The organism is Mesorhizobium oxytropidicola (genome assembly GCF_056174625.1).
Genome location: NZ_CM149692.1, coordinates 3,740,231 through 3,796,169 on the forward strand (window position 1 = coordinate 3,740,231; position 55,939 = coordinate 3,796,169).

The following is a 55,939-nucleotide window of genomic DNA, read 5'->3' on the forward strand; positions in this document are numbered from 1 at the left end:
CATGGCGCTTTCGTCGACCAGACGAGCTGGAAGCCGGTTGCCGATATCCTCACGAAGAAGGGCTACAACGTAACGCTCGTCGAAAACCCGCTCACCTCCCTCGCAGCGGACGTCGATGCCACCAAACAGGCGCTCGCCAAACAGAACGGCAAGACCGTTCTTGTTGGCCACTCCTGGGGCGGTGTGGTCATCACGCAAGCAGGTGACGATCCCAACGTCTCGGCGCTCGTCTACGTCTCCGCATTCGCGCCCGACGTGGGAGAATCTCTGGCGAGCTTAGCCAAGAGCGGTCCGGCAACCGAAGGCGCCGCGGCGATTCACCCGACGAAAAGGGCGACCTCTACATCGATCCCAAAGTGTTTCCTTCGGCAGTCGCGGCCGACCTTCCTCCGGAGATCGCCGAATCCCTGGCAAACCATCAGCTCCCGTTGAACCACACGGCGTTCGAGGCTCCCGTCGACGAGGCAGCCTGGCGCGACAAGCCGTCGTTCTATGTGATCAGCACGAAGGACAAGGTCATCGCACCCGAGGTCCAGAAAATCTTCGCCAACAGGATGAAGGCGCAGACGACGGAGGTCGCCGGCAGCCATGCCTCCCTGGTCGTCCACGCGAAGGAAGTCGCCGCGGTGATTGAAAAGGCCGCGCTCGTGAAGTGACGATACCGCTCCCGGCACTTTCGTGCCGGGAGCAACACCGTGCGAGGCGGACCACGGAATGCCTTGGGCCGCGAGCGGCTCAGACCGAGCCAAAACCGCACCAGCTACTCTCACTCAATTGTTTGATGCCAAGCATCTGGAGGATGACATGACTGAACTCGACACTCTAGAAGCGGCGCCAACCCGTTACATCGAAGGCGACGGAATCCGCTTCGCCTATCGCCGCCTCGGCCCATCGGCCGGAACGGCGCTTGTTCTCCTGCAGCATTTCTCGGGTAACATCGACGCTTGGGACCCCGCCGTCGTGAATGCCCTGGCCGCCGATCGGCCGGTGATCGTTTTCGACAACGCCGGGGTCGGCCGCTCGACAGGCCAAACGCCGGACAATATCGCGGCGATGGCCCGAGACGCGATCGCCTTTATCAACCTGCTCGGCCTCTCCGAAGTCGACCTTCTGGGCTTTTCCCTCGGCGGCTGTGTCGCCCAGCAGATCGCTGCCGAGCACGGACGGCTGGTGCGCAAGCTCATCCTCGTCGGCACCGCTCCGAAAGGCGGAGAGGAGCACCTATTGGCGGTTCTGCAGGACGCGTTTTCCCAAACCGAGGCGCCGGACGTTCGCCTGCCGCTGTTCTTCACGAAGTCGTCCGCCAGCCAGTCGGCCGGCCGAGCGTTTCTGAAGCGGGCGAAGGTGCGTAAGGAAGATCGGGATACCGATAACGGCTGCACGGTGACGGATCCACAGGCCAAGGCGCTTATTACCTGGTGCGCCACACCAGATCCCGAGCACGCCCTTCTGCGCGCCATCCATCAGCCCGCCCTTGTGGTCAGCGGCAGCCACGACACCATGCTGCCGGCGGACAACGCCTACGCAATGTTCAAGGCTCTAAGCAACGCCCAGCTGGTCCTCTATCCCGATTCCGGCCACGGCGCCCTGTTTCAGTACCACGAATTGTTTGTCAGCCACGTCCGGACCTTCCTGGAAGGGTAATCGGTGCTTGCACAATCGCGGCGCGCTCGGTCGCACCTTTATTCATGAGAGCTGTTGCGGAGAAAGAAATGACAATCGCAAAGGTCGAGGTTGAGCGTTTCAGCCTGACGTGTTCCAAACCATTCGACGCCGTTGTGGCCGCGCTCAAGTCGGCGGTCGGGCAACCTGACATGGTCGAGTTTTTCAAGGCGACGAGGGCTGCAAATTCCTTTCCGGAATTGGAGCGCGTTGTACAAAGCGGCCTCGGCCGCACAGGTCTCATGCTCTTCGCGGAATTCGACCTGGGCGCCATTCTGCGCCGGGAAACTGGAGCCGACACTCCAAGAAGCATGCGATTCCTGGTGGGCAATCCACTCATCATGAAAGAAATGGTCAAGCACGTTCCCGATGCTGGATCTTACGCTCCAGTCACAGTCCTTGTTGATGAACGTTCCGATGGCGTGCATGTCTCCTACGACAAAATGGAGAGTTGTCTGCTCCCTTATGGCAGTTTGGAGGCTCTTGCCGTCGCTCGCGATCTTGATGCGAAAATCACAAGCTTGTTACGCGAATGCGCGCACTAAGTTCATGATGACGCTGCAGGCGGCAGGTTACTCCCACGCGTTTGGCCATGACATAGCATTGGCGCTGCCGCCGCTGGGGCTTGGCACGCCCGGCACGGCTCTGGAGGTTTCAATTCTCGGCGAGCGGCGCCCGGCAAGGGTGATTGCCGATCGCCGCCTCTCCCTCGTGCGCCAGCCCTTTGCCGCCGAAAGCGATGCGCTGTAGGTGCCTTGAACGACCACGGCTTGGCAAAAACCGAGCCTATCCCGTCCACCCAAGGCCGGCCGAGATGCAATTGATCGATACGAGCAGAGCGTCGGTGGCCTGCTTTTGATCCGCCGTGCCGGTGTTTGTCCGAACTTCACGCAACAGATCGACCTGCAGCCGGTGAATGTCATCCATCTGTCGCCGCAGATTGTCGAAGCGCCGCTTGAACATCGGAAAGCGCGCGGAAAGATCGCCTCCCGTGAGGTCACCGATCAGGCGCCGCGTCAGCTCGTATTCGGCGGCGATGCGGGCGTAGATCCGCCGAGCCGCATCGCTGTCGGACACCAGGCGGGCGTAGAGCTGAGCGATCTCCATGTCGGACTGGTAAAGCGTCTTTTCCGCCTCGTCGACGATCAGGCGGAAGAAGCGCGAGTGCTCGAACATGCGCGCCAAAAGCTCGCGCCCGGCCTCGCCGCGCACCGTGACGAAAGCGCTGAGCGCGCTGCCGATGCCATACCAGCCGGTCAACAGATGACGGTTCTGGCTCCAGGCGAACACCCATGGAATGGCGCGCAGGTCGGCAATGCCGCTGGCGCCGAAACGACGCTCCGGCCGTGAACCCATTTTCAGGAGCGTCAGTTCCGCGACCGGGCTCGCCTGGTTGAAATAGTCGAGGAAGCCAGGCTCAGCCATCAGCCCGGCATAGGATGCCTGCGACATGCCTGCCAGCGCTTCCAGCGCTTCATTGAACTCCGGCGTTTCCTTCGCCTCGACATCACCGGGCGATCCGACGCTGTGGGCCAGCACGCCGGCGGCGAGAATCTCGAGCTGGTTGAGCCCGGTGCCGCGATTGGCGAATTTCGACGATACGACCTCGCCCTGCTCGGTCACCCGCATGGTTCCGGCGACAGTGCCTTCGGGTTGCGCCGCGATCGCCCGGCCGGTCGGCGCGCCGCCACGGCTGACAGAGCCGCCGCGACCGTGGAAGAAACTGATCCTGACCTTGTGCTTGTGCCCGACGACAGCGAGGCGCTTTTGTGCTTTTGCCAGTTCCCAATTGGACGCGAGGAAACCGCCGTCCTTGTTGGAATCTGAATAGCCAAGCATGATTTCCTGGCGCGCGCCGAAATCTCGCACCGTCCGCCTCACCAGCGAAACGCCGAGCAAATCATTCAGGATGCCAGGGGCGGCCTGTAGATCAGCGATGGTCTCGAACAATGGCACGATCCGCAGCCTGATTGTGCCGCCACCGGGCGTTGAAAGTCCGCAATATTGCGCCAGCAGATAGACCGCGAGAAGATCGTCGGCCGAGCGGGTCATGCTGAGGACGAAAGAGCCGACAGCGTCGGCATCCAAGCCGGAGGTGTGGTCGCGGATGACAGAGAATGTCGAAAGCAGTTCACCTGCTTCAGGCGAGAGCCGGCCTGCGTCGATCTCCAGCTGCTCGCCCTGGCTGACGGCTGCGCGAATGCGCGCCGACCATTGCGGCGTGCCAGCCGCGACCGGATCGGCGGGATTTGTCAGCGCAAACAACTCGGCCAGCACCCGGTTGACCACCGTGGAGTTCTGCCGGATGTCGAGCGAGACCGTACGGAAGCCGAAGCTTCCGACTTGCCAGAGCAGAGGCTGGACGAAACGCTTGGCTACCGCGCGGCCTCCGATCGCTTCGAGAACACAAGACAGGCCGTTCAGATCAGCACGAAGCGCCTCTGCCGAGTGGTACGCCGCCGTACCGCCATTTCGCGTGGCCTCCAGCCGGGCAAGCAAGGCCGAAGCGAACTGGCGAAGCGGTTCGTCAGGGTTGCGGGCGGCGATCAGGTGCGCCTGTCCGCTTTTATCAAGCGCGGTTTGCAGCACCGGTTTGAAGTTGGCCGGCAGAGCGACAACATTCGAGCTGGCGCTGAGCACCGTCACCAGCCGCTGCACCTGCGTCAGATACCAGCCCATGGCGGTATCGCGGTATTCGGTCATGGCATGGGCGGTGACCGCGGCCGTCACATTGGGATTGCCATCGCGATCGCCGCCGATCCACGAGGCATAGCGCATGAAGGAGGGAATTCTGATCGGCTCTCCCGGATAGTGACGCTCGAAGGCGCCTTGAAGCTTGCCATAGAGCTGCGGCGTTGCCTCGAAGATGACTTCGCGAAAGAAATGCAGCCCCCAGGCGATTTCGCGTTCGACAGTCGGGCGCTCAAGTCGCAACTCGCCCGTCATCCACAGAAGCTCGATCTCGCTTTCCAGATCGGCGATCAACAGGTCGCGTTCGCGCGGCGCCCAGCGCGGCTGATCAAGCTCGGTCAGCTTGCGATAGATGCGGCGGTGGATCTCCAGCACCGTGACGCGTTTGGCCTCGGTCGGGTGCGCGGTCATGGTCGGGCCGACGCAAAGCTCATTGAGCGTCGCCTGGACTTCCTGCGCTGAGTGGCCGTTGGCCGCCATCTGCGCGATAACGCTGGCGAAGGAGCCCGGCACTTCGTCGACACCCGCGCCTTGTTCGAGTTCGCGACGCGCCCGCATGGCAAGCAACTCGTCTGCAATCGCCAGCAACTGGAACCATACGCCGCTCGCCTGAAGCGCCGGGATGCGCTGCTCCGCGGCGAGGGAGACAAGCGACTTGCGTCCGGTCAGAACGGCGGCGATCTCGGGCTCACGCGCGCTTGCGACCTGCAGCAACAGGCGCAACAAGAGGCTGCGCTCGTCCTCGCGAAAGTTGATGCGTCTGCTCTGTTCCAAACTGCTTTCCTGATCTGTCCGCATCGATTGCTGCTATTGCCCGCCCTGAATCGAGGGCGGCGCCGGTTGTCAGGCGACCCGATCGCGGACCGAAGAAGGCCGTAGGGTTCACCACCACCTTCATGCCCATCGCCACCCGCGTTTCCTCGGCCGCACTGCCGAGATGCGGCAACAGCACGACGTCCTCCAGCGGCTTCAGTGCCGCTGGAACAGACTTCACGTCTTGCGCTATGCGGCCTTCGCTCGGTCGGCCATCACGCCGCCTTCTTCATCCGCGCCAGCGTATCGGCCACGACCTCGCCGAAGGACGACGGCGTCGGTACGATGACGACACCGGCCTCTTTCAGGATCTCGACCTTTTCCTGCGCCGACTCGCCGAAGGCCGATATGATGGCGCCGGCATGGCCCATGCGGCGGCCTTTCGGGGCGGAGAGACCGGCAATGTAGGCGATCAGCGGCTTGCGCATATTGTCGCGCGCCCAGATCGCGGCTTCGGCTTCCTGCGGTCCGCCGATCTCGCCGATCATCACCACGGCGTCGGTCTCGTCGTCCTGCTCGAACAGCTTCAGCATGTCCTTGAAGGAGGAGCCGTTGATCGGGTCGCCGCCGATGCCGACGCTGGTCGACACGCCGATGCCGAGCGCCTTCATCTGCGAGGCGGCCTCGTAGCCGAGCGTGCCGGAGCGGCCGACGATGCCGACGCGGCCGGGCAGGTAGATGCTGCCCGGCATGATGCCCATCAGCGCCTGTCCCGGCGTGATGACGCCAGCGCAGTTCGGCCCGATCAGCCGCATGCGGTCTTCGTAGCGGTAGCGCAGCATGTAGCGTTTGACCTGCATCATGTCCTGCGAGGGGATGCCGTCGGTGATGCAGACACAGAGTTTTATGCCCGCATCCGCCGCCTCCATGATCGAATCGGCGGCAAAGGGCGGCGGCACGAAGACGATGCTCGCCTCGGCTCGGGTCTCGCGCACCGCGCCCTTGACCGTGTTGAAGACAGGCAGGCCGAGATGCTTCTGGCCGCCCTTGCCGGGTGTGACGCCGCCGACCAGCTTGGTGCCGTAGCGTTTCATGTCCTCGGCGTGAAAGCTGCCGATCTTGCCGGTGAAACCCTGGACGATGACCCGGGTGCTGCGGTTGAGCAGAATTGCCATTTTTCGACCTCCCTCAGGCTGCTTTTTTCTTCTTGGCGGCCGCGCGCCAGGCGGCGACGGCTTTTTCGGCGGCTTCGGCCAGCGTGTCGGCAACGATCACCGCCTCGCCGGAATCGGCCAGGATGCGGCGGCCTTCCTCGGCCTTGGTGCCGGAAAGGCGTACCACCAGCGGTACGTTGACGCCGACTTCGCGGATCGCCTTGATCACGCCTTCGGCGACCCAGTCGCAGCGGTTGATGCCGGCAAAGATGTTGACCAGGATGGTCTCGACATTCTTGTCGCCGAGCACGGCGCGGAAGGATTTCGCCACCCGCTCGGGCGAGGCGCCGCCGCCAATGTCGAGGAAGTTGGCCGGTTCGCCGCCGGCGATCTTGATCATGTCCATCGTCGCCATGGCGAGACCCGCGCCATTGATGATGCAGCCGATATTGCCGTCGAGGCCGACATAGGAGAGGCCGCGGTCGCTGGCGAAGGTTTCGCGCGGGTCTTCCTGGCTTTTGTCGCGCAGCTCGGAAATTTCCGGGCGGCGGAACAGCGCGTTCTCGTCGAACGACATCTTGGCGTCGAGCGCGATCAGATTGCCGTCGCGCGTCACCACCAGCGGATTGATCTCCAGCATCGAGGCGTCGTAGTCGCGGAACACCTGGTAGCAGCTGAAGATGGTCTCGGTCGCCTTGCCGATCAGATTGTGGTCGAGGCCGAGCCCGAAGGCGATCTCGCGGGCCTGGAAACGCTGCATGCCGACGCCGGGATCGACCGATGTGCGCAGGATGGAATTGGGTTCTTTCTCGACAATGTCCTCGATCTCCATGCCACCGGCGGCCGATGCCACGATCATGACGCGCTCTTCCTTGCGGTCGAGCACGAAGCCGACATAGAGCTCCTGCGCGATGTCGACAGCTTCCTCGAGATAAAGACGCGAAATCAGCTTGCCGCGCGGGCCGGTCTGCTGGGTCACCAGCTTGCGCCCAAGCATCGCTTCGGCGGCGTTGGAGATCTCCTCGTCATTGGCGCAGAGCTTGATGCCGCCGGCCTTGCCGCGGGCGCCGGAGTGCACCTGCGCCTTCAAGACCCATTTGCTGCCGCCGATCTCGCGCGCCCTGTAGGTGGCCTGCTCGGGGCTGTAGGCCAGCCCGCCGCGCGGCACATGTACGCCGTGGCGGGCGAGCAGTTCCTTGGCCTGATATTCGTGGATGTCCATTGTCGTCCTCCCGTAACTTTCAATGCGTCGCGATGCGGATCTGGCCGGCGCGTTCGATGGCCTCGTTGACCACCAGAACGTTGCGCGCCATGCGTTCCGACGCGGCGTCGATCATCTTGCCGTCGAGTGCGGCCGCTCCCTTGCCCTGCGCCTCGGCCTCCTTCAGCACTTCGAGAATGCGCCTGGCGCGCGTGACCTCTTTTTCCGGCGGCGAGAAGACGTCGTTGGCAAGCGCGATCTGCGAAGGGTGGATCGCCCATTTGCCTTCGATGCCGAGGGCCGCGGCGCGCCTGGCGCCGGCGATATAGCCCTCCGGATCGGAGAAATCGCCGAACGGCCCGTCAATGGCGCGCAGGCCGTAGGCGCGGCAGGCAACCGTCATCCGCGACAGCGCGAAATGCCACTGGTCGCCGGGATAGTCGGGGTTGAGGCCGCCAATATTGACGGTGCGTGCCTTGCAGCTCGCCGCATAGTCGGCGACGCCGAAATGCATGGCTTCCAGCCGGCCGGGCGTCGCGGCAATCGCCTCGACATTGGCCATGCCGAGCGCGGTCTCGATCAGCGCTTCGAGGCCGACACGGGTCTTGTAACCCTTGGCCATCTCGATCTGGTTGACCATGGCCTCGACCATATAGAGATCGGCCGGGACGCCGACTTTCGGCACCAGTATGGTGTCCAGCCGATCGCCGGCCTGTTCCATGACGTCGACCACGTCGCGGTACATGTAGTGGGTGTCGAGCCCGTTGATGCGCACCGACACGGTCTTGCCCTTGGCGCGCCAGTCGATGTCGTTCAGCGCCTGGATGATGTTCTTGCGGGCGCGTTCCTTGTCGGGCGGCGCGACCGCGTCCTCGATGTCGAGGAAGACGAAGTCGGCGGCGCTGTTCGCCGCCTTGTCGATCATCTCCGGGCTGGAGCCCGGAACGGCCAGCTCGCTGCGTTGCAGGCGGAGTTTCTTGAGGTGGTTGATGGTGTGGCTCATCGTCGGCTCCCTCAGGCGGCTTCGGCGACCGGCACGGCGGCCGAGGCGCGGAAATGCTGGATGGCGGCGCCGACGCCGGAACCCGGCGCCAGCCTGACGCCACAATCGAGCAGCGCCATTTCGGCTGCGGACAGGGAGGAGAGCACCATCACCTCGTTCAGCCAGCCGAGATGGCCGATCCGGAAGACCTTGCCCATCACCTTGTTGAGACCGCCGCCGAGCGAGGTCTGGTAGGTGCGGTAGGCGCGCTTGACGACGTCGCCGCTGTCGATGCCTTCCGGCACCAGGATGGCGCTGACCGTGTCGGAATGCCATTTCGGCGCCTTGGCGCAGAGTTTCAGGCCCCAGGCGTCGACCGCCTTGCGCACGCCTTCGGCCAGGCGATGATGGCGGGCGAAGATGTTGTCCAAGCCTTCCTCGGCAATCAGGTCAAGCGAGGCGCGCAGGCCGCGCAGCAGCTGCGTCGCCGGCGTGTAGGGGAAATAGCCGGCATCGTTGGCGCGGATCATGTCCTCGAAGGAGAAGAAACAGCGCCTGTGGGTGGCGGTCCGTGAAGCGACAAGCGCCTTCTTGCTGACCGAGAGGAAGCCGAGGCCGGCGGGCAGCATGAAACCTTTCTGCGAGCCGCTGACGGCGCAGTCGACGCCCCATTCTTCCTGGCGGAAATCGATCGAGCCGATCGACGACACGCCGTCGACGAAGAGCAGGGCAGGGTGGTTTGCATCATCGAGCGCGGCGCGGCAGCCGGCAACGTCGCTGGTCACACCGGTCGCCGTCTCGTTCTGCGTGCAGAAGACGGCCTTGATGCGGTGCGTCTTGTCCGCCTTCAGCCGCTCGGCATAGAGCTCGAGCGGCACGCCGGTGCCCCATTCGCAATCGATGACGTCGACCTCGAAGCCGAGGCGCTCGGCCATGTCGACCCACAGATGCGAGAACTGGCCGAAGCGCGACATCAGCACGCGGTCGCCGGGGCTGAGCACGTTGGTCATCGCCGCTTCCCAGGCGCCGGTGCCCGACGAGGGGTAGATGAAGACGCGGCCGGTCTCGTTCTTGAAGGCTTTTTTGATGTCCTCGAACAGCGGCAAGGTGAGATCGGGGAAGGATGCGGCGCGCATGTCCTCCATCGGCAGGTTCATCGCCTGCCGAACCTGTTCGGGAATGTTGGTCGGTCCGGGAATGAAAAGATGGGTGAAACCGGCCATGATGCGAACTCCTCCTGATCCAGCAAAGCGGTGGGGGGAGTTTCGTTTCGACGGCTAAAGCCAACAACACCTTGCCGGGTAACATCTCGCCGCGCGCGGGTGGGGCGAGCCTACCCGGTTGGCCTACCCGAAAGGCTGCTTCTGGGTACGCCTCTCGCGCGCGTAGAGCGCGACGGCCATCGCCCGGTTGCGGACGTCGAGCTTGTCGTAGAGATTCTTGAGGTGGTACTTCACTGTATTCTCGGAAATGCCGGTCCGCGTGGCGATCTGCAGATTTGTCCAGCCGTCGGAAAGCACCGCCAGCAGCTCGCGCTCACGCACCGTGAGCTGTGCCAGCGGCGTGTCGTTGACCTTGTTGATGTCGATATAGGGGATGCAGATGCGGCCATGCGCGACCGCCAGGATGGTGTCGAAGATGATCGCCGGATCGTCGAACTGGAAACAGTAGCCCTGCGCTCCGAGCCGCACGCATTGCTTCAGGATGCCGATGTCGTGGTCGTTGGAAAAGACGGTAATGCGGACATCGAGCTTGCGGCTCTGAACCTCGGCCAGCACATCGGCGCCGTCCATGTCGGAAAGCTTCCAGCCGATGATGGCGACGTCGAACCCGCCCTTGATAGCCAGATCGAGGAATTGCTTGCCGCTTTGCACGGTGCTCAACAAGTCGAAGCGGCCGTCGCATTCGAGCATTTCGCGCAGCGCCGATATGACGAACGGATTGCGCTCGGCGACGACAATGCGCATGCGCCGGTCGCCAATTGCCTTGCTCGTTTTCCCGGGCTTGCTGTTCAAGGGCCGTTTTTGTCCTGGGCTGGTGGTGCCGCAACTCCGAGGTCAGGTTTCAGGCCTGGACCCGTATCATGACAATTCTGCCCCAACCGCGCTGGGGTGCTCTTTCCCCAGCGACATCGGCTGTCGCGCCGTCTGAAGCCGGGATTGGCTGGTTTTTGATGGGAGAGGCATTGCCAGTCAGGCATCCGCGATACGCTCGCCGGGGTGGCGTGGAACACGCGTTTCGTTTGATATTCCGTGCCTTAGAGCGATAAGTTCTCAAATCGAATCGCGCCTGCATGCGAGATGCATCGGATTTCCGCGAAACCGATTTCCGCTTTAAGGTCCGATGCTCTAGACCTGAGACACAATTTTTCCGGGATGGCGGGAGGCGCTGGTGGAGGACAAGCAGACGATCTCCGCCAAGGCGGCTGACGACGCCCACGCCGACATCTATGGCGAGGACGGTGCAGTCCTTTCGTCCTTCCTTGCCCTGATCGGGGCTGCGATCGCCGACCGCGATACGTCGGCCCTCAAGCATGAGGTCGACCATCTCCACCAGTCGGAACTCGGCGATCTGATCGAGGCGCTGCATCCCGAACAGCGGCGGGCCCTGGTCGAGCTGCTGGGCGCCGATTTCGACTTTTCCGCGCTGACCGAGGTCGACGAGGCGATCCGCATGGAGATCGTCGACAATCTGCCCAATGCGCAGATCGCGCAGGCGGTGCAGGCACTCGATTCCGACGATGCGGTCTACATTCTCGAAGACCTCGAAAAGGAAGACCAGGACGAGATCCTGTCGCAACTGCCGTTCACAGAACGGATCAGGCTGCGCCGCTCGCTCGACTATCCGGAAGAGACCGCCGGGCGGCGCATGCAGACCGAGTTCGTCGCGGTGCCGCCGTTCTGGACCATCGGCCAGACCATCGACTATATGCGCGAGGACAAGAACCTGCCTGAGCGTTTCAGCCAGATCTTCGTCATCGACCCGACCTTCAAACTGCTCGGCGCCATCGATCTCGACCAGATCCTGCGCACCAAGCGCACGGTCAAGGTCGGAGAGATCATGCACGAGACGCGGCACGCCATTCCGGCGACGATGGACCAGGAAGAAGCGGCGCGCGAATTCGAACAGTACGACCTCTTGTCGGCCGCCGTCGTCGACGAGAACGAGCACCTGGTCGGCGTGCTGACCATCGACGATGTCGTCGACGTCATCCAGCAGGAGGCCGAGGAAGATCTGCTGCGCATGGGCGGCGTCGGCGACGAAGAGCTTTCCGACAGCATTTTTTCGACCTCGCGCTCGCGCGTTCCCTGGCTGCTGATCAATCTCTTGACGGCATTCCTGGCGGCGTCGGTGATCAGCCTGTTCGACCGCACGATCGAGCACATCGTGGCGCTTGCGGTGCTGATGCCGATCGTCGCCGGCATGGGCGGCAATGCCGGTTCGCAGACCATGACCGTGACCGTGCGGGCGCTAGCGACCAAGGATATCGACATCTACAATGCCGGCCGCATCATCCGTCGCGAGATGGGCGTCGGCTTCATCAACGGCGTCGTCTTCGCCATCCTGATCGGCATTGTCGCGGCGGCCTGGTTCCGCGATCCCAATCTGGGCGGCATCATCGCGGCGGCGATGATCATCAACATGTTTGTCGCCGCCTTGGCCGGCATCCTGATCCCGCTGCTGCTCGACCGCTTCAAGATCGACCCGGCGGTGGCTTCTGCCGTCTTCGTCACCACGGTCACCGACGTCGTCGGCTTCTTCGCCTTCCTCGGCCTGGCAACCTGGTGGTTCGGCGTCGCGTGAAGGCATAGGCCTCTCTGGGGCACGGAAACTTGTGGTCCGCCGGGCAGGCGGACGATATATGCTTCTGCCTCCGCCAAAATACTGCCCAAGATGGACGGTGTGGCCGGCGGTCCGTGAAATGCCGGATAAATGCACCCACCGTATTTGAATTGAATGATCTGCGTGTCGATTGGCAACAAGGAGGCGCGATGATGCGTGCGGTATCCTTCCGACTTATGACTGCACTGATCTTCGGGATGTTCGCTGTCTGCCCGGCGGCGGCGGATTCCGCCTATTCACAAGCTGATATTTTGCAAGGGCTTAAGTCGGTCGCACTGTTCAATGCGGACTACATGGTGTTGCTGCGCCAGCAGGAACTCGCCTGCGCCAAGGCTTCCACGACCAACGATGCGAACTGGGCGCGCGAACGTCAGACGTTTGTTTCCGAGGCGCTGCGCAGCGGCTTCGATCGCGCGACGATCGAGGCGATCGACGCGCGCCTCGCCGGTGGCGATACTCTAAAAGCCGGCCAGACATGCCCCAGCGCGGGAACGCCACGGCCTTGGACCGACTTTGCCCGGACCGTGTTCACGGACGCGTCAAACGGACTGGCTCTTACGGCGTATACGTTTCCGTTAAAACCGCGGACGCTAGATCAACTGGACCAGATCAAAGCACTTGTTCGCGAAAAAGAGCCGATGCGCATAAGGACGGAGCGATGCTTTCAGGCGATCGCACCCGCGATGTTTGCCCTATCTTGGACAAACGGGATCGCCGAGAACATCACTGTGCTGAAGATGATGGCGGACGCCGGCTTTCCGACTTCCGAAATCGCAGACGTTGCCGAAATCCTGGATTTGAAGACGTTCCTGGTCGTTCCGACCAAAGCCGAGGCGGCAAGTATGGTTGACAGTTGCAAGGCCGACACCGGCTGGCAAGAGGATTATACCGTGCGGTTTGACCTGCGGCCACTGGAGCACGGCGTTGCGAAAATCCTCTATGAAGTCCCACAATAATGTCTTCTCACATGCCGCGGCGGCAGGACCAGTGAGTCCACCCTCCAGGCGGATGTTTCCGACTTAGCCTCACGCACGTTAAGCCGATGCGATTGCCCTGGGGTGTGGGCCCCGCTCAATTGACTTTTACGTAAATGCCGTGCGAGGCTTGCACGGGGGCCATGTCGATTCCGGCGGGCAAGGGTTTGGTTCGGGACAGAAGGCGACGCCGCGTGGCGTTGCCCAGGCTTCCGGCATGGAGCGACAATGCGGGAATATTATTCGATCACCGAACTGACCCGCGAATTCGACGTGTCGACGCGGACGCTGCGCTTCTATGAGGATGAGGGGCTGGTGCAACCGGTGCGGCGCGGCCGCACGCGGCTGTTTCGTCCGTCCGACCGCCATCTCATCCGGCAGATCATGCGCGGCAAAAGGCTCGGCTTCTCGATCAACGAAATCCGCGAAATCATCCAGATGTACAAGGAGCCGCCCGGCGAGGTTGGCCAGCTCAAGCTGATGATCAAGCGCATCGAGGAAAAGCGCGAGGACCTGCGCCAGAAACGTCGCGACCTCGAGGAGACGCTGGCCGAGCTCGACCAGGCTGAGGAATCCTGCGTGGAGCGGCTGGTGGAGCTTGGCGTCAACACGTAACGCTGTTCAAATCCAGCGCCGCACGCGTTTGGCGTAGTCGCGGTATTTCTTGCCGAACTTCGCCGCCAGCACCTTTTCCTCGCCCTCGATCGCGACCTTCTGCGTGATGAAGGCGGCGATGAACGCCAGCGGCAGGAACCAGACGATCCCCGAGACAAAGGCGACGCCGATCAACAGCAGCGTGTTGGCGAGATACATCGGGTTGCGGGTGATGCCGAAAGGACCTGTGGTGATGAGGTGATCCGGCACTGCGTTGGGGTTAAGCGTTGTCCTGGCCCTGATCATGGTACGGATGGCAGTGAACCAGAGTGCCGCGACGCCGAACAGTGCCACCCAGCCGGCGGCGAACAGGAGGTCGCCGAGAAGGTCGCCGATCCAGGGCAGGGGATAGAAAAGACCGAGGGCGACGCTGATGGCGATGGCGGTGATATAGATCACCGGCGGCCACGGTATCACCCCGGGCTTCGGCTGGGGTTCGGTCATTGCGTTCCTCCCTCGTCCATCTTGTCCTCGGTCTGGGCCGTGCAGCTGGCGGCCAGATCGCCCAGATGCGCCCGGAATTCCGCACTCTGGTCGTTGTTCTCAAGCCGATCAAGCGTGGCCTCGCCCTCGATCGTCGTCAGCATGCAACTGCAATAGCTGGTGCAGAAGGTTGCGTTGCGCGTCTGCTCGCATGAGCGCTGGCAGGTTTTCAGGAAATTGACTTGCGGGGTTTCGACCTGGGCGGGCATGACTTGCGAAAACAGCCAGACGCAGCCGATCAGCAACGGCTGGTGGATCACGTAGAAGGCGAGGCTGTGGCGGCCGATGAAGAGCAGCGGATTGGCCCAGCGGCCGGGCGCAAGGCTCGCCAGACGCGCTCGCAGGCCGGAGGCGGAAGTGAGTTTCGCCACGCCGATGCCGATAAGCACCGCGCCGAACCATGGAAACAGCGGCACATAGTCGTTGGATCGTGGATTGGTCGCCGATAGGCCGATCCACCATAGCCAGGGATGGTCCAGGGCCTCGAAGCGCAGATAGACGGGCGCAGCGATCACGAGCGCGGCAACGACAAGCGTCAGCAGGGCCGGCAGCCACAGGAAGGCGAGGCCGAGCAGGCTGGCGAGCGCGATCTCGTGCAGGATGCCGAAGAAGATGAATCCGTCCGGCGTCGCGATGCGGGTGACCACCGAAATGGCGACCGCGGCACCGGCAACCATTGCAAAGCGCTTCCAAAAACCGTTCCAGCGGATTTGCTGGCCGTGAGCCAGGTACAGGCTGACGCCGACCAGGAACAGGAAAGTCGAGGCGATGCAGCGTGCGTAGATCTTCCACCAGCCAAAAGCGGTGAGGCCTGGATCGGTGTAGCCGAAGAATTCCAGATCCCAGGTGAAATGGTAGCTCGCCATGGCCAGCAGCGCGATGCCGCGCACAATGTCGATGGCGACGATGCGCTTTGATGGCTCCGGAACGGGTGCGGTCGGCGTATGGATGGTCATGGTCTCGCGATCTGATTCAGCCCCGCCTGAGGACTATCACGGTTGGACGGGACAGAAGAAGGCCGGGGCATCGGATCAAGCGCCGCTTTAGGCCAGAGCCGGGAAGCCTTTGACCGGTTTCGCTTTTCGCCGGTTACACGTCGGTTTCCTCTTAATCGTCCGGGAACGACCACGGCAGATTTGGCCGGTGATTCTGCTTTGGGGAAGCAATGTCCACCCATGTCCGCCATCCGATCTGGCTTCCGGCCCTCAAGGCCGCGGATGCGCGCACCTTCGCCTCGCTCTACGCGGTCGAATCCTTCGCCCGCGCCACGGTGTCGAGTGTCATCCCGATCCAGGCCTACGAGATTCTGCACAATGAGCAGATCGTCTCGATCCTCTACACCATCGTGGCGCTGCTCGGCCTGTCCGTGACCTTGTTCATGCCGATGCTGATCCGCCGCTTTGCCCGGCGCTGGGTCTACACGGCAGGCGCCTGCCTCCTTGCAATAGGCTCGCTGTTCTTCGTTACCCACACGCTGGCCGGGCAACTGGCCGGCATGCTGTGCCGTGTGATGGGCGCTAGTGCGCTCTCGATCACGCTCAACCTCTACATCATGGACCACATCCGCAAGACCGACTTCATGCAGGCCGAATCGCTGCGCATGGCGTGGTCGATGCTCGCCTGGACCGGCGGGCCGACGCTCGGCATCTTCCTCTACACGCGCTTCGGCATCTATGCCGCGCATGGTGCGGTGGCGGTCTTCGCGCTGGCTCCGCTGTTCTGGACCTATCGGCTTGGCGACAACCCGTCGATCCGGCCCGGCAAGACACGGCCGGCCAATCCGCTCGCCAATATCGGCCGCTTCGTCGCGCAGCCCAGATTGAGGCTTGCCTGGCTGATCGCCTTCGGCCGCTCCTGCTTCTGGACGACGTTCTTCGTCTACGGGCCGCTGTTCATGGTGATCACAGGCGAGGGCAAGCTGGCGGGCGGCCTGCTGGTTTCGGCCGGCAACGCGCTGCTGTTCATGGCGATCTTCTGGGGCAAGGCGGGCAAGCGCTTTGGCGGCCGGCGCACCACGACATTTGCCTATTTCGCCATGTCGGCAATGCTTCTTGCGGCAGGCACGGTCGGCGAGAGCGTGCCGTTGCTCACCGGCGCTTTCCTGCTGTGCGGCGCCTTCTTCACCATCGCGCTCGACGCGCTGGGCTCGACTGCCTTCATGCGCTCGGTGCGCTCCTATGAGCGGGCGCAGATGGCGGCGGTCTACCGCACCTATCTCGATTTTTCCGAACTGACGCCGCCGCTGGTCTATTCGGTGGTGCTGGCCTTCTTCGGACTGGGCTCGGTGTTCGTCACGCTCGGCCTGCTGGCGGCGGTTTGCGGTTTTGTCACGTGGCGATATCTGCCAAAGTCTCTGTGAGGATCAGGCAGAAAGCGCCGCGTGCTGCTCGCGCACCCAGTTGTGGAAGCGGTGCAGGTCGTACTCCTCGGGCATCAGCACGCCGGCTGTGTGACGCATCGAACGCAGGCCTCTCTGATTGACCTCGCAGATCGCCGCATCCTCTTCCAGCACCTGCGTGCCAAAGGCGACGATGTTGTCGATGTCGGTCACGGCGAGGGCCTCGGGCGCGAACAGCCATTCGGCGACAAGCTCCGTCTGTTCGGGACCGAGCGGCACAAGGCGCACGGTCCTGACATAGTCGACATGGCCGACGATGAACATCGACGGCAGGCTGGTGGCGTAGGTCTGGCCGGCGGTGCGTTCGGCTGGTGTCAGCCCGGAGAAGACCGGCCCATGCGCCTGGCCATCGCACGACCAGGTTTCGGCCCCGGCGCGCAGGCCGCCGGAAAATTCCGGCGCGTCATTGTCGGCGTGGCGCGTCCATTCGGGATCGTCATGCCGGCTCATCAGGCCGCGGCCATAGATCGGCACCAGCCGCGACAGGTCCTTGTGCACGCCCGGGCAGTGCAGGCACTCGTTGAAGTTTTCCCAAAAGATCTTCCAGTTGCAGTGCATCACCTTGCGCAGCACATGGCCTGATACCAGCGTTTCCAGCGGCCAGTTACCGAGATTGCCGGAGGCAGGGTCGAAGGATGCCTGGGCGGAGCCCGCCGCATATTCCTGCAGATTGATGAAGACGAAGCCGCGCCACACCGAGAGCGCGACGCGGTAGAGCGGATGGTCGGCCTTGTCGAAGCCGTCCGGCAGCGATTTCGACGGAACGCGCACGAGGTCGCCGCGCAGCGAATAGGACCAGGCATGATAGGGGCACGTGATCAGCCTGGTCTTCAGCCGGCCCTCGCTCTCCTGGCACAGCTGCGAGCCACGATGCCGGCAGGTGTTGTGGAAGGCGCGCAGCGCGCCGGTGTCGTCGCGCAGCACGAGGATGTCCTGCGTGCCGATGCGGAATCGGCGGAAGGCAAGCGGCTGGGCGAGATCGGCCTCGCGGCAGACGAGCAGCCAGTTTTTGTACCAGATGGCATCGAGATCCCGCTGATAGGCTGCTTCATCCCAATAGGCCGATGAAGGCAGCGTCGGTTCGGCCTGGGTCAGGCCGTTGTAGGGGGCGCGCTCGCTGGCAATGGGCTGCATGGCTGGCTTCCAGTGAAGATGCCAGCCGACACCCGGCCAGGAGAATTGTCAATTGTCGCGCCTCGCGACGGCATGGCGCAATCGCGCTGTTTGCCGGCGGAATTTGGTTTGCCGCGTGTCGTGATTTTCCCTATAGTCATGCAGTCGTCGGTTCCGTTTTGGAGCCAAGAGGGAATGCGGTGCGGGCGAAATTCTTGCCCAATGCCGTGGCTGCCCCCGCAACTGTGTGCGGTAGTCCTCTCCATATGCCACTGAAGATTCGTCTTCGGGAAGGTGGAGAAGGGCGCTGATCCGCGAGCCAGGAGACCTGCCGACGACGGCAAAACTGACAGGCCCTCGGGTGGAGGGTGAAAGGACAAGATATGAATACCGCTTCCGTCTCCCTCGGCGCCTCCGTCTCCTCGCAGTCGCGCTTCATGCAGCTGGCGCTCGCTGCGTTTCTCGGCATTTTCGTGATGGGCTTTGTCGGCTTTTCGCATATCGATGCGGTCCACAATGCGGCTCACGACTATCGCCATTCGATGGCGTTTCCCTGCCACTGACCAGGATCTGACATCATGAACCTGTTTCGCAACGTCGTGTTCATCGCGGCGATCGCAGGGCTCGTGGCCGGCGTCATCCTCGCCTGCATGCAGGCCTATGCCACTGTGCCGCTGATCCTGAAGGCGGAAGTCTACGAACAGGCCGGCGGCGGCCATAAGCACGACCATGCCGCGGCCCCGGCCGCGGCGGATACCACTGCCATGAGTACGGCCGCCCCGGCGGGGAATGCCATGAGCACTGCGGCGCCGGCCCCGGCTGAAGTGACTGCTCCGGCGAAAGACGAGGGTTGGGCGCCGGCAGACGGTTTCGAGCGTTTCGCCTTCAGCGTGCTTGCCAATATCGTCACCGGCATCGGCTTCGCGCTGATCCTGGTCGCGGTTTCGGAATTCGCCGGCGGCATCGGCAATTGGCGCCAGGGCGTATTCTGGGGCCTGGCCGGCTTTGCCGTGTTCACGCTGGCGCCTGGTCTCGGCCTACCGCCGGAACTGCCGGCCATGCCGGCGGCCGATCTCTTGCCGCGCCAGATCTGGTGGTGGGCAACGGTGGCGGCAACCGCGGCTGGTCTCGGCCTGATCGCGTTCCGCAAGTCACTGCCGCTCGCCATCCTTGCCGTGGCGCTGATCGTTGCCCCGCACATCGTCGGCGCGCCACAGCCCGACAGCTTCGAGACGGCGATTCCGGAAGGGTTGCATCACCAGTTCGTGGTGGCGGTGACGGTGACCAACCTGGTGTTCTGGCTGGTGCTCGGCGCCGTCGTCGGCGTGGTGCGCGGACGCTTCACCGGCACCGCGACCAGCCTGCGCGACAGCTTTGCCTGATCGCAACAAGCTGACGTTCATCATCGGCGGCGCGCGCTCCGGCAAGAGCGCGCATGCCGAAACCCTGGCGACGGCGTTGCCGTCACCATGGGCCTATATCGCCACGGCTGAGGCCTACGACAGCGAAATGCGCGAGCGCATCGCGCTGCACCGCTCGCGGCGCGGCGAGGGCTGGATGACTATCGACGCACCGCTCGATCTCGCCGGCGCGCTCGAGGCCTTGCCCGACAACCAGCCGGTGCTGGTCGACTGCCTGACACTGTGGCTGACCAATCACATGCTGGCCGATCACGACGTTGGAGCCGAATGCCAGCGGCTGGCGGATGTGCTGTCGCGGCCACGCGGGCCCTGGTTCGTGGTGTCCAACGAAGTCGGGCAAGGCATCGTGCCGGACAATGCCTTGGCGCGCCGTTTTCGCGATGATGCCGGAAGGCTCAACCAGCAGGTCGCGGCGATCGCCGATACGGTGCTGCTGATGGTGGCGGGGCTGCCGCTCAAGGTGAAATGACATGACCGACATCGACGATAAGGACGAGGAACGCCATCGCACCAAGATGGCCAAGCGCAAGGCGGTGCAGGACGCCGAGGTGGCCAGCAAAACGGTCGAGAAGGGGCTGCTCATCGTCAACACCGGCCCGGGTAAGGGCAAGACCACGGCCGCCTTCGGCCTGGCGCTCAGAATGCTCGGCTATGGCAAGCGCGTCGGCGTCGTCCAGTTCATCAAGGGCAAGTGGCACACCGGCGAGAAGGATGCGTTTGCTGCCTTCGGCGACCGCGTCGTCTGGCATGCAATGGGCGAGGGTTTTACCTGGGAGACGCAGGATCTGAAGCGCGACATCGCGGCGGCCGAGGCTGCCTGGGCCAAGGCGCTGGAGTTGATCGCCGATCCGTCGATCAGCCTAGTCGTGCTCGACGAGCTCAACATCGCGCTGCGCTACGACTATCTCGATCTCGAAAAGGTGGTTGCGGCGCTGAAAGCGCGGCGCGAAGGCCTGCATGTCGTCGTCACCGGCCGCAACGCCAAGCCGGCGCTGGTCGAGGCCGCTGATCTGGTCACCGAGATGGGCGTGACCAAGCACCATTTTTCGGCGGGCGTGAAAGCGCAGCAGGGGATCGAGTTTTGAGATCTGTTGTCCCCTTTGTGGGTAAGCGTTCAAGTCAGGTCGCCAAACGCTCCCAGCGGGGCTCCCTTCCTTTCCCTCCGGAGGGGGGAAAGGTGGCGCTGCGAAGCAGCGACGGATTGGGGGAAGGCGGTTATCGAACGCGCGGTCTCAGACAGGCAAGCGCGACCCGGCGGGTGCGAAAACGCGACTGCCGAGCTGGTCGACCCCCACTCCGTCTCGGCTTCGCCGAGCCACCTCTCCCCCGATCGACGGCAGGGCTATCGCATATGAGCGATTGCCTGGATGAGATAGTCGTCATTCCAAGCGCATTTCTTGATGCGGTGGCTAATGGGGACTTTGTCGATGTCGGCGGCCTGAAGGATATTTCTGGCGATGCGGTTGATGAGGGCGGTGTTGGCGGGAGCGTTGTCCTTGCGGGCACGACTGAGGTCCTCGTGCAGATGAACGTCGAGCATCCAGTGCAGTGCGTTCTCGATCTGCCAATGGGCTCTGGTGAGGTCGATCGCCTGCTGTGGCGACAGCAGCGTTGAGGCCATGAACAGGCGCGTCAGCGGCTCGGCCTGATCGCGCCGGCTGGTGATGCGGATGAAGGCCTTGTGCCCCGGCATCATTGGTTCAGCCGCCACCACGACCTCTGCCTGCCGCCATTCGTTGCGGCCATGGCTGGTCTCGGTCCGCTCAGTGACGGCGGGAGTGGTCTGGGCCAGTTGTTGATTGGCCCGAGCCAACCAATGCCGGCGGTTTCCCTTGAGTGCGAGCAGATAGTCGCCGCCGCGCTGAATGATGGCCTTGGCCATGCGCGTGTGGCAGTGGAGGGCATCGGCCGTGACCAATCGGCCAGTAAGATCAATGAGTTCGACGACCTTGAGGGCAGCCTCGACCTCATTGTCTTCGTCGCCGGGCGAGACCGCCGCCAAACACAGCCGCGTCTGGCTGGCAAAGGCCGACACCGTCAGGGGCGGGCTGGCCGCAAGGCCTTTCTCATAGGCCCGCCGCAGCGCCTTGCCATCAAGTGCGACCACACCCTGACGTGCCTGGGCAAAGCCTGCGGCAAAGGCGGCGAACGCCCGTCCGAAGGCCTCCGGATCGAGCAGGCGCAACAGCCGCGAGAAGGTGTCGTGGCTAGGCGCCTCCTCATAGTCGATCAAGCGCGACAGCGCCTGTTTGCGCTCTTGCGCGAACAACGAAAACTCCGTTGCGCTGGTCGCGCCACACAGGCTCGCAGCGATCATCATCACGATCAGGTCGCCAAGCCGATGTGTGGCGTTGGCCGCGCGCGGATCAGGCACCGTACCGAAATAGCTCTCAAGGCTGGTAATGGCAGTCACTCCTCGCTGGACTGCCTTCCCAAAGAATCCCTTCTCAAACCAACTTCAAGCCCAAAATCGCCATATGCGATTCCCCTGCGATCGACGGGGGAGAGGAAAGGCGCGAACCTGTTGTAGCCCGGCTCCCATCCTCCCCTTCGAGAGCGAACTCACGAGGGGTGAGGTTAGGCCAGAATAACGACGACCGAGACCACCGCGAACAGCACGATAAGCAGATAATCGGCGACGTGGTAGAGTTTCAGTGCTTGCCTGATGTCGTCGCTATCGACGTCGCGGCGGCCGCCTTCGCCCATAAAGACATCGTCGACCACGATGCCGCCATAGCTGCGTGGCCCGGCAAGTGCCAGGCCAAGCGCGCCGGCCATGGCCGCTTCCGGCCAGCCGGCATTGGGCGAGCGGTGTTTTTTCGCATCGCGCCGCACCGCCTGCCATGAACTGCTGGCGTCGGCTCCCTTGACCAGGAAAGCCGCCAGCACGATCAGCAGCGCCGTCAGCCTTGATGCCGGCAGGTTGATCCAGTCGTCGAAGCGCGCCGCCGCCCAGCCGAAGGCCTCATGGCGCGGGGTGCGGTGGCCGATCATCGAATCGGCGGTGTTGGCGGCCTTGTAGGCAGCGCCGCCGGCCAATCCGCCGACACCGGTCCAGAAGGCAGGGGCGACGATGCCGTCGGAAAAATTCTCGGCCAAGCTTTCGATCGCCGCACGGCAGATGGCGGCCCTGTCGAGCGCTTCGGGATCGCGGCCGACGATTCTCGAGACGGCAACACGGCCCATGGCGAGGCCGGCGCTGTCGAGCGCATCGGCCACGGCCTCGACGTGCTCGTAGAGGCTCTTCTGCGACAGCAGCGATGTCGCCAGAAGGGCGGCGATGAAAAATCCCAGGGGAACGAACCAGAGCAGGACAAGCTGTACGCCGAGGCCGACCACCGCGGGCACCAGCACGATGACCAGCAGCGCCTGGACACCGCGTTGGCGACGCAGCGCGTCGGGATCAGTGGCGCGGTTGAGCCTGCGATCGAGAAAGGATATCAGCCTGCCGAACCACGTTACGGGATGGCCGATGGCGCGGAACAGCCAGTCCGGGTAACCCAGGACACGTTCGACGGCCAATGACAGGAAAGCGATCAGGACTGACATGAAGCTTCTTGAAGGAGCGGTGGACCATGGTGGAAGTCTTGGCCGGGCGAGGGCGCTTTTCCCCAACGCCGTGCTGCCTTTCGTCGACCTCTCGACCGGTATCAACCCGCACTCCTACCCGTTTTTCGACCTGCCCGCCACCTCGCTGTCGCGATTGCCGGAAGCCACGCGGATTCACGAGCTGACAGAAATCGCGGCTAGAACCTATGGCGCGCCGTCGCCAGCCAATGTCGTCGCGGCACCCGGCACGCAGATCCTGCTGCCGCGCGTGGCGTCGCTGGTCAGGCCCGGCAAGGCATTGGTGCTGGGGCCGACCTATGCCGAACATGCCCGTGCCGCGGCAATCGCCGGGCACGAGGTGGCCGAAGTCAGCGATTTTGTGGCACTGGCGCAGGCTGACCTTGCCATCATCGTCAATCCGAACAATCCCGATGGTCGCGTCATCGAGCACGACCGGCTGCTGGTTCTGGCCGCCGGATTGCGCGCCAGAGGCGGGCTGCTGGTCGTCGACGAAGCGTTCATGGATGTCGGCCCGCGTGAACACAGCCTTGCCGGTGATGTCGATCAAGGCGGCATCGTCGTGCTGCGCTCGTTCGGCAAGTTCTTTGGCCTGGCCGGCCTGCGGCTTGGCTTCGCGCTTTCCGATGCCGCAACCGTAGAATTGCTGGAAACGCAATTCGGCCCGTGGGCCGTCGCCGGCCCAACGCTGGAATATGGTATTCGCGCGCTTGCCGATATTGGCTGGCAGGACGCAATGCGGGCATCGCTTGCCGAGGCAGCCGCGCAGCTTGACGCATTGTTCGGCCGTTTCGACGTGCCTGTCGCGGGCGGCACCACGTTGTTCCGCTATGTCAGCCTGCCGGATGCGGCCGGCCTGTTTTCAGCGCTTGGCGAGCGCGGCGTCCTGCTTCGGCATTTCTCCGACCGACCGCATGTCCTGCGCGCCGGCCTGCCGGGGAGTGAGCTGGAATGGCAGCGGCTCGAATCGGCCCTTGCCGAATGGGCGACGCGGCGCGAGGATCGACAAAAAGGTTCAAAACCATGATCCATGTCTGCTCGCTAGCGAAGATAGAGGAAACGGTGGCCAGGACCGGTGCCGACCGCATGCTGTCGCTGCTCTCCGTCGGAACCGATGTGACGCGTCCGGCCTCGATATCGAGCGAAAACCATCTGCACCTGGTCATGCACGATATCGCGGTGGCGCAGGACGGCATGACCATGCCGGGCGAGGAGCATGTCCGCAACCTGCTCGATTTCGCCCGCCGCTGGGATCGGACAAAGCCTATGGTCGTGCATTGCTATGCCGGCATCAGCCGCTCGACCGCTTCGGCCTACATCATCGTCGCCGCACTCGCGCCAAAACGCGACGAGGCCGAACTGGCCCGGACATTGCGGGCGCTGTCGCCCTCGGCAACACCCAACCCTCGGCTCATTGCCGTGGCCGATGCGCTGCTTGAGCGCAATGGCCGCATGATCGAGGCGATCCAGTCGATCGGGCGCGGCGCCGACGCCTTCGAAGGCACGCCCTTCGAGCTTAAAATAGACGGTTAGTTACTTCAGCCAGTTGGCCAGCTTCGCCTTGCGCACATCCCTGAGCAGGCTGATGAAACCATCAGCCTGATGCTCTGCCGTCAGCCGGCCTTTTTCAGCCGTAGCGATGCTGGCGTCGCCGACCACGCCGTTCGGGTTGAGGTCGCTGGCGATCCAGGCAAAGGCGTGGGTGCCTGTGTGGCGCAGGAGCGCGAATTCCTTCTCGGCCCTCGCAACATTGGAAACGAAATTGTCGGCCTTGCCCATGTCGACGAGGTCCGGCCGGAAATGCAGCATCAAAGAGGTCTCGACATCGCCGCCATGGATGCCGTGGCGGTCCTCGAGCTCGGTATACATGCCGGCCGGTCGGCCAAAACGCTGCCAACTCGTCTTCACGGCCAGCATCTTTTCGCGCACCCGCAATTCGCGCGTGATGATGCCCATGATCTCTTCATTGCCGCCATGCGAATTGACGACGATGAGCTTACGCACGCCGGCGCGCGCGATGGACACGCCAAGTTCGGTCCAGGCCTCGACCAGCGTCGTTGCCGGCAAAGTGAGGGTGCCCGGCGCATGCAGATGCTCGTTCGACTTGCCGACCGCCTGGACCGGCAGGATGCGGATGTCGAGATCGTCGGGCAGGCGCGAAATGACCGTGTCGAGCATGCCGTTCATGATCGAGGTGTCGGTCGAAACAGGCAGATGCGGTCCATGCTGCTCGATCGCCGCCACCGGCAGAACGGCGATCGTCGCCTCCGGATCGATCGAGGCATATTCTGTGGTCCGGTAGTCGCCCCACCAGACGCGTCTTTTGGCTACAGTCATGTCATTTCTCTTCGATGTACGGCCAGACCTAGCGCGGTACAGGCTTCCTGTCGATCACCCGGCAGCGATGGCCTCGACTTCGACCTTGAACTCTGGTCGGGCAAAGCCGGAAACGATCATCAGCGTCGAGGCCGGCGCAGGGCTCGAAAACAGCCGGTCGCGGACATCCATATAGGGCCGCAGATGCGCGCGGTCGGTAACGTAGGCGTTGATGCGCACGATATCCCCGAGCCCCAATCCCGCCTCTGCAAGGATCGCCTCGATGTTGCGGAAGCAGAGCTCTGCCTGGGCGCCGGCGTCCTCGGGAATCTGGTCGTCCGCCGTGATCGCGACCTGGCCAGAGCACAGCACCAGCCGCTTGCCCGCCGGCACTTCGACGCCGTGGCTGTAGCGGGCAAAGGGCGGCTTGATCGACTTCGGGGTGAGGAATCTGAACATGGCAATCTCCTGGATACCGTCAGCCTAAGACGGTATTCACTACAGCTTCAAGACGGCCGTGCATGGCGCTGGCGCGATTGTGGACAGGCGTTCAAAAAATAGGCACGATGCCTCCGGTGCAGCACGACCTTTCCGGCTTTCGCAGATGGCTGTGGTGCAGGCGGGCGGGTCCCGGCGCGAGACGCCGGTGGCATGTGTCTTGCTTCTTGAATCTTTGGTGTCGAGCCTGGCGCGTGGCGCCGGAGCAAACAGAGGGTGGTTGTCGATGTACGCAAAACAGAAGATCTCGGTGGCGGTGGTGGCCCTGCTGGCGGCCAGCACGCTGGGGGCCGCGGCGAATGAAAAAGTCACCTTCGGCACCAACTGGCTGGCCGAACCGGAACATGGCGGCTACTACCAGGCCGTGGCGGACGGCACCTACGCCGCCTGCGGCCTCGACGTCACCATCATGCAGGGTGGCCCGCAGGTCAGCGGCCGGCCGATGCTTTTGGCCGGCAAGATCGATTTCTACATGGGCGGCAATCTGCTGTCGGCCTTCGATGCCGTCCAGCAAGGCATTCCGATGCGTGTGGTGGCCGCGGACTTCCAGAAGGACCCGCAGGTCATCATGTCCCACCCCGGCGAGGGGCTGGACAAGTGGGAGGATTTGAAGAACGCCGACCAGTACATTCTGGGTGATGAAGGCGTGCAGACCTTCTTCCAGTGGATGGTCACGGCGCTCGGCTTCGACGCCGCCAAGCGCGCGCCCTACACCTACAACACGGCTCCGTTCCTCGCCAACAAGAAGTCGATCCAGCAGGGCTACGTCACTTCGGAGCCTTTCGCGGTCAAGAAGGAAGGCGGCTTCGTGCCGAACCAGTTCCTGCTCGCCGACTATGGCTGGGACACCTATTCGACGACGATCGAGGTGATGCAGGACACGATCGACAAGAAGCCGGAGGTCGTCCAGTGCTTCGTCGATGGCTCGGCCAAGGGCTGGTACAAGTACCTCTACGGCGACAACAAGGCCGCCAACGACATGATCAAGAAAGACAATCCTGACATGACGGACGACCAGATCGCCTTCTCCATCGACCAGATGAAGAAGTTCGGCCTTGCCGATTCGGGCGACACGGAAAAGCTCGGCATCGGCGCCATGACCGACGCGCGGATCAAGAGTTTTTACGACAAGATGGTCAAGGCCAAGGTCACGCCTGAAGGCATCGACATCACGAAGGCCTACACGCTGGCCTTCGTCAACAAGGGCGTCGGGCTCGACCTGAAGAAATAGGCCAGCCTGGGCATGATAGGGGAAAAAGTGGCGCGAGCGCCGGCATCGGACGTCGCTCCGACCTTGCTGGCGCTGCGCGGCGTCGGCAAGGTGTTTTCCAACGGCGTGACGGCGCTGAGCAATGTCGACCTGACGATCCGGGAAGGCGATTTCCTCAGCCTGCTCGGGCCATCCGGCTGCGGCAAGTCGACGGCGCTGCGATTGATCGCCGGCCTGTCGACGCCGACCTCCGGCGTGCTCGACTGGCGCGGCGGCGGCTCGCTCGACCGCGCCAATATCGGCTTCGTCTTCCAGGAGCCGACGCTGCTGCCTTGGGCCAGCGTGTTCGACAATGTCTGGCTGCCGCTCAGACTGAAAGGCATTTCCCGCGCCAAGGCTGCGCCGGCGATCACTGAGATGCTGGCGCGGGTTCACTTGACCGGCTTCGAGGACGCCGTGCCGCGCGAATTGTCCGGCGGCATGAAGATGCGGGTGTCGATCGCGCGTGCCATGGTGACCAAGCCGCGCGTGCTGTTGATGGACGAGCCGTTCGCGGCACTGGACGAGATCACGCGCTTCAAGCTGAACAATGATCTGCTGGAGCTGTGGCAGGACGAACGCTTCACCGTCGTCTTCGTCACCCACAGCGTCTTCGAAAGCGTGTTCCTTTCCAACCGCGTCGTCGTCATGGCGGCGCGGCCGGGCCGAGTGTTCGACGAACTTGCCATCGAGGCCTCCTATCCGCGCGACGAGGTGTTTCGCACCTCGCCGGACTATGCGGCGCTTTGCCGGCAGGCCTCGGACGTGTTGGTCAATGCCATCAATTCAACAGCAGGCGCGCATCATGACGGTCATTGACGAGCAGGTGCTCCAACTCGATCCCGAGGAAGCGCGCCGCGTGCGCCAGGAGCAGTTTGAACGGGTCGGCCGCTGGGTTCTGCCGCTGGCGATTATGATCCTGGCGATCTGCCTGTGGGACCGCATCTGTGTCTGGAACGAGATCCCGCAATACATCCTGCCGCGCCCCGGCGTGGTGTTGCAGACACTCTTCAATGACGCTGGCCTGCTGTTCTCTTCGCTGCTGGTCACCTTGCGCATCACCTTCCTCAGCCTGGCCTTGGCTGTCATCGGCGGCGTCGGCCTGTCAGTGCTGTTCACGCAGTCGAAATGGGTGGAGATGTCGTTCTTCCCGTTCGCCATCGTGCTGCAGGTGACGCCGATCGTGGCGATCTTTCCGCTGATCAACATCTATGTGAACAACCAGACGACCAAGCTTCTGCTGTGCGCCTGGATCGTCGCCTTCTTCCCGATCCTGTCCAACACCACGCTCGGCCTCAACTCCGTCGACCGCAATCTGCGCGACCTGTTCAAGCTCAACGGCGCGACGCGCTGGCAGCAGCTGCGCTATCTCCGCCTGCCGGCGGCGATGCCGTATTTCCTCGGCGGGTTGAAGATCGCCGGCGGCCTGTCGCTGATCGGCGCCGTGGTGGCCGAGTTCGTCGCCGGCGCCACCGGCCAGTCGTCGGGGCTCGCCTCGCGCATCATCGAGGCCGGCTACCGACTCAACGCGCCAAGACTGTTCGCGGCGCTGTTCCTGATCTCGCTGACCGGCATTCTGATCTTCCTCGTGCTGTCGCTGATTTCGCATCTCATTCTGCGGCGCTGGCACGAGAGCGCACTGAAGCAGGAGCGGTAGGGCCTTGATACCGAACTCTGCTTCATACCGGCTCGCCAATGCCCGGCTTCATGCGTCGCTGACGCCAGGGTTCGTTGCGGCCTATGACGGGGATGGCTTTGCGCTGGCCGATCTTGCCGTCGCCGACGGCAAGATCTCCACTATCGCGGTAAGTGATCATGCCGCGATGCAACCCGGCGCCGTCGACCTTGCCGGCCGCATCGTGCTGCCCTGCTTCGTCGATTGTCACACGCATATCGACAAGGGCCATATCTGGCCGAGAAAACCGAATCCCGATGGCACCTTCATGGGCGCGCTCAACGCCGCCGGCGCCGATCGCGTCGCGCGCTGGAGTGCCGAGGATCTGGCCAAGCGCATGGATTTTTCGCTGCGCTCCGCCTACGCGCACGGCACCATGGCGCTGCGCACCCATCTCGATAGCGTCGCGCCGCAAGAGGAGATCTCCTGGCCGGTGTTCGAAACGATGCGCGAGGCCTGGCGCGGTCGCATCGAATTGCAGGGCGCCTGCCTGCTCGGCATCGAGGGCGTGCGCGACAAGAAATGGTTCGACAGGCTGGCGAAACGGGTTGCCGGCGCCAAGGGCGTGCTCGGCGTCGTCACCTATATGGTGCCGGATCTGGAAGAGCTGCTCGACCATGTCTTCGCGCAGGCGATCAAGCATGGGCTCGACCTCGATTTCCACGCCGACGAGACGGACGATATTTCCGCGATTTCGCTGAAGAAGATCGCCGAGGCGGCACTCTGGAATGGCTTCGAGGGCAATATCCTCGTCGGTCATTGCTGCTCGCTGGCGCGGCAACCCGACCTCGAAGTGCTGGACACACTCGACAAGGTGGCGAAGGCCGGGCTGGCTGTCGTGTCGCTGCCGATGTGCAATCTCTATCTGCAGGACCGGCGCGGGGACCAAACCACGCCACGCTGGCGCGGCGTGACGCTGCTGCATGAGATGAAGGCGAGGGGCATTCCGGTCGCCGTCGCTTCCGACAACACACGCGATCCCTTCTACGCCTATGGCGATCTCGACATGCTGGAGGTCTACCGCATGGCGACGCGCATCCTGCATTTCGATCATCCGGTCGCCGACTGGCCGGAAGCGGTCACTGCCACGCCAGCCAAGGTGATGCGGCTCGATGGTTTCGGCACGCTTGCCGCCGGCGGCGATGCCGACTTCATCCTGTTCAAAGGTCGAAGCTGGACGGAATTGCTGTCGCGGCCCGAATCGGATCGCATCGTCGTGCGCGCCGGCCGGGCGATCGACCGGCAATTGCCCGACTATGCCGAACTCGACGAACTGATGGTGGAATGATGGACGTTTCGGCGCTCAAACGCGATCTCGACGGGATGAAACTCGACGACAATCCGGCCATCGTCCAGCAGAAGAGCCGCGATTTCTACTGGTACAGCCCGGTGCTGAAACAGCAGCTCGACCATGTCACCGGCGATCTGATCGTGACGCCGAAGACCGAGGCCGAGCTGATCCGTGTGCTTGCCGCGTGCCACCGGCATGGCGTGCCGGTGACGCCGCGCGGCAGCGGCACCGGCAATTATGGGCAAGCAATGCCGTTGTCGGGTGGTGTTGTGCTCAATCTCTCCGAAATGAACGAGATCAAGTCGATCGCGCCGGGGCGCGTGGTGACCGGGCCGGGCGCGGTGCTGGCCGATATCGACAAGGCAACACGCGCGCATTCCGGGCAGGAACTCAGGCTCTCGCCCTCGACCTACAACACCGCCTCGATCGGCGGCTTCATCGCCGGTGGTTCGGGCGGCGTCGGCTCGATCAATTTCGGCGGGTTGCGCGATTTCGGCAATGTGCTGCGCCTGCGCGTGGTGACGATGGAGGCCGAGCCGAAAGTGCTCGAACTCACCGGTGAGGATTTGCACAAGGTCACCCACGCCTATGGTACCAATGGCATCATCACCGAAGTCGAGATGCCGCTGACCGCGGCCTATGAGTGGGTCGACGTCATTGTCGGCTTCGATGCCTTCATGGACGCGGCGCGCTACGGCAATGCGTTGGCGTGCCAGGACGGCATCCTGACCAAGCTGATCACGCCGATCGCCGCACCGGTGCCGCAGCTTTATTTCAAGCGCCACCAGAAATTTTTCAGGGAAGGGCAAAGCATCTGCGTCGTCATGGTGGCGCAGCATGGGCTTGATGCTTTCCTCGCCTTCACCCGGCGTGCGGGCGGCGAGGTGATCTTCAATGCCTCGACCGCGACGCCAGGGGAGAAAAAGGGCCTGCCGCCGGCCTATGAGCTGGCCTGGAACCACACCACGCTGAGAGCGCTGCGCGTCGATCCCGCCATCACCTATCTGCAATCGCTCTATCCCTTTCCCAACCAGCTGGCGCTGGTCGAGAAGATGGACGCGATGTTTCCGGGCGAGGTGTTCTCGCATCTCGAATTCGTCCGGCTGGACGGCAACATCACCTGTTTCGGCCTGCCGCTGGTGAAGTTCACCACCGAGGCGCGGCTCGACGAGATCGTGCGCCTGCACGAGGAAAATGGCTGCCCGATCTTCAACCCGCACCGCTACACGCTGGAAGAGGGCGGCATGAAGCAGACCGATGCCGTGCAACTCGCCTTCAAGCGAGAGACAGATCCGCAAGGGCTGCTCAACCCCGGCAAGATGATCGCCTGGGAAAATCCGGACTACGACTACCGGTCGGGGCGAACATTCCTGTTCAAGGGGCTGCAAAAGGCAGGCTGATGAACATCCTCGTCCTCTACGCCCACCCGGTCGAGACCAGCTTCAATGCCGGCCTGCACCGGCTGATCGTCGAGCGGCTGACGGCGGCCGGCCACGCGGTCGATGACTGCGACCTCTACGCCGAGGATTTTGACCCACGGCTGATGCGCAAGGAGAGGCTGGACTATCACAACCCGCGCGGCTCCGCGGATCCGGCGGCGCCCTATGTCGAGCGCCTGTTGCGCGCCGAAGCGCTGGTGCTTTCCTATCCGGTCTGGAATTACGGCTTTCCCGCGATCCTGAAAGGCTTCTTCGACCGTGTCTTCCTGCCCGGCGTGTCGTTCAGGCTGGTCGACGGCAAGGTGCAGCCGTCGCTGCACAACATCAGGAAGGTCGCGGCCGTCACCACCTATGGCGGCAGCCGGTTCCGCGCCATTGTGATGGGTGATCCGCCGCGCAGGCTGATCAAGCGCATGCTGCGCGCCACCGTAAAGCCGGGCGCGCCGGTGACCTACCTCGCGCACTACGCGATGAACCTGTCGACCGACCAAACACGGAAGTCCTTCATGGCGAAGGTTGCCGCGAGCATGGATGCATTCTGATGCGGGTCCTCGTGGTCTATTGCCATCCGGTGCCCGAGAGCTTCTGTGCGTCGATTCGCGACACCGCAGTGGACGTGCTGAAGGCAAGGGGCTGGGAGGTGCGGTTGCTCGACCTCTATGCCGAGAAATTCGATCCGGTGATGGGCTGCGAGGAACGGCGCGGCTATAACAACCAGGCGCCGCAGGATCCGGCGCTGAAGCCGCATTTCGAACTGCTCAACTGGGCCGAAGCGATACTGTTCGTCTATCCGACCTGGTGGTACGGGCTGCCGGCGATGCTGAAGGGCTGGCTCGACCGCGTGTGGGCGACGGACGTCGCCTTCAAGCTGCCGGCGGGCAAGGGGCGGATCAAATCGCTGATGACGCATGTCAGCAAGGTCGGCGTCATCACCACCTGCGGCGCGCCGACTTGGTGGAGCGTCGTCGTCGGCCAGCCCGGACGCAAGACCTTGCTGCGCGGCATGCGAGCCCTGTGCGCGAGACGCTGCAAGACGTTCTTCCTGGCGCATTATTTGATGGATGCCTCGACGCCGGCAACGCGGGCGGCGTTTCTGGCAAAGGTGCGGACGAAGCTGGCAAGGTTTTGAGGGATGCGCGAAGGATCTCTGTCTTGTTTGAGTAAGTGCTTGAGATCCTTCAATCTTTTCAAGTCGCGCTTCGTCGCGCACCCCTCATCCGTCTCGGCGCTGCGCGCCGATCCACCTTCTCCCACAAGGGGAGAAGGAAGAGGGCGCTACATCTTCACCCTTTCCGCCTTCGGATCATACATCGGCTTCAGCGATGCCTCCGCCGCAAACCGCTCGCCGGCGATTTCGATCTCGTAGGACGAAGCCAGCACATCCGCCTCGCTCTCACCCTGGCAGGGCACATAGCCCAGCCCGATGGCACCGCCGAGATGGTGGCCGTAATTGCCTGAGGTGATCGGGCCGATGATCTTGCCGTCGCGCAGGATCGCTTCATTGTGGAAGAGCAGGGGCTGCGGGTCTTTCAGCCGGAACTGCACCAGCCGGCGGTTCAACCCGGCATCCTTCTTCTTCAAGACCGCATCGCGGCCGAGAAAATCGCCCTTGGCTGTCTTCACCGCGAAGCCAAGGCCGGCTTCCAGCACGTTATCCTCGTCGGTGATGTCGTGTCCGAAATGGCGGAAAGCCTTTTCGATGCGGCAGGAATCCAGCGTGTGCAGGCCGCAGAGTTTCAGGCCGACATCGGTGCCGGCCTCGTCGATCGCCTCGAAGACATGGGCAGCCTGGTCGGTCGAGACATAGAGCTCCCAGCCGAGTTCGCCGACATAGGTGACGCGGTGGGCGCGGGCCAGCCCCATTCCGATCTCGATCTCCTGGAAGGTGCCGAATGGGTTGTTCTCATTGGAGAAGTCGTTGGGGCTGACTTTTTGTATCAGCTTTCGCGCATCCGGGCCCATCAGGCAGAGCACGCTTTCAGCCACAGTCACATCGGTGATGACGACGAACGCCTCGCCGACATGCCGCCGCAGCCAGGCGAGGTCGCGCTGCAGCGTGGCACCCGGCACGACGAGGAAGTAGGCCGTATCCGACAGGCGCGAGACGGTGAGATCGCTTTCGATGCCGCCGCGCTGGTTGAGCATTTGCGTGTAGACGATCTTGCCCGGCGCCACGTCCATGTCATTGGCGCACAGTTTTTGCAGGAAGGCACAGGCATCGCGGCCCTCGACACGGATCTTGCCGAACGAGGTCATATCGAACAGGCCGACCTTGTTGCGGACGGCCAGGTGCTCCTCGCGCTGGTTGTCGAACCAGTTCTGCCGCTTCCAGGAATAACGGTATTCGCGCTCCTGACCCTCGCGGGCGAACCAGTTGGCGCGCTCCCAGCCGGCGACTTCGCCGAACACGGCGCCGCGCGCTTTCAAATGCTCATGCAAAGGCGAGCGGCGGACGTTGCGGGATGTCGTCATCTGGCGATAGGGGAAATGGTCGGCATAGAGCAGGCCGAGCGTCTCGGAGACGCGCTCCTTGAGATAGCGGCGGTTCTTCTGGAACGGCTGGGCGCGGCGGATGTCGACTTCCCACAGATCGAACGGCGCTTCGCCGTCGTTGATCCATTGCGCCAGCGCCATGCCGGCGCCGCCGGGAGGAGACGATGCCGATCGAATTGTAGCCGGTCGCCATCCAGTAGCCGGACAATTCCGGCGCCTCGCCGAGATAGTAGCGGTCGTCGGGCGTAAAACTCTCGGGGCCGTTGAAGAAGGTGTGGATGCCGGCGGTGGCCAGCATCGGCATGCGGTTGACACCCATTTCGAGGATCGGCTCGAAATGGTCCATGTCCTCGGGCAACTGGTCGAAGCAGAAATCCTCGCGGATGCCGTCCATGCCCCATGGCTTGGCCACCGGCTCGAAGGCGCCGAGCATCATCTTGCCGGCGTCTTCCTTGTAGTAGGCGCACTCGTCCGGCACGCGCAGCACCGGCAGGCGGGAGAGGCCGGGGATCGGCTCGGTGACGAGATAGAAATGCTCGCAGGCGTGTAGCGGGATGGTGACGCCGTTCTGCGCGCCGAGTTCGCGCGCCCACATGCCGGCGCAGTTGACGACGATGTCGGCTTCGATGGTGCCTTGGTCCTCGCCCTGTGCCCAGGACACGCCGGTGACGCGGCCGGCTTTGGTATGGACCTTCGTCACCTTCACATTCTCGACGATGGTGGCGCCGCGCTGACGCGCGCCCTTGGCCAGCGCCATGGCGATGTTGGCGGGATCGCACTGGCCGTCGAGCGGCAGGTGGACGGCGCCGACGACGTCGGACACGTTGAGATGCGGGTACATCTCTTTGACTTCATTGGGAGAAATCTCGCGCACATCGACATCGAAGGCGCGGGCGAGCGACGCCTGCCGGTAGATCTCGTGCTTGCGCTCCTCGGTCAACGCGACGGTGATCGAGCCGACCTGGCGCATGCCGGTGCCGACTTCGGTCTCGGCTTCCAGCTTGACGTAGAGGTCGGCCGAATATTTCGCCAGCCGCGTCATGTTCTGCGAGCCGCGCAGCTGGCCGATCAGGCCGGCGGCATGCCATGTCGTGCCCGAGGTCAGCTGCTTGCGTTCCAGGAGCACAATGTCGGTCCAACCGAGCTTGGCCAGATGATAGGCGACCGAACAGCCGGAGACGCCGCCACCGATGATCACGGCGCGGGCCTTGGTGGGGATGGTCTTGGTCATGCGGCCTCGCGGCGATAGCTGGAAGCAAAACGGCGCAGCCGCAGTGCTGCTTCTTGGAGAATCGGCTCCGGCTGGCAGAGGCTGATGCGGATGTGGCCGGCGGCGGCTTCGCCGAAGCTGGAGCCGGGCATCACGCCGACATTCTCCTTGTCGAGGAAGGCGAAGGCGAATTTCTCGTCGTCAGGTTCGACCTCGGATATGTCGAGCATCACATACATGCCGCCTTCGGAGCCGCGCACGCTGACATCGTTCATGCCGCGCACGGCATCGAGGAAGATGGTACGGCGCGCCGCGTAGCGCTCGGCGATGTCCTTCACGCCGTAATGGTTCTCAAGCGCCTCCGCGCAGGCGACCGAGATGAAGGCCGGCAGGCCGTAGGTGGTCACAAGGTTGAGATTGATCAGCAGCGTGATCATCGCTTCAGGACCGGTCAGCCAGCCCATGCGCCAGCCGGTCATGCCATGGCTCTTGGACATGGAATTGATGACCAGCGTGCGCTCGGCCATGCCGGGCAGCGAACGCGGCGAGACGTGCTCGCCGCCGCCCAGCGTCCAGTAGACCTCGTCCGAGAGCAGCCAGAGGTCGTGCTCGCGGCAGATTTCGGCCAGCTGTTCCAGCCGCTCGCGCGAATAGACCGCACCTGTCGGGTTGTTCGGCGTGTTGATCAGGATGGCACGTGTGTTGGGCTTGAGTGCCGCGCGGATCATGTCGACGTGCGGCTGGAAACCATCCTCGGCCGGCGTCTCGACGACGGTGAAACTGGCGCCGGCGGCGCTGAACGTGTTGGGATAGGTGGCGTAGTAAGGGGCAATGACGATGGCGTGGTCGCCCTGGTCGAGAACTGCCTGCACGGCCGCGTAAAGTGCCGCCTGGCCGCCTGGCGTGGCGATGACCTGGTCAGGCGTCGTCTCGACGCCGGTACAGGCGCTGGAGGCTGCCGCCATCGCCTGGCGCAGGCGCGGCAGGCCGGGCAACGGCGTGTAGTGGTGGTTGCTGCCGCGGACCGCGGCCACGCAGGCCTCGATCGTTTGCGACGGCGTGTCGAAATCATGGTCGCCGACCGACAGCATGATGATGTCCTCGCCGGCTGCCTTGCGGGCCCAGGCGGCGGAATGGACTTCCCAGCCATCCTTGCCCGAAGGCACGATGCCGGAAATGCGCGACGATGGTCTAGGCATGCAAAACTCCCGAAATTTCGTAACCATCCTGCTGCAGTCGGTCGCGCAGCGCGGCAATGTGCGGCGGTCCGACTTCGCAACAGCCGCCGACGATGTCGGCACCTGCCTCCACCCAACCGATCGCCTGCTCGGCATAGGCGTCCGGGCCGAGGTCGTGGCGGGCGTGCAGCACATCGACGGTACCGCCGTGCTTGAGCGCCTCAGTGGAGGTGAAGCCATTGGCATAGGCGCCGACCGGGCCGCCGAGATCGATCAGTTCAGGCAAGGCGGCGGCGATCGCTTCCGGCCGGCAGCAGTTGAGCAGCCGCGCCGCTATCGGCAGGCCATCGAGCGCGCTGGCCGCGGCGGCGATTGTTTCGCCGCTGCGCAGCCGCGGTGCGCCATGATCGGCGAGCGTCCACGACACCCAGACCGGCTTGCCGCTTTCCGAGGCGGCGGTGACGGCAGCGCGCGCCTCATTGGCCGAGGCCATGGTCTCGCACAGGAAGAGATCGACGCCATCCGCCTGCTCAGCAACGATGCGGCGGTAGATGTCGAGCGTCTCCTTGTAGGAAATGGTCAGCGCCGGGGCGTAGCTGCCGAAAAGCGGTGACAGGCAGCCGGCGACCGCTGCGTCGCCGGCTTCGTCGCGAGCCTGCCTGGCCAGCTCGATGCCGCGCCTCTGCAGCGGCTTGAACAGCTCCTCGGCGCCCTCGCGCGCCAGGCGCTCAGGTGTCGCCGAATAGGTGTTGATGGTGATGACGCGCGCGCCGGCGCGGATGAATTCCGCGTGGAGGTCACGCACCAGATCGGGTTCGTCGATCAGCACCCTGGCCGACCACAATGGCGTCGGCTCGGATTTGCTGCGGCGGACCAGTTCCTGGCCCATGCCACCATCGGTGAGGATGACATTCTTCATGCGCGCAGCCTTTCGTTTCTGGGATCCCAGAGCGGCTCATCCTTCTGCACCACCGCCTGGAAACGGTCGCCGAAGATTTCGACCTCGACTGAGGTGCCGGGCTCGGTCAAATCCATCCGCAGCATGCCGAGCGCGATGGACTTGTCGACGCGATGGCCCCAGCCGCCTGAGGTGGTCTCGCCGACGATCTGGCCGCCATGCCACAGCGTCGACATGTAGGGCGCATCGCAATCGCCGGGGTTCTCGACCACCAGCGTGACGAAACGCTTCTTCACGCCTTGCTGCTTTTCGTTCTGAAGTGCGGCCTTGCCGCGGAAGTCGGGCTTCTCCCATTTGACGAAGCGCTCCAGCCCGCCCTGCAGGATGGAATAGTCGGTCGACAGATCGCCCTTCCAGGTGCGGTAGCCTTTTTCCAGCCTGAGCGAATCCAGCGCATACATACCGAACGGCTTCAGCCCGTGCTTCTGACCGGCCGCCCAGATGGCGTCGAAGATGGCGGCGGTGTCGCCGACCTTGGTGTGGATTTCCCAGCCGAGTTCGCCGGCGAAGGACACGCGCACCAGCTTCGCCCAGCGGCCGGCGATCTTCGTTTCCTGATGTGTCAGCCAGGGCAGAGTGAGGTCGGCGTCGCAGACATCGGCGAGGATTTTCCGCGAGTTGGGGCCGGCCAGGATCTGGGTGGAATAGTCCTCTGTGCGGTCGGTCAGCGTAAAGGCCGCATCCCTGGGCATGCGCGATTTCAGCCATTCGAAATCGTGCCATTGCGCGACCGCCGCGGTGATCAGCGTCATCTGATCCTCGCTGTGGCGCACGACGGACATTTCGGTGACGATGCGGCCCTTGTCGTCGGCGAAGTAGACCAAGCCGATGCGGCCGGGCTTCGGCACCAGTCCGGTGACCTGCAGGCTCAGCCATTCGGCGGCGCCGGGGCCCTCCAGGTTGAAGCGTGAGAAGCCGGGCAGGTCGAGTATGCCGGCGGCGTCGCGCACGGCCAGGCACTCCTCGCGCACGCGATGCTGCCAGGGACCTTCCCGGCGGAAGGTTAGCGTCGCTTCCTCGGAAATGTCGTCGCCGGGTTGCGCGTACCAGGTGGCGCGCTCCCAGCCATTATAGGCATCGAAGCGGCCGCCGAACGCCTTGATGCGATCGTGGATCGGCGACAGTTTCCGGTCGCGGCCTTCGGGCCAGGCATGGCGCGGGAATTGGATGGCGTATTCATTGCCGTAGATTTCCAGGCCCTTGGCGACGCAATAATCGGGTGCGGCGGCAAAAGAGGTGAAGCGACGCGGATCGCAGGACCACATGTCCCACTCGGTCTGGCCCTGCGTCACCCATTCGGCCAGCACCTTGCCGGCGCCGCCGCCCTGGGCGATGCCGAAGGTGAAGACGCAGGCCTCGAAGGCATTGGGCACGCCAGGCATCGGCCCGATCAGCGGATTGCCGTCCGGCGCATAGGGGATCGGGCCATTGATGACCTTGGACAGACCGGCGGTGCCCAGGATCGGCACGCGGGCGACGGCGTCGGCCAGGTAATGTTCCAGCCGGTCGAGATCGTCGGGGAAGAGCTGGAAGGAAAAATCCTCCGGCATCGGATCGCCAGGGGTGGCCCAATGGGCGCGGCAATTGCGCTCATAGGGGCCGAGATTCATGCCGGCCTTTTCCTGGCGCAGATAATAGGACGTATCGACATCGCGCAGCAGCGGCAGTTTCTTGCCCTGTTCCTTCGACCAGGCGGCGAGTTCGGGGATTTCCTCGAACAGGATGTATTGGTGACTCATCACCATCATCGGCACTTCGCGGCCGAACATCCTGCCGACCTCGGCGGCACGGTAACCGGCGGCATTGACGACGATTTCGCAGCGGATCTCGCCCTGCGGTGTGGCCACCACCCATTCGTCCTTCTCGCGGCGCACGCCTGACACAGGACAGAAGCGGATGATCTTGGCGCCCAAATCGCGCGCGCCCTTGGCCAGCGCCTGGGTCAACTGCGCCGGATCGATGTCGCCGTCGCTCGGGTCATAGAGCGCGCCCTTCAGGTCGTGCGTCTCGATGAAGGGATAGCGCAGCTTGATCTCGTCGACGCCGACCACGTCGATGTCCATGCCCTGGTAGCGGCCCATACCCTTGGCACGCTGGAATTCCTGCATCCGCTCCCAGGAGTGGGCGAGACGCAGCGAGCCGGTGACGTGATAGTTCATGGGATAGTCGACCGCGTCGGCGAGGCCCCGGTAGAGCTCGGTCGAATAGCGCTGCATGTTCATCAGCGACCAGGACGAGGAGAAGGTCGGCACATTGCCGGCGGCATGCCAGGTCGAGCCTGAGGTCAGCTCGTTCTTTTCCAAGAGCACGCAGTCGGTCCAGCCCGCTTTGGCAAGATGATAGAGCGAGGAGGTGCCGACAACGCCACCTCCGATGATCACCACGCGCGCCGTGCTCGGCAAACCCGCCATGTTGTTCTCCCAAGTCTTATTTCAATAAACCGGTGGCGAAACCACCCAGATGACAACCGCCGGCTCGGTGCCTGGATTGCGCCAGCGATAGGGCTTGCCTTCGAAGCGGAAGGAATCACCTTCGCCGAGCCGGTGCCAGATACCAGCTATCTCGATCTCGAAAATGCCCGAGGCGAGATAGCCGGCTTCCTCGGTCGGCCGCAGCTGCTGGGTCTTCATCTCCGCGCCCGGCGCGAAGATCGAGCGCACTATCTCGAAGCTACCACCGAGATCGGGCGACAGGAGTTCTTCCACCAGGCCGGATTCGCTGGTGCCAAGCGTGCGGCGCCTGCCGGCCCGCACCACCACGCCGCGCTCGCTCTCGACCGGTACGTCATGGCTGAAGAACAGGCTGATCGGCACGCCGAACAGCTCGGCGAAGGCCCTGAGATCGCTGAGCGACGGCGTCGACAGGCCGCGTTCGACCTGGCTGACCCAGCCGACCGAGCGGCCGAGTTTCAGGGCGATCTCGGCGAGCGTCAGCCCGCGTGCCCGGCGCAGCGCCCTGATATCGCTGGCCAGCACGCGTTCGTCAGGTCCCTGCAATGTTCGCGGGGTAGTGGAAGGCAGGACGCTCATTTCATGAAAATTTCCATCCGAATTTCATGAGAGATCAAGCTCATGAAAAAATCAAGTAGATTTTCACCAATGCTCAAGATTTGCTTGCAGGATTTTGACGGTTCATGCAAAGGCTCGGCCGCGAGCGGCGAGTGGGGACGTCCGATCGACACAAAGGCTAAGGGACGGCCCATGTTGGAAAAGAAGGCTCGAATCGCGGATGAGGCCGAGATCGTCGACGAGGCGATCCTGTCGCGCCGTTCGGTGCGCGCGTTTCTGCCCGACATGATCGACGACGACACCATCCGCGACATTCTGGCCGTTGCGGCACGCGCGCCGTCTGGCACCAACATGCAGCCATGGCGGGTCTACGTCACCAAGGGCGAGACCAAGCAACAGATATCGGATGCTATCCTGAATTCCGGTATCCGCGCCGAAAAGGCTGACTGGGACGAGTATCGCTACTATCCCACCCAGTTCTTCGAGCCTTATCTTACGCGCCGCCGTGCCAACGGTTTCGGCCTCTATGGTGCGCTTGGCATTGGCCGCCGCGAGGTCGACAAGATGCGTGCCCAGCATGACCGCAACTTCGTCTTCTTCGACGCGCCGATCGGCATGATCTTCACCATCGATCGCCGCCTCAACCAGGGCTCGTGGATCGACTACGGCATGTTCCTGCAGAACATCATGGTCGCGGCGCGGGGCAGGGGCCTGCACACCTGCCCGCAGGCCGCCTTCGCGCCCTATCACCGGCAGATCCGGCCGGTGCTCAACATTCCCGATGAGGAGATCGTCGTCTGCGGCATGGCACTCGGCTATGAGGACACGTCCAAGCCGGAAAACGCCTTCCGCACCGACCGCGTGCCGCTGGAAGAGTGGGTGACGTTCAGCGAATAGGCGGCATGCCTTATTCGGTATTCATCTGCAGGCCGTGCCCGCTGACATGGGCGCCGTCCTGCGGCGTCAGCTTGAGGTAGGCAAGCAGCGCGCAGAGCGTGATGACGCCCTCGACCGCGAACAGGATGCGGAAATCATTGGTCACGGCAGGCCCGCCGCCGGCCAGGAACGACAGCATCGCTGCCGCCAGCCCGACGCTGACCGCCACCGCGAGCTGCCAGAGTATGTAATAGAGGGCGCTGAAGCGGGCGAGCTGTTCGGGGGCGATGTCGGAATAGGCGAGGTTACCGGTCGACGCCCATTGTATGGAGCGAAAGACGCCGAAAGCAAAGATATAGCCAAGCACGATCCAGACCGGCGTCGTCGCCTGCATCAAGGCGAAGCCGGCAACCATGGCGGCCACGAACGGCGTGTTGAAGACCAGCACGCGGCGGAAGCCGAACCGGTTGAGGACGCGCGGCATGAAGAAACGCATGATCACCGAGCCGAGCGCAGCAACGAAGGTCAGCGATCCCGCCTGCACCGCACTCATGCCGAAACCGAGCTGGAACATCAGCGGCAGCAGGAAGGCGACGGAGCTGAGGCCGATCGTGTCCAGCCCGCCGCCGGTGAGGAACGAGATGCGGAAGGTGCGGATGCGCAGGAGCTTGAGGTCGAGTAGGGGATTGGGCACGCGCAGGCAGTAGAGCGAGGCGATCGACAGGATGATGACCGCCAGCGCCAGCTCACCGGCGATCATGCCGGCGGCGGCGTCTTTGGCTGCAAGCGAGTCCATGCCGAACACCAGCAGGATCATGCCGCTGCCGACCAGCAGGAAGCCTGGAAAATCGAAGCGTGCGCGCACGGGCTTGGTCACGGTCGGAAACAGTGAGGCGGCAAGGATCGCAGCCGCCAGAGCGAACGGCACATTGATGAAGAAGATCCAGCGCCAGGAAATGTAGGTGGTCAGCGCGCCGCCGACGAGTGGCCCGACCAGCGGTCCGGTCTGGCTGGCCACCGAAATATACATATTGATCTTCAGCGTCCGGTTGCGCGGGAAGCTCGACAGGATGACGACCTGGCCGAGCGTGCCCATCAGCGCGCCGCCAAATCCCTGCAGCGCGCGGGCGCCGACCAGCGTCCAGATGTTGTCGGACAGTCCGCACAGCGCCGACGAGCCGGCGAACACCAGCAAGGCAAAGCAGTAGACGTTGCGCAGGCCGAAGCGGTCGGCGGCCCAGCCGCCGAGCGGCATAGAGATGATCAGGCTGGCGACATAGACGGTGATCAGAAGGCCGAGCTGGCTCGGCGGTCGGGCGAGGCTTTCACCGATGCCGGGCAGCGCCGTCACCACGACATTCTGGTCGAGGCTGGTCATGAACACGCCACAGGCGACCGTCAGCGGCAGCAGAAGCAAGGCTCTGGCCGACACATCGGCGCGATCCGGTGCGCCGGCGGATAGTTCTGCGGTCATGGGGATGTTCGAACCAAACGAATGTGCCGAGTTCTGAGACGGATTTTTATCCCTTGGGCCGATTGGGCGGCCACGTTTTTCCACCATGGCCGTCCACGGCGCGATTCTCTAGCGGCAGAACCGGCCGGCATTGAGGCCAGAAGCGGCGGCGAAATGGGCTATGCCGCCACTGCCTTATTGTACTTCGTAGCCGACTTCCTCGCTGGCATGGCAGAGAGCCTTCCAGAACGAACGCGCGAAGGAGCGGAAGACGTAGATGTCGAACTGGTCGGCGCCAGTACGCTGGATCTGGGCGAAGACGTCGTGGTGAGCGGTCGAACGGCCGGCGCCGACCGGGAAGGCCGTAAGCGCGAAGTCGATGGCAAAGAATTTCGCCAGAATCCATTCGGCCTTCGGCCCGGCGATGCGGATGGCGGTGCGGCCATGCGACAGGTCCGTCACCGTGCCAATAGAAGGCGTCACCGCCTTGGCAAAAGCCGCGGCTAGCCGTTCGGCCTCGTCGGCGACAGTGAATTTTCCCGGCGCGAAGCCGAACACTGACTTAACGCCATCGCTCAGGCCACCGCCGGCGCCATCGGGCAGGGCAAGCCCGGTGACGGCGCGGATGGCAGCGATCAGCGTCTTCTCTTCACCCGGCCAGGCGGCGAGCTGCACGATCGAGCCCGGCCGCGTCTCGGTCAGGAGGATCTCGACGCCATGCTCGAAATTGCCATGCGAGCCGACATGAAACTCCGGCTCAAGCGGGGATTGGCGCTCAACCATGCATGCGGGTCCCTTCAGGATCGTAGAAATGGTTGGAGACGATCTCGACCGGCCCGAAGCGGTTGCGCAAGGGATCGGAGACATGGGCGCGCGTGCCGTGCCTGGCCTTGCCGCCCTCGACCAGTGCCAGCGCAATATGTTTGCCGAGCGCCGGCGAATAGCAGCAGGCGGTGATATGGCCGATCGAGCCGTGCGGATTGGCCTCGTCCAACGCTTCGACAATGTGCGCGCCGCCATTGAGCGGCCGGTTGTCGAGTGCGATCAGGCCGACCAGTTCGAGCCGATCGGACGCGATCAGGCCTTCGCGATCCATCATCGCCGAGCCGATGAAAGGCTTTTTCTTCGACAGCATCCAGTCGAGATGCAGGTCGCGCGCCGTGGTGCGGCCGTCGATCTCGGCGCCAGTGACATGGCCCTTCTCGATGCGCATCGTGCCCAGCGCCTCGAGCCCGTAGGTGACCAACCCGAACGGCTTGCCGGCTTCGATCAAGGCTTCCCAGACATGGGTGCCATGGCCGGCGCCTGAATAGACCTCGAAGGCCATTTCGCCGGAGAAGGACAGCCGGCAAATCATCACCGGCACGCCTGATATCTCGCCACGCACGATGCCCATGAAGGGCAAGGTCGCATTGTCGACAGCGGTGCCCGTGACGCAGGCGGCAAGGATTGCCCGCGCTTTCGGTCCGCCAATCGCGGCGCCCGCCCATTCGTCGGTCACCGAGGTGACGTGGACTTTCAGCTCCGGCCAGATCACGTCGAGGAAATATTCCAGATGCTGCATCACCTTGCCGGCATTGGCCGTGGTGGTGGTCATCAGGAAATCCTGTTCGCCGAGCCGCCAGGTGGTGCCGTCGTCGAAGGCAAAGCCGTCCTCGCGCAGCATCAGCCCATAGCGCGCCTTGCCGACGGCCAACGTCGAAAACATGTTGGTGTAGACGCGGTCGAGGAAGGTAGCGGCGTCGGGGCCCTGCACGGCGATCTTGCCCAGCGTCGAGACATCGACGATCCCGGCACTTTCGCGCGTCGCCCTGGCTTCGCGCACATAGGCCTGCTCGATCGTTTCGCCTGAAAGTCCGTAGATCATCGGCCGGTACCAGAGGCCGGCGGAATACATGGTCGCGCCATTGGCGAGGTGCCAGTCATGCATCGGCGTCAGCCGCTCGGGCTTCAGGTCGTCAAAGCGCTCTGCCGCCAGCGAGCCGATCGATACCGGCGCGAAGGGCGGCCGGAAGCGCGTCGTGCCGACTTCGGGGATCGGCTTGCCGAGCGCCTCGGCCATGATGGCAAGGCCGGGAACGTTGGAGCTCTTGCCCTGGTCGGTCGCCATGCCGAGTGTGGTGTAGCGCTTCAGGTGCTCGACTGAGACAAAGCCTTCGCGATGCGCCAGCCGCACGTCTTCGGCGGTCACGTCGTGCTGGAAGTCGACAAAGCTCTTGCCCTTGGCCCTGATCTCGAAGACAGGCGCCGGATCGGGGTCACCGGGTAGAGCTTCGACCGTGGGCAATGCCGCCGGCGTGCTCGTTCCACCTGCGGCAGCAAGACCGGCGGCCCGGCCTTCGGCGATCGCCTCGGCGGTGGAAAAGCTGCCGGTAAAGGCACCGGCGCCGATCCACTGCTGCGTCGGCTTCGGCGGCAGGAAAGCCTGGCGCGCGGCATTCCATTCCGCTTTGGCGCCGGCCTGGCTGGCCAGATGGATGGTCGGCGACCAGCCGCCCGACATCAGCAGGCAGTCGGCATGGATGCTTCGTTCATCGCCGCTGAGCGCGCCGGTGACCATGTCGAAACGCTGGACCTTGATGCCGGAGACCGCCTTGCCGCCTTCTGTGGCGACGACGGCATGGCCGGCAAAGATCTCGGCCTCGGCTTCCGTCGCCAGCTTGCGCATCTCGGCTGAAAGCTCGGACCGGACGTCGGCGATGGCGACGATCGCGGCGCCCGCCTTCTTCAAGGCAACGGCCGCGCGATAGGCGCTGTCATTGTTGGTGAACAGCGCGATCCGCTCGCCCGACAGCACGCCGAATTCGTTGACATATCGCTCGGCGGCATGTGCCAGCATCACGCCCGGCCTGTCATTGCCCGGGAAAACCAGGGGCCGTTCGAAGGCGCCGGTGGCCAGCACCACGGATCTGGCGCGGATCGCCCAGTAGCGGTGGCGCGGTTCGCCCTTGGCGGGTTGCTCCTTGTGGTCGCTGACCCGTTCGAGTGCTGCAAGTGTGTTGTTGTCGTAATAACCCCAGACCGTGGTGCGTGGCAGAAGCCGGACATTGTCGCGGCCTTCGAGCTGAGTGACGGTGCGTCGCGCCCATTCGGCGGCGGGTGCGCCATCGATGGTTTCACCGGACCAGTTGGTCGAGCCGCCGAAACGCGGTTCGAGATCGGCCAGCATGACGCGCGCGCCCTGATCGGCGGCGGCCTTGGCGGCCATCAGGCCGGCGGGGCCGGAGCCAACCACCAGCACGTCGCAAAAGGCATTCATACGCTCGTAGCGGGCGGGGTCTTTTGCCGATCCGGCGCTGCCGAGACCGGCGGCGCGGCGGATGAAGTGCTCGCAGAACATCCAGAAGCGCGTGCCCTTCAGCGGACCGATCACCGGCCCCATGAAGGTCTTGTAGTAGAAGCCGGCGGACAGGATCTTGCCGCCAAGCTGGTTGACGGCGTTGACGTCCCAGGCCAGCGACGGAAAGCGGTTCTGGCTGACGGCGACCAGCCCGTCATGGATCTCGACCATGGTCGCCGCAATGTTGGGCTCGCGCACCTCGCCCTTCAGCACCGTCACCAGCGCATTCGGCTCCTCGACGCCCGCCGTGAGCAGGCCGCGCGGACGGTGGTATTTAAACGAGCGACCGAAAAGCGTGACGCCCCTGGCCAGCAGCGCGGATGCCAGCGTGTCGCCGGCATGGCCGGTATAGGCAACGCCGTCGAAGGTGAAGCGGATCGTTTTCAGCCGATCGATGCGGCCGCCAGTGTCGGTGCGGCGCGGGCTCATGGCTTGTCCTCCGCCTTGCGGCGCGCGGTCGAGCCATGATCGCCGCGCGCGAAAGCGACGCTCGAAATCTCGTGCGTCAGCGTGTTGCGCACGACGCGCAAATGCGCGCGGCAGCCGCCGGAATGCTGCCATATCTCATTGTGGTCGCCGGCCGGGTTCAGCCGGTCATAGACATAGGCGTTCCATGCCTCGAAATTCTGCGAGGCGGGGTCGGGACGTTCGCGGTTGCCGTCACCCTGATAGGTGAACTCGATGACGTCGCGCGGGCCGCAATAGGGACAGGTGATCAACATCGGATATTCCTAATGCAGCCGCGGGTTCGCGCCCTGGCCCTTGTCGTCGATGACGAGGCCGCGGTGGAAGCGATCAAGGGTGAACGGCGCGTTGAAGTCGTGCGGTTCATCCTTGGCGATGGTCCAGGCAAAGGTCCAGCCGGAAGCCGGCGTCGCCTTGAAGCCGCCATAGCACCAGCCGCAGTTGAGATACATGCCGGGCAGGGGACCGGTGGTGATGATCGGCGAGCCGTCCATCGACATGTCGCAGACGCCGCCCCAGGAGCGCAGCAGGCGCGCGCGGGCAAGGCCCGGAAACAGCGCCAGCATCTCGCTCATCACCTCGTCGACGATGGGCAGGTTGCCGCGCTGGGCATAGCTGTTGTAGCCGTCGATGTCGCCGCCATAGACAAGGCCGCCCTTGTCGGACTGCGACATGTAGAAATGCCCCATGCCGAAGGTCACGACCGTGTCGATGAAAGGCTTCAGCGATTCCGTCACGAAGGCCTGCAGCACATGGCTCTCGATCGGCATCGTTTCGATACCGGCAAGCCGCATGACGCGTCCGGTGCTGCCGGCCACGGCCACCGCCACCTTCCTGGCCCTGATGTCACCGCGCGATGTGGTGACGCCGGTGACGCGGTCGCCGTCCCGCAGGAAGCCGGTGACCTCGCAATTCTCGATGATGTCGACGCCGCGCCGGTCGGCGCCGCGCGCATAGCCCCAGGCCACCGCGTCGTGGCGGGCGGTGCCGGCGCGCCGCTGCATCAGGCCACCGACCACCGGAAAGCGTGCGTCGCTGGAAATATCGAGCGCCGGGATCAGGCGCTTGATCTGCGCCGGCGTCATCAGTTCGGCATCGACGCCGAGATGGCGCATGGCGTTGCCGCGCCTTGCATAGTCGTCAAACTGGGCCGGTGTGTGCGCCAGGTTCAGGCAGCCGCGCTGCGAGAACATGACATTGTAGTTGAGCTCGTGCGACAGGCCCTCCCACATCTTCATCGAATGTTCGTAGAAGCGGGTGTTGGCCGGCAGCAGATAGTTCGAGCGCACGGCCGTGGTGTTGCGGCCGACATTGCCGGAGCCGAGCCAGCCCTTCTCGAGCACCGCCACATTGGTGATGCCGTGTTCCTTGGCCAGATAATAGGCGGTCGCCAGCCCGTGGCCGCCGCCACCGATGATGATGACATCATAGGAAGCCTTTGGGTCCGGCTTGCGCCAGGCCGGCTTCCAGTCCTTGTTTCCCTTGAGCGCGTTCGCGAGCAGCGAAAAGGCCGAGTACTCTGCCATCATTGTCATCCGGTTCGGGCGATGCGGCAGACTATAGAGCAGGCCGCATCCGCAAAGCCAATATTGCGCCATGGCCTTTCGACTGGCCGACGCCGCGATGCGACGGCTTGCCCATGATATGGCCGTCTTTATCAAGGACAGGCTTTTTGAATGTCTTTGCCGCCGGTGAGTCGCCCACAAATCATGCTTTTTCGATTGCTTCGCCTCATCCTGGTCCTCGCGCTGGTTATTTCGGCGCCGCCTTCGTTCGAGGCGATGGCGCAGGCGCTTGGCCAGGGCTCCGCCGGCTTGATCACCGATCAGCAGAAAGTCATCCAGGGCCTGACGGCCAAGACCGACGATCTCGAGAAGAAAATCCAGCAGGACGGTGAGGACGATGCCTCGCTCGTGGATATTCGTCTGCAGCTGGAGGATCTGTCGCGGGCGGCACTGACCAGTGCGCTGGCGTTCCGTTCGCGGCTTACCGACATCAACAACCGCATCGAGGTGCTCGGTCCACCGCCGGCGGCGGGTCAGCCGCAGGAGCCCGACATCGTAACCGGCGAGCGCCAGGCGCTGGCGTCGGAAAAGGCCGAGATCAACGCCGTCGTCGCCGCCGCGCAAAACCTGTCGATCCGTATCAGCGGATTGATCGACAAGATCGGCAACATGCGCAGCGCGCTGTTCCGCAACCTTTTGACCAAGCGCTACGTGCTGTCCGATGCGTTGAGCCCGCAGGTCTTCTCCGACGCCCATGAGGAATACGCCAACTTTTATAAAGCGGTGTCGTCCTGGCTGACCTTCGCCTTCAAGTTCAAGTTCCAGGCGATCCTGGCGGCAACCTTCGTGGCGCTCGGGCTGGCGCTGGTGCTGCTGGTCGGCGGCAGGCGCCTGTTCGGGCGCGTGTTCGAGGCCGACCCTTCCAACGAAGACCCATCCTATCTCAGTCGCTTGTCGGTGGCCTTCTGGTCCACCTTGCTGCCGACGCTGGCAGTCGGTTCGTTTCTCGGCTCGACCATCTTCTTTTCAATTATTACAATGTGTTACGCGGCGACATTGGTCTGTTCCTCAATGCACTGGCAACCGCCATCGGCGTGATATTCTGCGTCAACCGGCTGACCAATGCGGCGCTTGAGCCGCGGCTGCCGAACTGGCGCCTCATCCCGGTCGAAACCGGGCCGGCGCGCTGGCTGGTGCGCCTGTCCACCGCCATGGCGGTCGTCATCAGCGTCAACACCTTCCTGTCTGTCGTCAACGACAAGATGGGTTCGCCGCTGTCGCTGACCATCGCGCGCAGTTTCGTCGCCACCATTGTCGTCGGCATCATCCTGATCCTGATGGCGATGCTGCGGCCCTTCAAGGCACGTGACGGAAGCTGGCGGCCGTGGCCGGCATGGCTGCGCTATCTGGCGCTGGCGCTTGGCCTGTTCACCATCATCGCCGCCTTGCTCGGCTATATCGGCCTTGCCCTGTTCGTTTCGCTGCAGGTCGTGGTCACCGGCACGGCGCTGATCACCGCCTATATCGGCTTCCTGTCGGCGCAGGCGATCGGCGAGGAGGGGGCTTTCGCCAACACCACTGTCGGGCGCTGGCTGTCGACCAATTCCAGCTACGAGGACACGGCACTAGACCAGCTCGGCCTGGTCGTCAGTGTTGCCATCAACCTATTGATCGTGCTGGTTTTCCTGCCGCTGATCCTGTTGATGTGGGGGTTCCAGCCCGGCGACATCCAGGCCTGGGCCTACAAGCTGGCGACCGGGATCAATATCGGTTCGGTGACGATTTCGGTCACCGGTATCTTGTCCGGCATCGTCGTCTTCATCATCGGCTATTTCCTGACCCGCTGGTTCCAGGGTTGGCTCGACGGCTCCGTGATGGCGCGCGGCAAGGTCGATACCGGGGTGCGCAACTCGATCCGGCTCGCGGTCGGCTATGCCGGCGTGGCGCTGGCGGGGCTGGTCGGCATCTCGGCGGCGGGTATCGATCTCTCCAGCCTGGCACTGGTGGCCGGTGCGCTTTCCCTCGGTATCGGTTTCGGCCTGCAGAATGTGGTGTCGAATTTCGTCTCCGGCCTGATCCTTTTGGCCGAGCGGCCGTTCAAGGTCGGCGACTGGATCGTCGCCGGCGACGTCAGCGGCACGGTCAAGAAGATCAGCGTGCGCGCCACCGAGATCGAGACTTTCCAGCGGCAGTCGGTGATCCTGCCCAATTCGAACCTGATCAACAACGCCGTCGGCAACTGGACGCATCGCAACAAGCTCGGCCGCATCGACATCAAGGTCGGCGTCGCCTATGGCAGCGACGTCAAGCAGGTTCACGCCATCCTGCTGGAGATCGCACGCGGCCACCCGATGGTGCTGAAGAACCCCGAACCTTTCGTGCTGTTTTCCAATTTTGGACCTGCGGCGCTCGAATTCGAGATCCGTGTGTTCCTGGCCGATGTGATGAACGGCAACATCGTGCAGAACGATGTCCGCTTTGCCGTGCTGGAAAAATTCAGCGACCAGCACATCGAGATCCCCTCGACGCCGCGCGCTGTCGTCGAGGTCCACAAGCCCAAGGCCTGGCCGACCGACGACGACAAGATCGAGGCCGACTTTGCCGAACAGGAGCAGGCCAAGGCGGACGCCGCGGCCGAGGCGAAAAGCTCGCCAAATCGGGGCGAAAGGTGCGCAAGCCCGATCCCGATTAGGTTTGTTCGCGGTTCTCGATCAGCGCCGACAATGCCGCGCGCAGATCGGTCTTGCCGCGCCTGATCTCGCCGACGCCGTGTTCGGCATCTATGCGGCCGGCATTGTGGGCGTCGAACATCGCGGCGACCAGTTCGGCGTAACTCGTGCTGATGCCACCGCCAACGAGGGCCGGAACCCAGTCCTGCCTCGGCAATTCGCGGGCGACGATCTCGCGGTCGGCAACCTCGCCAAGCGTCCGCGCCACATCGGTTGCGCTGTAACGATCAGGCCCCTCGGCATGGACCAAGCGAAGCGCGTCGCCGCCGCCCGAAAGGAGGAGATCAGCCGCCATCAGGCCGACGTCGCCGGCCGATACGGTCGGGAAGGACTTTGATACGGGATGATGCAGGCTCGGCAGCACGCCGGTCTCAATCGCCCGGCCAACCAGGCGGTTCCAGTTTTGCATGTGCTCGGCGGAACGCAGCACCGTCAGCGCCGCCGGGATTGTCTTCAGCTGCGATTCCAGATGATGGAATGTGAGTGTGATGCCGGTGCCGGCGGCAAGCTGGGCGCCATAGTCCGAGATTGCCAGAATGCTTTGCGGCCGGCTCTGATCCAGTGCGGTGACGATGGACCGGATGGTGGATTCCATCTCCGCCGACGCGTCATCGGCGCGGAAGCCGGTGGGACAGATGACCTGAACAGCGGTGGCGCCCTTTGTCGCCCGCGCCAATGCCGGCGCATCGCGCAGATCGGCGATTTCTGTTTCGCAACCAAGCGAACGGAACTCTTCGGCATGCGACGGGTTTCGCACTATGGCCCTGACCGGAACGTTATGCTGACGCAGCGCACCGATGGTGGCCCGTCCAATCTTTCCGGCAGCGCCCAACACAACAAACATGTCCTGTACCCTTCAATCTGACCAATGGGATGTCAGGAATGCCGGATGGGCGGGCTTGGGTCGCCCAGATATAGACGGCGCAAGACAAAAACGGATGATTGGCTGCGAAAGCCAAAGGCCGGCGAAAATGCCGAACCGCTGGCTATCGCTGCATGCGGATCAGCGCGGCCGGTGTGACACCGAGGATGCGCTTCATGCTTTGCGCCATGTGACTCTGATGCGCGAAACCGGCCTCGAGCGCGATCTGGCTGAGCGGCATCTTCCCCTGATGCAGCAAGGTCCTGGCCCGCTCGACCCGGCGATGGATGACGTATTGGTGGGGCGGCATGCCGAACGTGCGGCGAAACAGCACCTTCAGATGCGAGACGCTGATGGCCGCCACCTGGGCCAATTCATCCAGCGAAAGATCCAGGTCGAGATTGGCTTCGATGAAATCGGCCAGCCTGCGCTTCTGACCGAAAGAAAGCGTTTGCTTGGCTGGGGCTTCCGGCTTTGACCCAGCACCCTGGATGATCTGCACCGCCAGCGCCCTGGCCAGGCTTTCGAAATACAGCCGATCCGATGGCACATCCGGTTTCAAACCGGTCGCCAGCGCATGGGCGATGTGTTCGATCCTGGGATCGCGGTGCTGGAACCGCGGATTGACGACGACCCTGTCCGGATCGATTTCGAGATCCTCGGCAGCACGTCGGACCAGTGCGGGACTGACCCACAGCCTCAGGATGGTGCAGTCCGCGTCATCCTCCCAGTCGCCATCGAGGCCGGCGGGCACGATATCGATGTCGCCGTCCGACTGGACCCGGCGGTGATGTTTTCCATCGCAATGGCACGACGCGTTGACCGGCGCTCCGACGTGGATTCCAAGCCGATGGTTGACGGATGCGGGCACATAGTGGGTCAGCCCCGCGGTAATCCTTCGCGACTCAACCCCAACGCCGATCGTTTCCAGCCAATTGTCGTGCATGGTCATTTCTTCGCGTTCGCCGCCTTCGACATCATATCGTGCCGGTTGGCGAAATTAACAGGTCGGACGTATGCCTTCGGACAGCCAAAGCCGATTGCGGCATGAATGCGGCATTCAGTTGCGGTTCAGCTTCCATCTCATATAAGCTCCCATGCAAAGGGCGAAAATGCCTTGCGAAATGCAACAGAGGCGGTGGGAACACCGATATTGCAAAATGTGGAAGTCGCTCGTCGCTGCCGTGGCCTTGCTCGCCGTGAGCGGTTCGGCCCATGCTGCCAGCGCGGTCAACAAGGACGCCGAGACCCGCACGCTGGTCGTGACGGAGGGCGGCAGCAAGACCGACCTTGCGCTGGCCGGCGGTGAAACCGTCGAGTTCTGCCAGAACGGCTGCTTCGTGACCTTGCCGAATGGCGACCTCGAGGCCCTGACCGGTTCGGAAACCGTCGAAATCTCGGGTGGTGTCGCCCGCATCAAGTAATCGTGGCGGCATGATTGGAAAGGCCGGGCATTTGCTCGGCCTTTTATCCTTTCCGGTAGCAGTTACTTAACAATGACGCCGGAAATACCGGTGCGGCAGCCGCCTGCAACCAGGCGTTTTAACGTTCGCTACGCCATCCCCCGCTATACCAGCGTCAAGACGCCGACAAGCGGCGCGCAACCAGATTCCGGTTTCCCGGATCATACGCTGGCAGGGCAGGACAGACATGGACGCGCGGTCGGACAGGAACGCAATACCGCTTGCGGTCGATCTCGACGGCACGCTGATCGCGACCGACCTTTTGTGGGAAGGCTTGTTTCTCCTTCTCAAGAAGAACCCTCTCTATATCTTCCTGGTGCCGTTCTGGGCGGCCGGCGGGCCGGCGCGGCTGAAGCAGGCGATCGCGCAGCGCATCGACATCGACCCCGCAACGCTGCCTTATCGTGTGCCAGTGCTCGATCGGTTGCGTACCGAGCATAGCGAAGGCCGCAAGATCGTGCTGGCGACCGGCACGCCGCGCAAATTCGCCGACGCCATAGCAGCCCATCTCGGCATTTTCGACCGCGTGCTGGCGACCGATGGCTTGGACAATCTCACCTCCGGTAAGAAGCGCGCCTCGCTGATATCCGCCTATGGCGATGGCGGTTTCGACTATGCCGGCAACAGCCGCCACGATCTCCAGGTCTTCGACGCCGCGCGCAATGCGATCGTCGTTGCGCCCGACCGCCATGCCGCGCGCTGGCAGGCGGCGCATGGCGCCGAAACCATGCCGGCGCCGAAGCCGACTTTGCGGACCATCGTCAAGATGCTGCGCGTGCATCAGTGGCTCAAGAACTCGCTGATCGCGGTGCCGATGGTGCTGTCGCACGAGTACTTCAACACCAACATGATCTGGCAATGTCTGCTGGCGTTCATCTCGTTCAGCGCGGTGGCGTCGGCGATCTATATCCTCAACGATTTCTTCGATCTCGCGCTCGATCGCAAACACGTCACCAAGCGCAACAGGCCGTTCGCCAGCGGCGCGCTGTCGATCCCGTTCGGCCTCGGTGCGATGGTCGTGCTGTTGGCGATCGGCATCGGCGCCGGCCTGTTTTTGCCAATCGAATTCCTCGGTGTGCTCGGCGGCTACATGGTCGTCACCACGGCCTATTCGCTGTCGTTCAAGCGCATGCTTCTGGTCGATGTGCTGACGCTGGCCGGCCTCTACTCGATCCGCGTCATCGCGGGTGCTGCCGCGACCGGCGTCGACGTTTCGTTCTGGCTGCTCGCCTTCTCGATCTTCTTTTCCTGTCGCTGGCGCTGGTGAAGCGCTTCGTCGAATTGCGCACCACCGCCATTCCGCCCGGCGAACGCATTGCCGGGCGCGGTTACCGCACCGAGGACCAGGAGATCGTCGCCCAGGCCGGCATGGCCTCCGCCTTCTCCTCGGCACTGGTGCTGGCCCTCTACATGGACAGCGTCGCGGTGCGCGAGCTCTATCCGCATCCCTGGCTGATCTGGCCGCTGCCACCGATCGTCCTTTACCTCACCATGCGCGTCTGGATCCTGGCGCGCCGCGACGAGATGCATGACGACCCGGTCGTCTTCATCATCCGCGACTGGCGCAGCCAGATCGTGGTGGCGATCGGCGCCGTGCTGCTGGTCATCGGGGGCTGGTAGACATGGCTGACCGTTTTCGGAGCTTCGGCCTTGCCACGCCGCCTGCGCCGCGTGCGATCCGCGCCGACGACGCCATTGCGCTGCTGAAGGGCGGCCAGGCGAAGGAAGGGTCGCTGCTCGCCTATGGCAATGGGCGTTCCTACGGCGATTCCTGCCAGAACCGGGCCGGTGCGGTCGTCGACATGCGGACGCTGAACCATATCCGCGCCTTCAACGCCGAGACCGGTGTGCTCGAAGCGGATGCCGGCGTGCTGTTGTCCGACATCGTCGCCCATACAGCACCCTACGGCTTCTTTCCGGCGGTGGTTCCGGGAACGCAATTCGTCACGCTTGGCGGCGCCATCGCCAATGACGTGCATGGCAAGAACCATCACCGGCGCGGCACGTTCGGCTGCCATGTCGAAAGCTTCACGCTGCTGCGGTCCGATGGGAAAACCTATCGTTGCTCGGCCACGGACAATCCGCGCCTGTTTGCGGCGACGATCGGCGGCATGGGGCTGACCGGCCTGATCCTGTCGGCTTCGATCCGGCTGATGCGGGTTCCTTCGCTCGACATCGTCGAGACGACGACGCCGTTTCGCGATCTCGGCGAATTCTTCGATCTGGCCGAGGCGGCGGATCAGGCCAATGAATATGCCGTCGCCTGGATCGACCAGCTTGCCGGCGGCCGCAACAGCGGGCGCGGGCTGCTGTTCACCGGCAACCACGCCGAACATGGCTCGCATGCGGCCTCGCGCGCCGGCGGCAACCTTGCGGTACCGTTCCAGCCGCCGTTCAATGTGCTCAATCGGCCGTTCCTGACCGCTTTCAATGCCGCCTATCGGTGGAACAAAGGCCGGTCGACGATACCGCGCCAGGCCGGCTATCAGGGCTTTTTCTTCCCGCTCGACGGCGTGCGCGATTGGAACCGGCTTTACGGCCCCAAAGGGCTGTTCCAGCACCAGAGCGTAGGACCGGAAGAGGCTGCGCGGACCGTTGTGCCGGAGCTGCTCGCGGCGGCCCGGCGGGCCGGGCAGGGCTCCTTCCTCACCGTGCTGAAACGCTTCGGTTCGATCCGTTCGCCGGCGCTGCTGTCATTCCCACGGCCGGGCTACACGCTGACGCTGGATTTCCCCAACAAGGGAGCTGCCACGCTCGCTTTGCTTGGCGAGCTCGACCGCATCACGGTCGCGGCCGGCGGAGCGGTCAATCCCTACAAGGATGCGCGCATGAGTGCTGCGACCTTTGCTACTTCCTTTGCGGACTGGCCGAGACTGGAAGCGCTGCGCGACCCCGCCTTCATGTCCGACTTCTGGGCGCGTACGGCTGGCAGCATCGACCTGCGGCGGCGCGGCGCTAAGGCGGCGGAATAGATAAAATTGGAATGAATCATGGTTAGTGAATGATTAATTGCAAGGTTTACTCAAAACATTCTT

General features: G+C 63.6%; 47 protein-coding genes, 5 pseudogenes and 1 riboswitch (1 of these 53 only partly in view). Of the genes and pseudogenes, 26 read left to right on the top strand and 26 right to left on the bottom strand.

Going from position 1 to position 55,939, the window contains the following annotated elements; all coding sequences use genetic code 11:
• From AC0V8S_RS18650 to AC0V8S_RS18665, 4 genes and pseudogenes are all read left to right on the top strand, one after another.
• Positions 1–656 (top strand): annotated as a pseudogene (locus AC0V8S_RS18650) (alpha/beta hydrolase); it begins 114 nt to the left of the window's first position.
• Positions 657–804: 148 nt separating this feature from the next.
• Positions 805–1,644, top strand: a complete 840-nt coding sequence (locus AC0V8S_RS18655; protein ID WP_475432743.1) for an alpha/beta fold hydrolase — start codon at positions 805–807, stop codon at positions 1,642–1,644.
• A gap of 68 nt (positions 1,645–1,712) precedes the next feature.
• Positions 1,713–2,207 carry a DUF302 domain-containing protein gene (locus AC0V8S_RS18660; RefSeq protein WP_475432744.1) on the top strand — a complete coding sequence of 165 codons (495 nt, stop codon included), beginning with the start codon at positions 1,713–1,715 and terminating at the stop codon, positions 2,205–2,207.
• A gap of 4 nt (positions 2,208–2,211) precedes the next feature.
• Positions 2,212–2,412, top strand: coding sequence for a glycine cleavage T C-terminal barrel domain-containing protein (locus tag AC0V8S_RS18665; RefSeq protein WP_475432745.1), 201 nt, complete (start codon positions 2,212–2,214; stop codon positions 2,410–2,412).
• Positions 2,413–2,448: 36 nt separating this feature from the next.
• Here AC0V8S_RS18665 and AC0V8S_RS18670 read toward each other — a convergent pair whose 3' ends face one another.
• From AC0V8S_RS18670 to AC0V8S_RS18700, 7 genes and pseudogenes are all read right to left on the bottom strand, one after another.
• On the bottom strand, positions 2,449–5,127 hold the full coding sequence (locus AC0V8S_RS18670) for a phosphoenolpyruvate carboxylase (RefSeq protein ID WP_475432747.1): 2,679 nt from the start codon (positions 5,125–5,127) through the stop codon (positions 2,449–2,451).
• A 91-nt stretch (positions 5,128–5,218) separates the two neighbouring features.
• Positions 5,219–5,338: pseudogene (locus tag AC0V8S_RS18675) on the bottom strand (D-glycerate dehydrogenase); the annotation flags it as partial.
• A gap of 43 nt (positions 5,339–5,381) precedes the next feature.
• Positions 5,382–6,281, bottom strand: coding sequence for a succinate--CoA ligase subunit alpha (gene sucD / locus AC0V8S_RS18680; protein WP_096447120.1), 900 nt, complete (start codon positions 6,279–6,281; stop codon positions 5,382–5,384).
• 13 nt (positions 6,282–6,294) lie between these two features.
• Positions 6,295–7,482, bottom strand: coding sequence for a malate--CoA ligase subunit beta (locus AC0V8S_RS18685; protein ID WP_095204071.1), 1,188 nt, complete (start codon positions 7,480–7,482; stop codon positions 6,295–6,297).
• 19 nt (positions 7,483–7,501) lie between these two features.
• Complete coding sequence (locus AC0V8S_RS18690) at positions 7,502–8,464, bottom strand: HpcH/HpaI aldolase/citrate lyase family protein (protein WP_475432748.1); 963 nt, start codon at positions 8,462–8,464, stop codon at positions 7,502–7,504.
• Positions 8,465–8,475: 11 nt separating this feature from the next.
• On the bottom strand, positions 8,476–9,666 hold the full coding sequence (locus tag AC0V8S_RS18695) for an aminotransferase class V-fold PLP-dependent enzyme (RefSeq protein WP_475432749.1): 1,191 nt from the start codon (positions 9,664–9,666) through the stop codon (positions 8,476–8,478).
• A 123-nt stretch (positions 9,667–9,789) separates the two neighbouring features.
• A complete protein-coding gene (locus tag AC0V8S_RS18700; protein ID WP_475432750.1) occupies positions 9,790–10,410 on the bottom strand; it encodes a LuxR C-terminal-related transcriptional regulator in 621 nt (206 codons plus the stop codon).
• 424 nt (positions 10,411–10,834) lie between these two features.
• On the opposite strand from AC0V8S_RS18700, the gene mgtE reads away from it, so the two are divergent.
• The 3 genes from mgtE to AC0V8S_RS18715 all read left to right on the top strand — a co-directional run bounded on the left by mgtE (position 10,835) and on the right by AC0V8S_RS18715 (position 13,875).
• Positions 10,835–12,247 carry a magnesium transporter gene (gene mgtE, locus AC0V8S_RS18705; protein WP_475432751.1) on the top strand — a complete coding sequence of 471 codons (1,413 nt, stop codon included), beginning with the start codon at positions 10,835–10,837 and terminating at the stop codon, positions 12,245–12,247.
• Between the two features lie 188 nt (positions 12,248–12,435).
• Positions 12,436–13,242, top strand: a complete 807-nt coding sequence (locus tag AC0V8S_RS18710; protein ID WP_475438759.1) for a hypothetical protein — start codon at positions 12,436–12,438, stop codon at positions 13,240–13,242.
• Positions 13,243–13,488: 246 nt separating this feature from the next.
• The gene (locus AC0V8S_RS18715; protein ID WP_006203215.1) at positions 13,489–13,875 is read left to right on the top strand and encodes a MerR family transcriptional regulator; all 387 of its coding nucleotides are present in this window, start codon (positions 13,489–13,491) and stop codon (positions 13,873–13,875) included.
• A gap of 6 nt (positions 13,876–13,881) precedes the next feature.
• On the opposite strand, the gene AC0V8S_RS18720 is transcribed toward AC0V8S_RS18715, so the two are convergent.
• On the bottom strand, positions 13,882–14,358 hold the full coding sequence (locus AC0V8S_RS18720; RefSeq protein ID WP_475432752.1) for a methyltransferase family protein: 477 nt from the start codon (positions 14,356–14,358) through the stop codon (positions 13,882–13,884).
• Positions 14,355–15,353 carry a heparan-alpha-glucosaminide N-acetyltransferase gene (locus AC0V8S_RS18725; RefSeq protein WP_475432753.1) on the bottom strand — a complete coding sequence of 333 codons (999 nt, stop codon included), beginning with the start codon at positions 15,351–15,353 and terminating at the stop codon, positions 14,355–14,357. Before AC0V8S_RS18725 ends, AC0V8S_RS18720 begins: the two co-directional genes overlap by 4 nt.
• 209 nt (positions 15,354–15,562) lie before the next feature.
• Here AC0V8S_RS18725 and AC0V8S_RS18730 point away from each other — a divergent pair, with 209 nt between their 5' ends.
• Positions 15,563–16,756: an MFS transporter gene (locus AC0V8S_RS18730; protein WP_475432754.1), complete on the top strand. Its 1,194-nt coding sequence runs from the start codon at positions 15,563–15,565 to the stop codon at positions 16,754–16,756.
• Positions 16,757–16,759: 3 nt separating this feature from the next.
• On the opposite strand, the gene AC0V8S_RS18735 is transcribed toward AC0V8S_RS18730, so the two are convergent.
• Positions 16,760–17,929 (bottom strand): aromatic ring-hydroxylating oxygenase subunit alpha, encoded by a 1,170-nt coding sequence (locus AC0V8S_RS18735; protein WP_475432755.1) that lies wholly within the window; start codon positions 17,927–17,929, stop codon positions 16,760–16,762.
• 131 nt (positions 17,930–18,060) lie between these two features.
• Positions 18,061–18,258, top strand: a riboswitch (cobalamin riboswitch).
• Positions 18,259–18,291: 33 nt separating this feature from the next.
• Here AC0V8S_RS18735 and AC0V8S_RS18740 point away from each other — a divergent pair.
• From AC0V8S_RS18740 to cobO, 4 genes are read left to right on the top strand one after another with little or no spacing between them, the layout of a single operon-like run.
• Complete coding sequence (locus AC0V8S_RS18740; RefSeq protein WP_091575531.1) at positions 18,292–18,471, top strand: CbtB domain-containing protein; 180 nt, start codon at positions 18,292–18,294, stop codon at positions 18,469–18,471.
• A 15-nt stretch (positions 18,472–18,486) separates the two neighbouring features.
• A complete protein-coding gene (locus tag AC0V8S_RS18745; RefSeq protein ID WP_095204057.1) occupies positions 18,487–19,290 on the top strand; it encodes a CbtA family protein in 804 nt (267 codons plus the stop codon).
• Positions 19,283–19,798 (top strand): bifunctional adenosylcobinamide kinase/adenosylcobinamide-phosphate guanylyltransferase, encoded by a 516-nt coding sequence (gene cobU, locus AC0V8S_RS18750; RefSeq protein ID WP_475432756.1) that lies wholly within the window; start codon positions 19,283–19,285, stop codon positions 19,796–19,798. The genes AC0V8S_RS18745 and cobU overlap by 8 nt, the downstream gene beginning before the upstream one ends.
• A 1-nt stretch (position 19,799) precedes the next feature.
• Positions 19,800–20,414 carry a cob(I)yrinic acid a,c-diamide adenosyltransferase gene (cobO, locus tag AC0V8S_RS18755; RefSeq protein WP_475432757.1) on the top strand — a complete coding sequence of 205 codons (615 nt, stop codon included), beginning with the start codon at positions 19,800–19,802 and terminating at the stop codon, positions 20,412–20,414.
• 257 nt (positions 20,415–20,671) lie between these two features.
• On the opposite strand, the gene AC0V8S_RS18760 is transcribed toward cobO, so the two are convergent.
• Together AC0V8S_RS18760 and cbiB are read right to left on the bottom strand one after the other, a co-directional pair.
• Entirely contained in the window at positions 20,672–21,742 is a 1,071-nt protein-coding gene (locus AC0V8S_RS18760) for an ISAs1 family transposase (RefSeq protein WP_475432758.1), read from the bottom strand.
• A gap of 164 nt (positions 21,743–21,906) precedes the next feature.
• Positions 21,907–22,878, bottom strand: coding sequence for an adenosylcobinamide-phosphate synthase CbiB (gene cbiB, locus AC0V8S_RS18765; RefSeq protein WP_183460512.1), 972 nt, complete (start codon positions 22,876–22,878; stop codon positions 21,907–21,909).
• Here cbiB and cobD point away from each other — a divergent pair.
• Positions 22,877–23,923, top strand: a complete 1,047-nt coding sequence (gene cobD / locus AC0V8S_RS18770) for a threonine-phosphate decarboxylase CobD (RefSeq protein WP_183460510.1) — start codon at positions 22,877–22,879, stop codon at positions 23,921–23,923. The genes cbiB and cobD overlap by 2 nt on opposite strands.
• Positions 23,920–24,429, top strand: a complete 510-nt coding sequence (locus tag AC0V8S_RS18775; RefSeq protein ID WP_183460508.1) for a tyrosine phosphatase family protein — start codon at positions 23,920–23,922, stop codon at positions 24,427–24,429. Before cobD ends, AC0V8S_RS18775 begins: the two co-directional genes overlap by 4 nt.
• Here the strand turns inward: AC0V8S_RS18775 and AC0V8S_RS18780 are convergent, their stop codons facing one another.
• On the bottom strand, positions 24,430–25,233 hold the full coding sequence (locus AC0V8S_RS18780; protein WP_183460506.1) for a creatininase family protein: 804 nt from the start codon (positions 25,231–25,233) through the stop codon (positions 24,430–24,432).
• Between the two features lie 54 nt (positions 25,234–25,287).
• Positions 25,288–25,671 carry a RidA family protein gene (locus tag AC0V8S_RS18785; RefSeq protein ID WP_183460504.1) on the bottom strand — a complete coding sequence of 128 codons (384 nt, stop codon included), beginning with the start codon at positions 25,669–25,671 and terminating at the stop codon, positions 25,288–25,290.
• Between the two features lie 265 nt (positions 25,672–25,936).
• On the opposite strand from AC0V8S_RS18785, the gene AC0V8S_RS18790 reads away from it, so the two are divergent.
• The 7 genes from AC0V8S_RS18790 to AC0V8S_RS18820 are packed head-to-tail and all read left to right on the top strand — an operon-like array spanning position 25,937 to position 32,493.
• The gene (locus tag AC0V8S_RS18790) at positions 25,937–26,941 is read left to right on the top strand and encodes an ABC transporter substrate-binding protein (protein ID WP_095204048.1); all 1,005 of its coding nucleotides are present in this window, start codon (positions 25,937–25,939) and stop codon (positions 26,939–26,941) included.
• Between the two features lie 12 nt (positions 26,942–26,953).
• On the top strand, positions 26,954–27,778 hold the full coding sequence (locus AC0V8S_RS18795; protein ID WP_183460500.1) for an ABC transporter ATP-binding protein: 825 nt from the start codon (positions 26,954–26,956) through the stop codon (positions 27,776–27,778).
• A complete protein-coding gene (locus AC0V8S_RS18800) occupies positions 27,765–28,616 on the top strand; it encodes an ABC transporter permease (RefSeq protein WP_475432759.1) in 852 nt (283 codons plus the stop codon). The genes AC0V8S_RS18795 and AC0V8S_RS18800 overlap by 14 nt, the downstream gene beginning before the upstream one ends.
• A gap of 4 nt (positions 28,617–28,620) precedes the next feature.
• Entirely contained in the window at positions 28,621–29,922 is a 1,302-nt protein-coding gene (locus tag AC0V8S_RS18805; RefSeq protein ID WP_475432760.1) for a cytosine deaminase, read from the top strand.
• Positions 29,922–31,325 carry an FAD-binding oxidoreductase gene (locus tag AC0V8S_RS18810; RefSeq protein ID WP_475438657.1) on the top strand — a complete coding sequence of 468 codons (1,404 nt, stop codon included), beginning with the start codon at positions 29,922–29,924 and terminating at the stop codon, positions 31,323–31,325. The genes AC0V8S_RS18805 and AC0V8S_RS18810 overlap by 1 nt, the downstream gene beginning before the upstream one ends.
• A complete protein-coding gene (locus AC0V8S_RS18815; protein WP_475432761.1) occupies positions 31,325–31,906 on the top strand; it encodes an NAD(P)H-dependent oxidoreductase in 582 nt (193 codons plus the stop codon). The genes AC0V8S_RS18810 and AC0V8S_RS18815 overlap by 1 nt, the downstream gene beginning before the upstream one ends.
• Positions 31,906–32,493, top strand: a complete 588-nt coding sequence (locus tag AC0V8S_RS18820) for an NAD(P)H-dependent oxidoreductase (RefSeq protein ID WP_475432762.1) — start codon at positions 31,906–31,908, stop codon at positions 32,491–32,493. The genes AC0V8S_RS18815 and AC0V8S_RS18820 overlap by 1 nt, the downstream gene beginning before the upstream one ends.
• 146 nt (positions 32,494–32,639) lie before the next feature.
• Here the strand turns inward: AC0V8S_RS18820 and AC0V8S_RS18825 are convergent.
• From AC0V8S_RS18825 to AC0V8S_RS18845, 5 genes and pseudogenes are all read right to left on the bottom strand, one after another.
• A pseudogene (locus AC0V8S_RS18825) lies at positions 32,640–35,088 on the bottom strand (GcvT family protein).
• Positions 35,085–36,266 (bottom strand): pyridoxal phosphate-dependent aminotransferase, encoded by a 1,182-nt coding sequence (locus AC0V8S_RS18830; RefSeq protein ID WP_183460486.1) that lies wholly within the window; start codon positions 36,264–36,266, stop codon positions 35,085–35,087. Before AC0V8S_RS18830 ends, AC0V8S_RS18825 begins: the two are co-directional and overlap by 4 nt.
• Positions 36,259–37,164, bottom strand: a complete 906-nt coding sequence (locus tag AC0V8S_RS18835) for a homocysteine S-methyltransferase family protein (RefSeq protein ID WP_475432763.1) — start codon at positions 37,162–37,164, stop codon at positions 36,259–36,261. The genes AC0V8S_RS18830 and AC0V8S_RS18835 overlap by 8 nt, the downstream gene beginning before the upstream one ends.
• Positions 37,161–39,614, bottom strand: a complete 2,454-nt coding sequence (locus tag AC0V8S_RS18840; RefSeq protein WP_475432764.1) for a GcvT family protein — start codon at positions 39,612–39,614, stop codon at positions 37,161–37,163. Before AC0V8S_RS18840 ends, AC0V8S_RS18835 begins: the two co-directional genes overlap by 4 nt.
• A gap of 21 nt (positions 39,615–39,635) precedes the next feature.
• Positions 39,636–40,232, bottom strand: coding sequence for a helix-turn-helix domain-containing protein (locus AC0V8S_RS18845; RefSeq protein ID WP_475432765.1), 597 nt, complete (start codon positions 40,230–40,232; stop codon positions 39,636–39,638).
• Between the two features lie 171 nt (positions 40,233–40,403).
• Here AC0V8S_RS18845 and AC0V8S_RS18850 point away from each other — a divergent pair, with 171 nt between their 5' ends.
• Positions 40,404–41,108 (top strand): nitroreductase, encoded by a 705-nt coding sequence (locus tag AC0V8S_RS18850; RefSeq protein WP_183460477.1) that lies wholly within the window; start codon positions 40,404–40,406, stop codon positions 41,106–41,108.
• A gap of 10 nt (positions 41,109–41,118) precedes the next feature.
• Here the strand turns inward: AC0V8S_RS18850 and AC0V8S_RS18855 are convergent, their stop codons facing one another.
• The 5 genes from AC0V8S_RS18855 to AC0V8S_RS18875 all read right to left on the bottom strand — a co-directional run bounded on the left by AC0V8S_RS18855 (position 41,119) and on the right by AC0V8S_RS18875 (position 47,871).
• Complete coding sequence (locus tag AC0V8S_RS18855) at positions 41,119–42,561, bottom strand: MFS transporter (protein ID WP_475432766.1); 1,443 nt, start codon at positions 42,559–42,561, stop codon at positions 41,119–41,121.
• Between the two features lie 174 nt (positions 42,562–42,735).
• Complete coding sequence (locus AC0V8S_RS18860) at positions 42,736–43,323, bottom strand: sarcosine oxidase subunit gamma (protein ID WP_183460472.1); 588 nt, start codon at positions 43,321–43,323, stop codon at positions 42,736–42,738.
• Positions 43,316–46,309 (bottom strand): sarcosine oxidase subunit alpha, encoded by a 2,994-nt coding sequence (locus AC0V8S_RS18865; protein WP_475432767.1) that lies wholly within the window; start codon positions 46,307–46,309, stop codon positions 43,316–43,318. Before AC0V8S_RS18865 ends, AC0V8S_RS18860 begins: the two co-directional genes overlap by 8 nt.
• The gene (locus AC0V8S_RS18870) at positions 46,306–46,602 is read right to left on the bottom strand and encodes a sarcosine oxidase subunit delta (RefSeq protein ID WP_475432768.1); all 297 of its coding nucleotides are present in this window, start codon (positions 46,600–46,602) and stop codon (positions 46,306–46,308) included. Before AC0V8S_RS18870 ends, AC0V8S_RS18865 begins: the two co-directional genes overlap by 4 nt.
• 9 nt (positions 46,603–46,611) lie before the next feature.
• Positions 46,612–47,871, bottom strand: coding sequence for a sarcosine oxidase subunit beta (locus AC0V8S_RS18875; protein ID WP_475432769.1), 1,260 nt, complete (start codon positions 47,869–47,871; stop codon positions 46,612–46,614).
• A gap of 183 nt (positions 47,872–48,054) precedes the next feature.
• Between AC0V8S_RS18875 and AC0V8S_RS18880 the strand changes: the two are divergent.
• A pseudogene (locus AC0V8S_RS18880) lies at positions 48,055–50,542 on the top strand (mechanosensitive ion channel family protein).
• On the opposite strand, the gene AC0V8S_RS18885 reads toward AC0V8S_RS18880, so the two are convergent.
• Positions 50,539–51,423: an NAD(P)H-binding protein gene (locus AC0V8S_RS18885; RefSeq protein ID WP_475432770.1), complete on the bottom strand. Its 885-nt coding sequence runs from the start codon at positions 51,421–51,423 to the stop codon at positions 50,539–50,541. The pseudogene AC0V8S_RS18880 and the gene AC0V8S_RS18885 sit on opposite strands and share 4 nt — an antisense overlap.
• A gap of 142 nt (positions 51,424–51,565) precedes the next feature.
• Positions 51,566–52,387: a helix-turn-helix transcriptional regulator gene (locus tag AC0V8S_RS18890; RefSeq protein WP_475432771.1), complete on the bottom strand. Its 822-nt coding sequence runs from the start codon at positions 52,385–52,387 to the stop codon at positions 51,566–51,568.
• A 214-nt stretch (positions 52,388–52,601) separates the two neighbouring features.
• Here AC0V8S_RS18890 and AC0V8S_RS18895 point away from each other — a divergent pair, with 214 nt between their 5' ends.
• From AC0V8S_RS18895 to AC0V8S_RS18905, 3 genes and pseudogenes are all read left to right on the top strand, one after another.
• Positions 52,602–52,865 (top strand): hypothetical protein, encoded by a 264-nt coding sequence (locus AC0V8S_RS18895; protein ID WP_032930670.1) that lies wholly within the window; start codon positions 52,602–52,604, stop codon positions 52,863–52,865.
• Between the two features lie 226 nt (positions 52,866–53,091).
• A pseudogene (locus tag AC0V8S_RS18900) lies at positions 53,092–54,524 on the top strand (UbiA family prenyltransferase).
• A gap of 2 nt (positions 54,525–54,526) precedes the next feature.
• Positions 54,527–55,876, top strand: a complete 1,350-nt coding sequence (locus tag AC0V8S_RS18905) for an FAD-binding oxidoreductase (RefSeq protein WP_475432772.1) — start codon at positions 54,527–54,529, stop codon at positions 55,874–55,876.
• The last annotated feature ends 63 nt before the right edge of the window (positions 55,877–55,939 follow it).

What these genes read in the sequence shown, in the direction of transcription:
- AC0V8S_RS18655 (WP_475432743.1), top strand. Translation starts at nt 805, where the DNA reads ATGACTGAACTCGACACTCTAGAAGCGGCGCCAACCCGTTACATCGAA.
- AC0V8S_RS18660 (WP_475432744.1), top strand. Translation starts at nt 1,713, where the DNA reads ATGACAATCGCAAAGGTCGAGGTTGAGCGTTTCAGCCTGACGTGTTCC.
- AC0V8S_RS18665 (WP_475432745.1), top strand. Translation starts at nt 2,212, where the DNA reads ATGATGACGCTGCAGGCGGCAGGTTACTCCCACGCGTTTGGCCATGAC.
- sucD (WP_096447120.1), bottom strand. Translation starts at nt 6,281, where the DNA reads ATGGCAATTCTGCTCAACCGCAGCACCCGGGTCATCGTCCAGGGTTTC.
- AC0V8S_RS18685 (WP_095204071.1), bottom strand. Translation starts at nt 7,482, where the DNA reads ATGGACATCCACGAATATCAGGCCAAGGAACTGCTCGCCCGCCACGGC.
- AC0V8S_RS18690 (WP_475432748.1), bottom strand. Translation starts at nt 8,464, where the DNA reads ATGAGCCACACCATCAACCACCTCAAGAAACTCCGCCTGCAACGCAGC.
- AC0V8S_RS18695 (WP_475432749.1), bottom strand. Translation starts at nt 9,666, where the DNA reads ATGGCCGGTTTCACCCATCTTTTCATTCCCGGACCGACCAACATTCCC.
- AC0V8S_RS18700 (WP_475432750.1), bottom strand. Translation starts at nt 10,410, where the DNA reads ATGCGCATTGTCGTCGCCGAGCGCAATCCGTTCGTCATATCGGCGCTG.
- AC0V8S_RS18710 (WP_475438759.1), top strand. Translation starts at nt 12,436, where the DNA reads ATGATGCGTGCGGTATCCTTCCGACTTATGACTGCACTGATCTTCGGG.
- AC0V8S_RS18715 (WP_006203215.1), top strand. Translation starts at nt 13,489, where the DNA reads ATGCGGGAATATTATTCGATCACCGAACTGACCCGCGAATTCGACGTG.
- AC0V8S_RS18720 (WP_475432752.1), bottom strand. Translation starts at nt 14,358, where the DNA reads ATGACCGAACCCCAGCCGAAGCCCGGGGTGATACCGTGGCCGCCGGTG.
- AC0V8S_RS18725 (WP_475432753.1), bottom strand. Translation starts at nt 15,353, where the DNA reads ATGACCATCCATACGCCGACCGCACCCGTTCCGGAGCCATCAAAGCGC.
- AC0V8S_RS18730 (WP_475432754.1), top strand. Translation starts at nt 15,563, where the DNA reads ATGTCCACCCATGTCCGCCATCCGATCTGGCTTCCGGCCCTCAAGGCC.
- AC0V8S_RS18735 (WP_475432755.1), bottom strand. Translation starts at nt 17,929, where the DNA reads ATGCAGCCCATTGCCAGCGAGCGCGCCCCCTACAACGGCCTGACCCAG.
- AC0V8S_RS18740 (WP_091575531.1), top strand. Translation starts at nt 18,292, where the DNA reads ATGAATACCGCTTCCGTCTCCCTCGGCGCCTCCGTCTCCTCGCAGTCG.
- AC0V8S_RS18745 (WP_095204057.1), top strand. Translation starts at nt 18,487, where the DNA reads ATGAACCTGTTTCGCAACGTCGTGTTCATCGCGGCGATCGCAGGGCTC.
- cobO (WP_475432757.1), top strand. Translation starts at nt 19,800, where the DNA reads ATGACCGACATCGACGATAAGGACGAGGAACGCCATCGCACCAAGATG.
- cobD (WP_183460510.1), top strand. Translation starts at nt 22,877, where the DNA reads ATGAAGCTTCTTGAAGGAGCGGTGGACCATGGTGGAAGTCTTGGCCGG.
- cbiB (WP_183460512.1), bottom strand. Translation starts at nt 22,878, where the DNA reads ATGTCAGTCCTGATCGCTTTCCTGTCATTGGCCGTCGAACGTGTCCTG.
- AC0V8S_RS18775 (WP_183460508.1), top strand. Translation starts at nt 23,920, where the DNA reads ATGATCCATGTCTGCTCGCTAGCGAAGATAGAGGAAACGGTGGCCAGG.
- AC0V8S_RS18780 (WP_183460506.1), bottom strand. Translation starts at nt 25,233, where the DNA reads ATGACTGTAGCCAAAAGACGCGTCTGGTGGGGCGACTACCGGACCACA.
- AC0V8S_RS18785 (WP_183460504.1), bottom strand. Translation starts at nt 25,671, where the DNA reads ATGTTCAGATTCCTCACCCCGAAGTCGATCAAGCCGCCCTTTGCCCGC.
- AC0V8S_RS18790 (WP_095204048.1), top strand. Translation starts at nt 25,937, where the DNA reads ATGTACGCAAAACAGAAGATCTCGGTGGCGGTGGTGGCCCTGCTGGCG.
- AC0V8S_RS18795 (WP_183460500.1), top strand. Translation starts at nt 26,954, where the DNA reads ATGATAGGGGAAAAAGTGGCGCGAGCGCCGGCATCGGACGTCGCTCCG.
- AC0V8S_RS18800 (WP_475432759.1), top strand. Translation starts at nt 27,765, where the DNA reads ATGACGGTCATTGACGAGCAGGTGCTCCAACTCGATCCCGAGGAAGCG.
- AC0V8S_RS18810 (WP_475438657.1), top strand. Translation starts at nt 29,922, where the DNA reads ATGGACGTTTCGGCGCTCAAACGCGATCTCGACGGGATGAAACTCGAC.
- AC0V8S_RS18815 (WP_475432761.1), top strand. Translation starts at nt 31,325, where the DNA reads ATGAACATCCTCGTCCTCTACGCCCACCCGGTCGAGACCAGCTTCAAT.
- AC0V8S_RS18820 (WP_475432762.1), top strand. Translation starts at nt 31,906, where the DNA reads ATGCGGGTCCTCGTGGTCTATTGCCATCCGGTGCCCGAGAGCTTCTGT.
- AC0V8S_RS18830 (WP_183460486.1), bottom strand. Translation starts at nt 36,266, where the DNA reads ATGCCTAGACCATCGTCGCGCATTTCCGGCATCGTGCCTTCGGGCAAG.
- AC0V8S_RS18835 (WP_475432763.1), bottom strand. Translation starts at nt 37,164, where the DNA reads ATGAAGAATGTCATCCTCACCGATGGTGGCATGGGCCAGGAACTGGTC.
- AC0V8S_RS18840 (WP_475432764.1), bottom strand. Translation starts at nt 39,614, where the DNA reads ATGGCGGGTTTGCCGAGCACGGCGCGCGTGGTGATCATCGGAGGTGGC.
- AC0V8S_RS18845 (WP_475432765.1), bottom strand. Translation starts at nt 40,232, where the DNA reads ATGAGCGTCCTGCCTTCCACTACCCCGCGAACATTGCAGGGACCTGAC.
- AC0V8S_RS18850 (WP_183460477.1), top strand. Translation starts at nt 40,404, where the DNA reads ATGTTGGAAAAGAAGGCTCGAATCGCGGATGAGGCCGAGATCGTCGAC.
- AC0V8S_RS18855 (WP_475432766.1), bottom strand. Translation starts at nt 42,561, where the DNA reads ATGACCGCAGAACTATCCGCCGGCGCACCGGATCGCGCCGATGTGTCG.
- AC0V8S_RS18860 (WP_183460472.1), bottom strand. Translation starts at nt 43,323, where the DNA reads ATGGTTGAGCGCCAATCCCCGCTTGAGCCGGAGTTTCATGTCGGCTCG.
- AC0V8S_RS18865 (WP_475432767.1), bottom strand. Translation starts at nt 46,309, where the DNA reads ATGAGCCCGCGCCGCACCGACACTGGCGGCCGCATCGATCGGCTGAAA.
- AC0V8S_RS18870 (WP_475432768.1), bottom strand. Translation starts at nt 46,602, where the DNA reads ATGTTGATCACCTGTCCCTATTGCGGCCCGCGCGACGTCATCGAGTTC.
- AC0V8S_RS18875 (WP_475432769.1), bottom strand. Translation starts at nt 47,871, where the DNA reads ATGGCAGAGTACTCGGCCTTTTCGCTGCTCGCGAACGCGCTCAAGGGA.
- AC0V8S_RS18885 (WP_475432770.1), bottom strand. Translation starts at nt 51,423, where the DNA reads ATGTTTGTTGTGTTGGGCGCTGCCGGAAAGATTGGACGGGCCACCATC.
- AC0V8S_RS18890 (WP_475432771.1), bottom strand. Translation starts at nt 52,387, where the DNA reads ATGCACGACAATTGGCTGGAAACGATCGGCGTTGGGGTTGAGTCGCGA.
- AC0V8S_RS18895 (WP_032930670.1), top strand. Translation starts at nt 52,602, where the DNA reads ATGTGGAAGTCGCTCGTCGCTGCCGTGGCCTTGCTCGCCGTGAGCGGT.
- AC0V8S_RS18905 (WP_475432772.1), top strand. Translation starts at nt 54,527, where the DNA reads ATGGCTGACCGTTTTCGGAGCTTCGGCCTTGCCACGCCGCCTGCGCCG.